At 73.3% G+C, this 41924-nt stretch carries 40 protein-coding genes and 1 pseudogene; 28 read left to right on the forward strand and 13 right to left on the reverse strand.

The window, feature by feature from the left end; all coding sequences use genetic code 11:
• Positions 1-97: 97 nt before the first annotated feature.
• Positions 98-1048, reverse strand: a complete 951-nt coding sequence (locus AA23TX_RS36105) for a hypothetical protein (RefSeq protein ID WP_155547163.1) — start codon at positions 1046-1048, stop codon at positions 98-100.
• 176 nt (positions 1049-1224) lie between these two features.
• On the opposite strand from AA23TX_RS36105, the gene AA23TX_RS36110 reads away from it, so the two are divergent.
• The 5 genes from AA23TX_RS36110 to AA23TX_RS36130 are packed head-to-tail and all read left to right on the forward strand — an operon-like array spanning position 1225 to position 4825.
• A complete protein-coding gene (locus AA23TX_RS36110; protein ID WP_155547164.1) occupies positions 1225-1473 on the forward strand; it encodes a PLD nuclease N-terminal domain-containing protein in 249 nt (82 codons plus the stop codon).
• The gene (locus tag AA23TX_RS36115) at positions 1470-2372 is read left to right on the forward strand and encodes an ABC transporter ATP-binding protein (RefSeq protein WP_155547165.1); all 903 of its coding nucleotides are present in this window, start codon (positions 1470-1472) and stop codon (positions 2370-2372) included. Before AA23TX_RS36110 ends, AA23TX_RS36115 begins: the two co-directional genes overlap by 4 nt.
• The gene (locus AA23TX_RS36120; RefSeq protein ID WP_155547166.1) at positions 2369-3043 is read left to right on the forward strand and encodes a hypothetical protein; all 675 of its coding nucleotides are present in this window, start codon (positions 2369-2371) and stop codon (positions 3041-3043) included. The genes AA23TX_RS36115 and AA23TX_RS36120 overlap by 4 nt, the downstream gene beginning before the upstream one ends.
• Before the next feature lie 25 nt (positions 3044-3068).
• Positions 3069-4184, forward strand: coding sequence for a sensor histidine kinase (locus AA23TX_RS36125; RefSeq protein ID WP_230862923.1), 1116 nt, complete (start codon positions 3069-3071; stop codon positions 4182-4184).
• Positions 4181-4825, forward strand: a complete 645-nt coding sequence (locus AA23TX_RS36130) for a response regulator (protein ID WP_155547167.1) — start codon at positions 4181-4183, stop codon at positions 4823-4825. Before AA23TX_RS36125 ends, AA23TX_RS36130 begins: the two co-directional genes overlap by 4 nt.
• Here AA23TX_RS36130 and AA23TX_RS36135 read toward each other — a convergent pair.
• Together AA23TX_RS36135 and AA23TX_RS36140 are read right to left on the reverse strand one after the other, a co-directional pair.
• Positions 4822-5379 carry a PadR family transcriptional regulator gene (locus tag AA23TX_RS36135; protein ID WP_196425678.1) on the reverse strand — a complete coding sequence of 186 codons (558 nt, stop codon included), beginning with the start codon at positions 5377-5379 and terminating at the stop codon, positions 4822-4824. The genes AA23TX_RS36130 and AA23TX_RS36135 overlap by 4 nt on opposite strands.
• A gap of 6 nt (positions 5380-5385) precedes the next feature.
• Entirely contained in the window at positions 5386-5775 is a 390-nt protein-coding gene (locus AA23TX_RS36140) for a nuclear transport factor 2 family protein (RefSeq protein ID WP_155547168.1), read from the reverse strand.
• A 163-nt stretch (positions 5776-5938) separates the two neighbouring features.
• Here AA23TX_RS36140 and AA23TX_RS36145 point away from each other — a divergent pair, with 163 nt between their 5' ends.
• A complete protein-coding gene (locus AA23TX_RS36145) occupies positions 5939-6781 on the forward strand; it encodes an intradiol ring-cleavage dioxygenase (RefSeq protein ID WP_155547169.1) in 843 nt (280 codons plus the stop codon).
• Here the strand turns inward: AA23TX_RS36145 and AA23TX_RS36150 are convergent.
• The 3 genes from AA23TX_RS36150 to AA23TX_RS36160 are packed head-to-tail and all read right to left on the reverse strand — an operon-like array spanning position 6778 to position 8595.
• Positions 6778-7197 carry an Ohr family peroxiredoxin gene (locus AA23TX_RS36150; protein WP_155547170.1) on the reverse strand — a complete coding sequence of 140 codons (420 nt, stop codon included), beginning with the start codon at positions 7195-7197 and terminating at the stop codon, positions 6778-6780. The two genes, AA23TX_RS36145 and AA23TX_RS36150, sit on opposite strands and share 4 nt — an antisense overlap.
• Positions 7184-7936 carry an SDR family oxidoreductase gene (locus AA23TX_RS36155; RefSeq protein WP_155547171.1) on the reverse strand — a complete coding sequence of 251 codons (753 nt, stop codon included), beginning with the start codon at positions 7934-7936 and terminating at the stop codon, positions 7184-7186. Before AA23TX_RS36155 ends, AA23TX_RS36150 begins: the two co-directional genes overlap by 14 nt.
• Positions 7937-7992: 56 nt before the next feature.
• On the reverse strand, positions 7993-8595 hold the full coding sequence (locus AA23TX_RS36160; protein ID WP_155547172.1) for a sigma-70 family RNA polymerase sigma factor family protein: 603 nt from the start codon (positions 8593-8595) through the stop codon (positions 7993-7995).
• 71 nt (positions 8596-8666) lie between these two features.
• Between AA23TX_RS36160 and AA23TX_RS36165 the strand changes: the two genes are divergently transcribed.
• Both AA23TX_RS36165 and AA23TX_RS36170 read left to right on the forward strand, forming a co-directional pair.
• Positions 8667-9074: a cupin domain-containing protein gene (locus AA23TX_RS36165; RefSeq protein ID WP_155547173.1), complete on the forward strand. Its 408-nt coding sequence runs from the start codon at positions 8667-8669 to the stop codon at positions 9072-9074.
• Positions 9075-9132: 58 nt separating this feature from the next.
• Entirely contained in the window at positions 9133-10008 is an 876-nt protein-coding gene (locus AA23TX_RS36170) for an RNA polymerase sigma-70 factor (RefSeq protein ID WP_155547174.1), read from the forward strand.
• A 4-nt stretch (positions 10009-10012) separates the two neighbouring features.
• On the opposite strand, the gene fadD8 is transcribed toward AA23TX_RS36170, so the two are convergent.
• Positions 10013-11623, reverse strand: coding sequence for a fatty-acid--CoA ligase FadD8 (gene fadD8 / locus AA23TX_RS36175; protein ID WP_230862924.1), 1611 nt, complete (start codon positions 11621-11623; stop codon positions 10013-10015).
• Positions 11624-12094: 471 nt separating this feature from the next.
• On the opposite strand from fadD8, the gene AA23TX_RS36180 reads away from it, so the two are divergent.
• Positions 12095-13363: a sigma-70 family RNA polymerase sigma factor gene (locus AA23TX_RS36180; protein ID WP_155547175.1), complete on the forward strand. Its 1269-nt coding sequence runs from the start codon at positions 12095-12097 to the stop codon at positions 13361-13363.
• Positions 13364-13396: 33 nt separating this feature from the next.
• On the opposite strand, the gene AA23TX_RS36185 is transcribed toward AA23TX_RS36180, so the two are convergent.
• Entirely contained in the window at positions 13397-15694 is a 2298-nt protein-coding gene (locus AA23TX_RS36185; RefSeq protein WP_277875446.1) for a PQQ-dependent sugar dehydrogenase, read from the reverse strand.
• A 168-nt stretch (positions 15695-15862) separates the two neighbouring features.
• Here AA23TX_RS36185 and AA23TX_RS36190 point away from each other — a divergent pair, with 168 nt between their 5' ends.
• The 4 genes from AA23TX_RS36190 to AA23TX_RS36205 all read left to right on the forward strand — a co-directional run bounded on the left by AA23TX_RS36190 (position 15863) and on the right by AA23TX_RS36205 (position 20308).
• Positions 15863-16384 (forward strand): PadR family transcriptional regulator, encoded by a 522-nt coding sequence (locus tag AA23TX_RS36190; protein ID WP_155547176.1) that lies wholly within the window; start codon positions 15863-15865, stop codon positions 16382-16384.
• Positions 16381-17070: an ABC transporter ATP-binding protein gene (locus AA23TX_RS36195; RefSeq protein ID WP_155547177.1), complete on the forward strand. Its 690-nt coding sequence runs from the start codon at positions 16381-16383 to the stop codon at positions 17068-17070. The genes AA23TX_RS36190 and AA23TX_RS36195 overlap by 4 nt, the downstream gene beginning before the upstream one ends.
• A complete protein-coding gene (locus AA23TX_RS36200; RefSeq protein ID WP_155547178.1) occupies positions 17067-19316 on the forward strand; it encodes an FtsX-like permease family protein in 2250 nt (749 codons plus the stop codon). Before AA23TX_RS36195 ends, AA23TX_RS36200 begins: the two co-directional genes overlap by 4 nt.
• A 170-nt stretch (positions 19317-19486) precedes the next feature.
• A complete protein-coding gene (locus tag AA23TX_RS36205; RefSeq protein WP_155547179.1) occupies positions 19487-20308 on the forward strand; it encodes a hypothetical protein in 822 nt (273 codons plus the stop codon).
• Positions 20309-20364: 56 nt separating this feature from the next.
• Here the strand turns inward: AA23TX_RS36205 and AA23TX_RS36210 are convergent, their stop codons facing one another.
• Positions 20365-21222, reverse strand: coding sequence for an alpha/beta hydrolase fold domain-containing protein (locus AA23TX_RS36210; protein WP_155547180.1), 858 nt, complete (start codon positions 21220-21222; stop codon positions 20365-20367).
• Between the two features lie 136 nt (positions 21223-21358).
• Between AA23TX_RS36210 and AA23TX_RS36215 the strand changes: the two genes are divergently transcribed.
• Positions 21359-22585, forward strand: coding sequence for a hypothetical protein (locus tag AA23TX_RS36215; protein ID WP_230862925.1), 1227 nt, complete (start codon positions 21359-21361; stop codon positions 22583-22585).
• Here the strand turns inward: AA23TX_RS36215 and AA23TX_RS36220 are convergent.
• A complete protein-coding gene (locus tag AA23TX_RS36220; RefSeq protein ID WP_230862926.1) occupies positions 22582-23550 on the reverse strand; it encodes an ArsR/SmtB family transcription factor in 969 nt (322 codons plus the stop codon). The two genes, AA23TX_RS36215 and AA23TX_RS36220, sit on opposite strands and share 4 nt — an antisense overlap.
• A 67-nt stretch (positions 23551-23617) precedes the next feature.
• Between AA23TX_RS36220 and AA23TX_RS36225 the strand changes: the two genes are divergently transcribed.
• A complete protein-coding gene (locus AA23TX_RS36225) occupies positions 23618-24805 on the forward strand; it encodes an MFS transporter (protein ID WP_155547181.1) in 1188 nt (395 codons plus the stop codon).
• Here the strand turns inward: AA23TX_RS36225 and AA23TX_RS36230 are convergent.
• From AA23TX_RS36230 to AA23TX_RS36240, 3 genes are all read right to left on the reverse strand, one after another.
• On the reverse strand, positions 24790-26103 hold the full coding sequence (locus tag AA23TX_RS36230) for a jacalin-like lectin (RefSeq protein WP_230862976.1): 1314 nt from the start codon (positions 26101-26103) through the stop codon (positions 24790-24792). The genes AA23TX_RS36225 and AA23TX_RS36230 overlap by 16 nt on opposite strands.
• Before the next feature lie 105 nt (positions 26104-26208).
• Positions 26209-26409: a hypothetical protein gene (locus AA23TX_RS36235; protein WP_155547183.1), complete on the reverse strand. Its 201-nt coding sequence runs from the start codon at positions 26407-26409 to the stop codon at positions 26209-26211.
• A complete protein-coding gene (locus tag AA23TX_RS36240; RefSeq protein ID WP_155547184.1) occupies positions 26406-26828 on the reverse strand; it encodes a DUF6010 family protein in 423 nt (140 codons plus the stop codon). The genes AA23TX_RS36235 and AA23TX_RS36240 overlap by 4 nt, the downstream gene beginning before the upstream one ends.
• A 126-nt stretch (positions 26829-26954) precedes the next feature.
• On the opposite strand from AA23TX_RS36240, the gene AA23TX_RS36245 reads away from it, so the two are divergent.
• The 13 genes and pseudogenes from AA23TX_RS36245 to AA23TX_RS36305 form a co-directional block, all read left to right on the forward strand.
• Positions 26955-27602, forward strand: a complete 648-nt coding sequence (locus AA23TX_RS36245; RefSeq protein WP_155547185.1) for a TetR/AcrR family transcriptional regulator — start codon at positions 26955-26957, stop codon at positions 27600-27602.
• An 85-nt stretch (positions 27603-27687) separates the two neighbouring features.
• A pseudogene (locus AA23TX_RS36250) lies at positions 27688-29163 on the forward strand (amidohydrolase family protein); the annotation flags it as partial.
• Positions 29160-30281, forward strand: a complete 1122-nt coding sequence (locus AA23TX_RS36255; RefSeq protein ID WP_155547187.1) for a M20 family metallopeptidase — start codon at positions 29160-29162, stop codon at positions 30279-30281. The pseudogene AA23TX_RS36250 and the gene AA23TX_RS36255, both read left to right, overlap by 4 nt.
• A gap of 32 nt (positions 30282-30313) precedes the next feature.
• Positions 30314-31195: a GNAT family N-acetyltransferase gene (locus AA23TX_RS36260; RefSeq protein ID WP_155547188.1), complete on the forward strand. Its 882-nt coding sequence runs from the start codon at positions 30314-30316 to the stop codon at positions 31193-31195.
• A complete protein-coding gene (gene menC / locus AA23TX_RS36265; RefSeq protein ID WP_155547189.1) occupies positions 31192-32298 on the forward strand; it encodes an o-succinylbenzoate synthase in 1107 nt (368 codons plus the stop codon). Before AA23TX_RS36260 ends, menC begins: the two co-directional genes overlap by 4 nt.
• Positions 32295-32438, forward strand: coding sequence for a hypothetical protein (locus AA23TX_RS36270; protein ID WP_155547190.1), 144 nt, complete (start codon positions 32295-32297; stop codon positions 32436-32438). The genes menC and AA23TX_RS36270 overlap by 4 nt, the downstream gene beginning before the upstream one ends.
• A gap of 119 nt (positions 32439-32557) precedes the next feature.
• Positions 32558-33940, forward strand: a complete 1383-nt coding sequence (locus AA23TX_RS36275; protein ID WP_155547191.1) for a serine hydrolase domain-containing protein — start codon at positions 32558-32560, stop codon at positions 33938-33940.
• Positions 33937-34827 carry a serine hydrolase gene (locus AA23TX_RS36280; protein WP_196425680.1) on the forward strand — a complete coding sequence of 297 codons (891 nt, stop codon included), beginning with the start codon at positions 33937-33939 and terminating at the stop codon, positions 34825-34827. The genes AA23TX_RS36275 and AA23TX_RS36280 overlap by 4 nt, the downstream gene beginning before the upstream one ends.
• Positions 34824-36413, forward strand: coding sequence for an ABC transporter substrate-binding protein (locus AA23TX_RS36285; protein WP_155547192.1), 1590 nt, complete (start codon positions 34824-34826; stop codon positions 36411-36413). The genes AA23TX_RS36280 and AA23TX_RS36285 overlap by 4 nt, the downstream gene beginning before the upstream one ends.
• Complete coding sequence (locus tag AA23TX_RS36290; RefSeq protein WP_155547193.1) at positions 36410-37390, forward strand: ABC transporter permease; 981 nt, start codon at positions 36410-36412, stop codon at positions 37388-37390. The genes AA23TX_RS36285 and AA23TX_RS36290 overlap by 4 nt, the downstream gene beginning before the upstream one ends.
• 1 nt (position 37391) lies before the next feature.
• Positions 37392-39278 carry a dipeptide/oligopeptide/nickel ABC transporter permease/ATP-binding protein gene (locus AA23TX_RS36295; RefSeq protein WP_155547194.1) on the forward strand — a complete coding sequence of 629 codons (1887 nt, stop codon included), beginning with the start codon at positions 37392-37394 and terminating at the stop codon, positions 39276-39278.
• Positions 39275-40213 (forward strand): ABC transporter ATP-binding protein, encoded by a 939-nt coding sequence (locus tag AA23TX_RS36300; RefSeq protein WP_155547195.1) that lies wholly within the window; start codon positions 39275-39277, stop codon positions 40211-40213. The genes AA23TX_RS36295 and AA23TX_RS36300 overlap by 4 nt, the downstream gene beginning before the upstream one ends.
• A gap of 26 nt (positions 40214-40239) precedes the next feature.
• On the forward strand, positions 40240-41924 hold a 1685-nt coding region (locus tag AA23TX_RS36305; protein ID WP_155547196.1), incomplete at its 3' end, for a S9 family peptidase.

A 41924-nucleotide genomic window follows, 5' to 3' on the forward strand; every position in this document is an offset into this window, starting at 1 on the left:
ATGGAGTCCGAACCCGAACTCGGCGAGCACCGGGAGTGCTTCGAGCGAACCCTGGTGCCCGCCGGGTGGCGGATCGACTTCGAGGACGCCGGCGGGACTACCAGCTCGACGGGACGTAAGCCCAGCCGAGGTAGTCGGAGCGCTGCGCGTACGTCGTCGTCTGGTACACCGACGGGCCCGTGCTGATCGCGACGCCGCCGCCGAGTGCGAGCATGATGTGCCCGTTGCTGGTGGTGCTGGTGAAGAACACGGCCGTGCCGGCCGGGGCGACCGATCCCGTGTGGATGCGGCCGTTGGCCTTCTGCCACTGGTAGTGCGTCGTGGCCGAGGCGAACCGGCCGCTGGTGCCGAAGGAGCGTTCGACGAACAGCTCGCACTGGTTGTTCCAGTCCGTGTGACCCAGGCGCGCCTTGGCGAACGCGATCGCGCTGTCGGCCCGCGAGTCCGCCGGGTACGCCGAGCCGCCCGCCTTGAGGCCGTCGGTGTCGCAGTGCGGGACACCGCTGACGAACCCGTCGGTCCCGGTCTTGATGAGGGCGTCCGGCACCCACAGGTTGTCGCTGGTGAGGTCCCAGATCTCGTCGGACGCGGTCGCCTGGCAGACCACCGGCACCGACGCGCCGGTCAGGTACTTGTTCGCGACGCTGCCGGCCGCGTCCGCCGCGTCACCCTTCTTCGCCCGGCCGTTGAGGTCGGCCTTGGCCGGGAACGCGTGCGGCGTGGTGCACTGCGGCGCGACCATCGACGTCGACCCGGTCTTGACGTAGGCGTCGGGGATCCAGAGACCGTCGGTCGTCAGGTCCCAGATGCTGCTGCCGCCGTACTCCGGGCCGGTGTCCTGGCACGCCAGGGTCACCGAGGTGCCCGAGGTGTACATGTTCGCGATGCGCTGCTTGCCCACCGCGACGTCCGGGTCCTTGACCGTGCGACCGTCCACTGTGGTCGTGACGGGGTAGGCCGACGCGGCCTGGGCCGCGGGGGCGGCCAGCCCGGTGAGCGCGACGCCGAGGCCGATCGTGGCCACCGCCGCCTTGAGTGTGGTTCTCACTTTTCCTCCAGAACGATTCCGTGGGGCGGATCGTCGGCGGCCGCCGTACAAGAGCCGTACAAGCGAGCCCGGCGGCCTAGTACTTTCCGCCTATCCCGGACTCCCCGAAGATCGGATGCGCGGGCACCGGCGATCGGCGATCGTGGATGCGACAGACCGACGTGAGGAGAAAACCCATGCATCCGGCCGCCCTGATCGAAGGCCACGAACAGACCTGGTCGTGGCTCGCGCTCGGCCTGACCGGCGCCGTCGTCCTGGCGTTCCTCGGGTTGTTCCTGGGCGCGCTGATCAGCATCCTCGGCTCGCGGCTCACCGGCGGCATGAAGCTCGTCTGGGTGGTCTTCGCCTTCTGCGCGCCGTTCCTGGGCAGCCTGCTGTGGTTCGTGTTCGGCCGTCGTGACGCCTCCGAGCCGGCCCGCCGGTGATCGTCGCGGAAGGGCTGGCGAAGACCTACCGCGGCGGGGCCGGCGTCGAGGACCTGTCCTTCACCGTGCGGCCCGGCGTGGTGACCGGCTTCCTGGGACCCGACGGCGCCGGCAAGTCGACGACGATCCGGCTGATGCTCGGCCTGACCCACGGCCGCGGGCACACCACCTTCGGCGGCCGGGCCTACGCGGACGTCCCGGGTCCATTGCGGACGGTCGGGGTGCTGACCGACGCGGCGGCGGTGCACCCCGCGCGGCCGGCCGCCGCGCACCTGCGGATGGTCGCCGCGGGCGGCGGCCTGCCGGCGCGGCGCGTCCGCGAGGTGCTGGAGACCGTCGGCCTCGAGTCCGTCGCGAACAAGCCCGCCGGCCGGTTCAGCCTCGGCATGAAGCAGCGGCTCGGCCTGGCGACGGCGCTGCTCGGCGACCCCGAGTACCTGATCCTCGACGAGCCGGCCACCGGCCTCGACCCGGAAGGCGTGCGATGGCTCCGCGACCTCCTGCGGCGGCTGGCGGGGGAGGGCCGCACGATCCTCGCGTCGTCGCACCTGCTGGCCGAGGTGTCGCTGCTCGCCGAGGACCTGATCGTCATCGGCGCCGGGCGCCTCGTCTCGGCCGGGCCCCTGGACGAGTTCGTCCGGCGGCACGCGCGCGCCGACGTCGTGGTCCGCGCCGGGAACCCCAGCGTGCTGATGGTCGCGCTGGCCCGCGCCGGGCTGAAGGTGCGGCAGGAAGCCGCCGAACTGGTCGTCGACACCGCCGACACCGAACGGGTGGCGGCGATCGCGGGCCGGGCCGGGATCGGCGTGCGGGAGCTGTTCGTGCGGCGGAGCGGTCTGGAAGACGCCCTCCTCGCCGCGACCGCGGCCGCCGTCCGGCCCCGGGCGGAGCTGCCGTGAAGCACGCGCTGGCCTACGAGTGGGTGCGGGCCCGCTCGCTGCGGTCGACGTGGCTGCTGCTGGCGGGGGCGGGGGTGCCGCAGTTCGCGTCCGGCCTGTACTGGGGTCTCAAACGTGACTTCGGCGCGTTCACCTCGGCGTTCGGACCGGCCGCCCGGATGGGGGCGCTGCTGGTCGCGGCGATCGGGATCGCCGCGTTCGGGCTCGACCGCCGGCACGGCACCCTCGCGACCACCCGGCTGGTGCTGCGCTCGCCGGCCCGGATCGTCGCCGCGCGCGCCCTGGTCACCGCCGGGCTCGCACTGCTGGGCGGGCTGCTGATGGTGGTGCTGACCGCCGCCGGGGTGCTCACCGGCGGGGGTGCCCTGCCTGCCGGCGCGGGGGCGGCAGGCAGGGCGGGGGCCGCGGTGCTGCCGCTGACCGTCCTTTCCGGACTCGCCGGCGTCGCGCTCGGCGGGCTGCTGCGGCACACCGGGCTCGCCGTCGGGCTGTTCGCGGCGTGGACCTTCGTCGCGGAGACGGCGCTGGCCGCGCTCGGCCGCGTGCCGGTGACCGCGCTGCCCTTGAGCGGCACGGCGCTGTTCGCGCTGCCGGGGACGGCGGTGTTCGCCGTCCTGGTCGTCCTCGCCCTGGGCGCGGCGACGTTCACCCTGGCTCGCCGTGACGGCTGATCCGGCGCGCCCTAACCTGGGCACGGTGAAGCGCTGGCTGAGCTGGTGGGACGGCCGCGTCGTCCTGCTGGCGCTCGACGTCGCGGTGGCGGCGGCCACGATCGCGTTCAGCCTGCTCGGCGGCGACCCGCGCGACCAGCACCCGGCGCTCTACGTGCCCGCGGTGGTCGTCTCCGGGCTCGCGCTGCTCGCGCGGCGCCGGTGGCCGCTCCTCGTGCTGGGGGTCGCCGCGCTGTGCTTGATGGCGGACGTGACGCTGCTGCCGGTGACCATCGCGACGTACTCGGTCGCGGCCCGGCACGGCGTCAGCTGGCAGACCGGGGCCGCGGTCGTCGTCGCCGGCGCGACCGGCAACGCGTTCGGCCTGCTGCGGCAGCCGGGGGACCTCATGATGGTCGTGATCGGGCTGGGGTTCTTCGTGCTCGGCCCGGTGCTGGGCGGGCTGTGGATGCACCAGCGCGCGACGTTGCTGGCCGTGCTGCGGGATCGCGCCGAGGAGGCCGAGCGGGCCCGGACGCTGCTGGCCGACCAGGCCGTCTTCGCCGAACGGCGGCGGATCGCGCGCGAGATGCACGACGTTGTCGCCCACCGGGTGACCGCGGTCGCGCTGCAGGCCGGCGCGCTGTCGCTGCGGGCGCCGGACGAGAAGACCGAGCAGGCCGCCGAGACGATCCGGGCCACCAGCGCGACGGCGCTCGACGAGCTGCGCGGCATCCTGCAGGTGCTGCGCGACGACGCCCCGGACCCGGGCCCTGGCGTGCTCGCGTCGCTGGAGGACCTGGTCGCGGAGGTCGCGGCGACCGGCGCGCGGGTCGAGCTGACCCTGCCGGACCCGCTGCCCGTGGTACCCGACCAGGTCGGCCGGGCCGTCTACCGGGTGGTGCAGGAGTCGCTGACCAACGCGGGGAAGCACGCGCCGCACGCGGCCGTCGACGTCCGGCTCGCCGTCACCGGGGAGCGGCTGGCGGTCGAGGTGACCAACCGGCTGACCCCGCACGGCAGCGCCGTCCCGGGGTCCGGCTACGGGCTGGTGGGCATGCGCGAACGCGTCGAGCTGGCCGGCGGTGACCTGCGCACCGGCCCGACGGGTGACGGGCGGTTCCGGGTGCTGGCGGCGTTTCGGGTGGGGGAGGGACCGTGACGGTCAAGGTCGTGCTGCTGGAGGACGAGGAACTGGTCCGCAGCGGTATCCGGATGATCCTCGAGTCGGCCGACGACGTCGAGGTGGTCGCCGAGGACACGAACGGCGCGCGCGTGGTCGAGCTGGCCGACCGCTACCGGCCGGACGTGGTGCTGACCGACGTCCAGATGCCCAAGGTGGACGGCATCGAGGTGGTCCGGCGGCTGGCCGCGCACCCGGCGGCGCCGGCGGTGGTGGTGCTGACGACGTTCGACGTCGACGAGTACGTGTACGCGGCCCTGCGCCACGGCGCGGCGGGCTTCCTGCTGAAGGACACACCGCCGCGCGAGCTGGTCAACGCGGTCCGGGTCGCGGCCCGCGGCGAGGCGATGCTGTCCCCGAAGATCACCAAGCGGCTGCTGACGGACTTCGCTTCCGGCGGAGGGAGTTCACGGGCCCGGAAGCGCCTGGCGGAGCTGACGCCGCGCGAGCACGACGTGGCCGTCCACATCGGACGCGGGCTGAGCAACGCCGAGATCGCGAAGGCGCTGACCGTCAGCGAGTCGACCGTGAAGGTCCACATCGGACACATCATGGCCAAGCTGGAGGCGGCGAACCGCACCCAGGTGGCGATCGTGGTCCACGACGCCGGGCTGAGCTAGCGCGCCGCCCGGCGTTCGAGGATCTTCAGGGACTGCTCGCACCAGCGGAGGTTCTCCCGCTCGAACGCCAGCCCGCGCATCAGCGTCAGGTACGGGCCCACCCGCTCGGCGTCGGCGAGGTAGTCGTCCTCGAAACGGCCGTCGAGCAACTTCGCCCGGAGGCGCTCGTACCGGTCGATCTTCGTCTCCGCCCGGGTCATCCGGTCCTTCAGTGCCTGCCGGACGGCGGCTTCGTCGCCGGTGTCGACCGCTTGGACCTGGATCAGCAGCTCGTCGCGGATCACGCCCGGGCGCGGCGGGCGCGCGGTGAAGTCGTGGAGGGCCCGCGTGCCCGCCTCCGTCAACGAAAACAGCCTCTTGTCGGGCCGCTTCTCCTGGTGGACCAGCCGGGCGTGGACCAGCCCCTCGGACTCCATCCGGTCCAGTTCGCGGTAGAGCTGCTGGGGTGTCGCCGGCCAGAAGTTGGCCACCGACGCGTCGAACCCTTTCGCCAGGTCGTAGCCCGACGCCTCGCCCTCCAGCAGCGCGGCCATCAGCGCATCACGCAGGGCCATAGTGAACTAGTTGAGCGCTTCGCGCTGGATCTGGTCGAACTGGGCCGCCATGGCTTCCGACAGCGCCTGCGCGGCCGACAGCGGGCGGACCATCACCGTGAACTCGTCGATCAGCCCGTCGTCGTCGAAGTGCAGGAAGTCGCAGCCCTCGACGCGCGCGTCGCCGATCCGGGCCTCGAAGACGAGCGCGTGGTCACGGCCTTCGCCGCCGCTCAGCTCGCGCACGTAACGGAAGTCTTCGAACACTCGCAGCACGCCCCGCAGGATCGCGGCCGTGATCGCCTTGCCCGGGTACGGCTTGAACGCCACCGGGCTGCGGAACACGACGTTCTCCGCCAGCGTCGCCGCCATCGCGTCGGGGTCACGGGCCTCGACGGCCTTCCGGAAGCTGGTCATGCCTCACCTCACCTAGTCAACTTGTTGAATAGGACTGTACCGCTCGGCGACCCACAGCGTCACCACAGCTCCGCCACAGGCCCGGCCGCCACCTTGGTTCAAGGCCGGCTCAGGCGACCGTCAACCGGCCTTTACTCCCGAACCCGACCGCGAAAGGACAGGCATGGACCACGACCATGAAGGACAGCGGGTCAGCAGGCGCCGGATGCTCGCCGGGGTGAGCTCGGTCGGCCTGGGCGCGCTCGTCACGGCGTGCGCGGGCAAGAGCCCCGTCACGACGTCCACCGGCGAGACCGTCGCCCTGCAGGCGGTGACCGACGCCGACCTCACCGCCCTGTTCGCCGGCGCGCGGACCTGCACCCTCACCGCGTCCACCACCCAGGGCCCCTACTACTTCGACGCCGACAAGATCCGCGGCGACGTCCGCGAGGACAAGCAGGGCGCGAAGCTGCGGCTCGCCCTGCAGGTGCAGGACAGCGAGACGTGCAAGCCGATCCCGCACGCGGTGGTCGAGATCTGGCACTGCGACGCGGGCGGCCTGTACTCCGGCGCGGAAGCGGCGTCCGGCGGCGGTGGCGGCACGCCGCCCACCGGTCCGCCGCCGACCGGGACCCCGCCCACCGGTGGCCCGCCGCCAGGTGGGGACGCCGACCTCGAGCCGACCGACGACAAGCGGTACCTGCGCGGCGCCCAGGTCACCAACCAGCGCGGGATCGTCGAGTTCACCACGATCTGGCCGGGCTGGTACCGCGGCCGCACGATCCACGTCCACGTGATGGTGCACGTGGGCAACGAAAAGACCCTCACCACGCAGCTGATGTTCGACGAAACCCTGAACTCCGCGGTGATGGCGACCGAGCCCTACGCGCAGCGCACCGGCCGGGACACCTTCAACGACGGCGACTCCATCTACCAGCCGAGCATGCTGCTGAAGGTCACGAAGGCGCGTGACGGGTACGTCGGCTGCATCGTGCTCAACGCCGACCCGGACCACGACGGCAGCTAGCCCAGCTTCGCGTACGGGCACAGGGTTTTCGCCCGTTCGACCAGCCGCCGGACGTCGCCGACGCCGGGCCACGCGACCGCGATTTCGGTGCGCAGCACGGAACCGGCGCCGGCCGGGTCGGGGCCGACGGCGACCGTCACCGTGACGGTCAGCGCGGCCGGGTCGGCGCCGGTCTCCCGCGCGAGCACGCTCAGCGTCGCGTGGAAGGAGGCGGCGTACCCGGCCGCGAACAGCTGCTCCGGGGTGGTGCCGCCGCCTTCCCCGCCGAGTTCGGCGGGGAGCCGGAAGTCCAGCTGGAGTGTGCCGTCGGCGGACCGCGCCCGGCCGGACGCCCGGCCGTGCGCGAGCCGCCCGCCTTCCACCGTGACGGTGGTGGTGTGGAAGGCGGTGAACCCGGACCGGTCAGGCGCGGGAATCGCGGGCCAGCCAGTCGGCGAGCTTCGTCTCGGCGAGCTTCGCGCCCGGCCCGGGCAGGAGGTCTTCCGGTCCCGGCACCGCGCCGAAGTACGGCGCCTCGGGGTCGGTGACGACGGCGCGCGGGTCCTCGCGCGCGGTCAGCACGGTGCGCACCCACTCGTCGAGGCCGAAGACCTCGGGACCGGCGATCTCGGTGCGGCCGCCGACCGGCTGCCCGGCCGCGGTCCGGGCGACGGCGGCGGACACCTCGGCCGCGGCCATCGGCTGGACGCCGGCACCCGGCAGCCGCACGACGCCGTCGGTGGTCGAGGTGTCGGCGATCCCGCCGGCGAACTCGAAGAACTGCGTCGCGCGCACGATCGAGAACGGCAGGCCCGACTCGGTGACCAGCTTCTCCTGCGCGACCTTCGCGCGGAAGTAGCCGACGTCCGGCTGCCGGTCGGTGCCCACCACCGACAGCGCGACGTAGTGCGAGACGCCCGCTTCCTTCGCCGCCGCGACGAGGTTCCCGGTCGAGGTGCGGAAGAAGTGCATCACGTCGTCGTCGGCGAACGACGGCGAGTTCGACACGTCGATCAGGACGTCCGCGCCCAGCAGCACCTCCTTCAGCCCTTCGCCGGTGAGGGTGTCCACGCCGGTGCTGGGGGCGGCGGCGACCGCCTCGTGGCCGTGCTCGGCCAGCCGCGCGACCACGTTCGTGCCGATCAGGCCGGTTCCGCCGATGACGACGACCTTCATGTCCGTTCCTTCCGCTCGGCGCCGTCCCGGAGGGCCCGGAACGGCTGCACAACCCACTAGGACAAGACGGCGTGCGCGTTCGTGACAACGGTCCAGCCTCGCAGCTTCGCGGGATTGAGGACCAGCCAGAGGTCGGTGATCACCCGGTCGCGTGCTCTCCAGACGACGATCGCCGCAACGAGGTCGTCCACTCGCACGACGAGTCCGGTGCCCCCGTTGACCGAGTGCTCGTCCACCCGCGTGCCGGGGCGCGGGGCCAGCAGGGCGAGGACGGCCCGCGTCACTTCGGCGCGGCCGCGCACCGGCCGGTCCGCCGTGCGCAGCTTGCCGCCGCCGTCGAACCAGGCGGTGACGTCGTCGGCCAGCAGGGCGCCCAGTGCGGGGGTCGATTGCCCGGCGCACGCGGCGCGGAACCGCCGCGCGAAGTCGTCGGCCGGCGCGGGGCGAGGGGGAGCGGCGAGCCGGTGCAGGCAGCAGCGGCCGACCGCCCGGGTCAGCCACTCCGTCGGCGACGCGACGGCCGCCCGCTCGGCGGCGCCGAGCGCGTACCAGGCGCGGTAGGCCTCGTCGACGACGTCGCCGGGCCCGGCGAGCCAGGCGGCGACCTCCTCGAGGTGGCGGCGTTCGGCCAGCAGTTCGGCCAGCGCGGCATCGACCATGTCCGTTCGACAAGACGGCGCGCCGGAACGTGACGTGTCACAACGGCGAGGGCTGTCTTGTCTGCACTGGCATGACCACTCGCATCCCGGGGCCGCCCCCGCAGCTGGACGTCGTCGCGACCGTGCCCGGCGCGCCGCAGATCCACGAAAACGCCGAAGCGATGACGATCCTCGTCACGCTGCCACCCGGGAGCCCGGGCGCGCCGCCGCACCGCCATTCCGGCCCGGCCTACGGCTACGTTCTCAAGGGCGAGATCGTCTTCGAGCTGGAAGGCGAGCCCGAACGGGTGGTCAAGGCGGGCGAAGCGTTCTGGGAGCCGGGCGGCGACGTCATCCACTACCAGGACGGCAACCACCTGACCGACGCGGAGTCCGCGTTCGTGGTCACGATGTTCTGCGTGCCCGGCCGGCCGATGCTGGAGCCGGTGAGCGCGGAAGAGCTGGAGCGGCGCCGGGACCGCCGGGCGCCGCGGCCGTGATCCGCCGGATCGCATGATCGACACCGGTAGGCTGACGCTGTCGGAGGGAGCCGCGCGCATGGAGGACACCGGCCTCGAGGACGCGACCGCCGTCTTCGCGGAGGTGCGGCCGCGGCTCTTCGGGATCGCGTACCGCATGCTGGGCAGCGCCGCCGACGCGGAGGACCTGCTCCAGGAGGTGTGGCTGCGCTGGCAGGCCAGTGACCGGGCCGCGGTGCGCACGCCGGCGGCCTACCTCGCGACGACGACCACGCGGCTGGCGATCAACGCGACCAAAACGGCGTACGCGCGGCACGAAACCTACATCGGCCCATGGCTGCCGGAGCCCGTGGACACCTCGGCCGATCCCCAGCTGGGGGCCGAGCGGGGTGCGGCGCTGGAGCTGGCGGTGCTGCTCCTGCTGGAGAAGCTGACGCCGACCGAGCGCGCGGCTTACGTGCTGCGCGAGGCGTTCGACTACCCGTACGTCCAGATCGCGGAGATCGTGCAGACGACGGAGGTCGCGGCCCGCCAGCTCGTCAGCCGCGCGCGCAAGCACCTCGCGGCGGAACGGCGCACACCGGCCGCACTGCCCGAGCAACGGCGGCTCCTGACCGCGTTCGTGACGGCCGCCCAGGAAGGCGACTTGTCGACACTGGAAGAGCTGTTCGCGGCCGACGTGATCAGCTACTCCGACGGCGGCGGCGCGGCCCGCGCGTCGCGCATCCCGGTGCGCGGAGCTGTGACGGTGGCGAAGTACGTCCGCGCGTTCAAGGACCGGTTCTGGGAGGGCGTGACGGTGACCCCGTCGCTCGTGAACGGCGCGCACGCGATGCTGCTGTCCCGCGACGGCGAGGTGTTCACGGTGCTGACGGTGACCGCCTCGGCCAAGGGCATCGACCAGGTGCTGTGGATGATGAACCCCGGCAAGCTCAAGGCGGTCGCCGCCGTATGACGCCCTACACGCTCGCTCCCTTGGGCTGGTACTGGGCTCGCAACGCCTTCTTGTCCGGCTTCCCCAGTCCCGTCATCGGCAGCGACGCCGCCACGATCACCTGCTTCGGCACGTGCACCGGGCCCTTCCGCTCGCGCACCGCCGCCTGGATCTCGCCCGTCAGCTTCTCGACGGCGGCTTCGTCGGCGGGCGTGTCCGGGCGCAGGACCACCACCGCCGTCACCGCTTCGCCCCACTTGTCGTCCGGGGTGCCGATCACGCCCACCTGGGCGATCGCCGGGTGCTCCGCCACCACGTCCTCCACCTCGCGGGGGAACACGTTGAACCCGCCCGTCACGATCATGTCCTTGACGCGGTCGACGATGAACCAGAAGCCGTCCTCGTCCTCGCGGGCGACGTCGCCGGTGTGGAGCCAGCCGTCGCGGAACGTCTCCGCCGTCACCTCCGGGAGGTTCCAGTAACCCGCCGCCAGCAGCGGGCCGGCCACGCAGATCTCGCCGGGTTCGCCGGGCGCGACCGGGTTGCCGTCGGCATCGAGCAGTGCCGTGCGCAGGAAGGCCGACGGCCGTCCGCACGAGGACAGCCGTGCGTCGTCGTGGTCGCCCTTCGCCAGGTAGCTGATCGCCATCGGGGCCTCGGACTGGCCGTAGTACTGCGCGAAGATCGGCCCGAACCGGTCGATCGCCTCGCGTAGCCGCACCGGGTTGATCGACGCCGCCCCGTAGTACACCGTCTGCAGCGACGACAGGTCGCGCGTGCGCGAGTCGGGGTGGTCCATCAGGGCGTAGAGCATGGTCGGCACCAGCATGGTCGCCGTGATCCGCTCCTCCTCGATGATCCGCAGGACGCCGGCCGGGTCGAACTTCGGCACGACGACCAGGGACCCGCCCTTCAGCAGTGTCGGCGCGAAGAACGCCGCGCCGGCGTGGGAAAGCGGCGTGCAGATGAGGAACTTCGGCGCCTCGGGCCACTCCCACTCGGCGAGCTGGATCTGCGTCATCGTCGCCATCGCCTGCGCGGTGCCCATGACGCCCTTGGGCTTGCCGGTCGTCCCGCCGGTGTAGGTGATCGAGACGACCTGGTCCGGCGGCAGGTCGGCGGGGGCGAGCGGACGGGGGTCGAACTTCGCGGCGGTCGCGGTCAGGTCCGTGCCGACGTGGGCGAGCTGCTCGGGCACCGGCCCGATGGTGAGCACCTGGGTCAGCCCCGGCACCTTGTCCAGCAGGCCGAGCGCGCGCTCGACGAACATCGGCACCGGGTCGATGATCAGCGTGGTGATCCCGGCGTCGCCGAGGATGTAGGCGTGGTCGTCGAGCGAGCCGAGCGGGTGCAGCGCCGTCCGCCGCGACCCCTGCATCTGGCCGGCCGCGATGATCAGCAGGACCTCGGGGCGGTTCAGCGACAGCAGCGCCACCGCCGCCCCGGTGCCGGCCCCGAGCTCCTCGAACGCCTGGGCGTACTGGCTGACCTGCTCGGCGGTCCCGCCCCCGGTCATCGTGGTCTCGCCCAGCACCATCACCGGCGCGTCCCGGTGGCGCTTCAGGGCGGAGACGACCAGATGCCCGAGGTGGTTCGGATACCGCATCGCCTGCTCGTCCATCCCGGTCCCTTCCACGGCACAATACTAGAACACGTTACTGTTTTCGGCACTATACCCGCACGGGGCAAGGGGTGTCCGGCTCCTGCTTCGGTGGAACAGGTTTCATGGGATGGGGTGGCCTACGCGCTGTGTCCTGCCGGACCGAGCCCGTCGCAGATCCGGCGATCCGGTTGAACAGCGTTCGCATAGGTGGTCGCGGGAAGTGCTTGTGCGACGGGGAGACGGCGGGACCGTCCACATCGGACACTGATACGATGGCCACCGCCCTTCGCCCTTCCGGTCCGGTAACGCCGCGGCAACGACCCGTCGTGGCACCGGGACGAAACCGGGCCGGAATGCTCACTTACCTGACAGACGCGGGTCCGGGATGCTCACCGCAGAAGAAAAAGGGCTTTCCGCGCCGAGACCTTGCGCCGGGCCTCCGGGTGGACGACTATCGCGTGACGTTATGCACGTGCAAGCGCACGAGCAAAGGGGGAGGTGCGGGTGACCGAGGTGGCACCGGCGGTGGCGGAGACGGCGGACGTCCCGAGCGACGCGGTTCTGATCCAGGCGGTCCGCGGTGGCGACATCGCCGCGTACGGCCGGCTTTACGACCGGCACCTGGTCGCGGCCCGCCGCGTGGCGGCCACGATCGCGTCGGGCGAGGCGGAACGCGACGACCTCATCGCCGAAGGATTCACCCGCGTACTGCGGATTCTGCGTGCGGGCGAGGGTCCGGACGAAGAATTCCGCCCGTACCTCCTGACGACGATCCGGAACACGCTGATCAGCTGGCGCCGGCGCGACTCGGCCGTCTCGCTGGTGGCCGAGGTGCCGGACGTCCTGCCGAGCGAGGGCAGTGACGAGCCGGTGGACAGCCGGCTGCACGGCACCGTCGCCGCGGGCGCGTTCGCGAGCCTGCCCGAGCGGTGGCGGGCGGTGCTGTGGCGGACCGAGATCGAGGGCGACTCGCCCGCCAAGATCGCCGAGGACTTCGGGATGACGCCGAACGGCGTCGCCGCGCTGGCCTACCGCGCCCGGGAAGGGCTGCGGCAGGCGTACCTGGACCAGCACATCCCGGAAGCCCGGCGGCGCAACTGCCGGATCGTCTCGGGCCAGCTCTCCCGCTGGGTCCGCGACGGCGTCGGGGACCACAAGGCGCACCGGATCACGACCCACCTGGACCGCTGCCCGGACTGCCGGAAGCTGGCCACCGGCCTCCGTGAGCTCAACGAAGAACTGCCCGCCACCGTCGCCCCGCTGATCCTGGGCATCCCGCTCGTGACGCACTGGCTGACCACCACCGGCTCCCTTGCCTCGTCCGGGGCCGCCGCGAGCACCGGGGCCTCGGTGCTTTCGTGGGCCACGGCGGCGAAGGTGGCCGTCGCGAGCGCGGCACTGGTCACGACGGTGACCATCGGCGCGAGCAGCTCCGACGTGGCACCGCCGCCCCCGGCGACCGGCGCGGACGGAGCGACCACGCAGCCGGTGGGAACGCCGCGCGCGGCGGGTGTCCCGGGCGGCGGCGACCAGCGGCCGACCTCCGAAGCGCAGCTCACGTCGGCACCGCCCGCACCGGAGTCGTCCGCGGCAGAGCCGGCGGCCGAGGAGCAGGTCGTGACGACCGGAGCCGACGGGAAGACCACCACGGACAAGCAAGCGGCCAAGGAATCCAAGCAGGCCGCGAAGGAGTCGAAGCAAGCCGCCAAGGAGTCGAAGCAGGCGGCGAAAGAGTCGAAGCAGGCGGAGAAGACGAAGGTGCCCACGAGCTGACCCGGCCCCGCGGTCGGGGGCCGGGCCACCCGGTCAGCAGGGCTGCAGCAGCCAGCAGAGCCGGTACTTCGCCTGGTAGGTCGCGGCCGTCGCCGGGGCGACGATGTTCTGCGTCCGCGCCCCGCCGTGCGCCCAGCTCGAGAAGGCGTACTTCAGGTTGAGCGGCGGCAGGTTCTGCGGGCTGTCCGCGCTGATCGAGTTGGTCGAGCCGGCGATCACCGTCCGCGAGAACGGCGTGCGCTGCTGCGTCCCGCCGACCGTGAGCAGCGCCTGGTCCGGGCTCGACGTGAAGGTCAGCGCCACCGTCTTCGGCTGCAGGTCGACGGTCTTGGCGCCGGTTCGGCCGGTCGAGTCCGTCGCCGTCAAGGTGAGCTGCAGGTACGACGGGTACTCGTGGTCCGGTGCGACGAACGTGCCCGCGGCGACGCCCGGGAAGTCCTGGACGGTGTGCGTGTGGCAGGTGCCGTTGGCCGCGCAGTGCCGGATCGCGAGCCGCCAGGACAGCGCCGAGGGCGGCAGTTCGCCGTCCTGGGCGTCGATCGCCCGGCCGGAGAACGACACGGTCTGGCCCACCGACCACGTCAGCGACGCGGCGGGCGCGTCGACCACCGGCACCGGGTCGAGCCCGGCGGGCGTCCCGGCCGTCACCCGGACCGTCGTGGTGGCCGTCGCGCCGTGGGAGTCGGTCACCCGCAGTCCGGCGTCGACCGCCGCGGCCGTGGTGTAGGTCCAGGTCGGGTCCGGCGCCGCCGAGTCGTCGTACGCGCCGTCGGCGTCGAGGTCCCAGGCGTAGGTCAGGGTGTCACCGGCGTCCGGGTCGGTGGACCCGGTGCCGTCGAACCGGACGGTCAGCGGGGCGGGGCCGCTCGACGGCGTCGCAGTGGCCGACGCGACCGGCGGGCGGTTGGTACCGCCGGGGTAGCTCACGCGCCGGAGCTCGCCGCTGCCGAGCGCGACGTAGAAGACGTCGCCGCCGGGGCCGGTCAGCACCTGTACCGGCGTGTTCGCGCCGGTCACGAACGGGACCAGGCGGCTCGGGCTGGGCTGGCCGTTCGCCGTCTGCATCGCCCAGATGCAGCCGCGTGACGAGTCGGCGAAGAACAGCGCGCCGGCGTACGCGGCGGGGTAGTTGCTGCCCGACTCGAAGGCGATCCCGCTGATCGACGAGCCGCCGGTGGGACAGGGATCGCCCGCCACGACCTTGGCGTTGTGGTTGTAGGCGTAGAACGGCGCCGCCTGCCCGCCCGCGGTGTACAGGGATTCGCAGCGGTCGAGGTTCGCGCCGTCGTAGCCCGCTTGCCGCGCGGTGCCTTCGAAGCAGGGCCAGCCGAAGTTCTCCGCCACCGCGTCCCCGGCGTTCGCGACGCGGTTGATCTCCTCCCAGGTGTTCCAGCCGACGTCCCCGGCCCACAGCTCCCTCGTGCCGGGCCGGAACCCGAACCGGAACTGGTTGCGCGCGCCGTAGGCGATCACGCGCCGGGCGTTGGCGTCGGAGCTGCCGGCGAACGGGTTGCCGGGCAGCCCGTCCCCGGTGTCGGGGTCGAGGCGCAGGAGCGTGCCGTTGAGCAGCACCGGCTGCCCGGCCGCGCGGCGCGGCGACTGGGACCGCAGCGCGCCGCCTTCGGCGTTCGGCGGGGCGAGGTTCGTGCCGGCGGGGGACGGTGGGTCGGCGCAGGGGTTGCCGACCTGGCCGTAGTCGGCGAAGTTGAAGCTGGCGCCGTCCCCGCCGCCCGCGTACAGGGCGCCGTCCGGGCCGAAGGCCAGCGCGCCCACCGAGTGACTGGGGAACTGCTGGCACCAGCCGGTCACGAGGGGCTTCTCGCTGACGGCGGTGCCGTCCGGGCCCATGGTGAGCCGGGAGATCCGGCCGGTGACGACGCAGCCCTGGTCGGTCGCGCCCGGCGGGGTCGGGCAGGCGTCGCCCCACTGCGGCGCGGTCCCGCCCGGCAGGGCGTCGAGGGTGTAGGAGACGTAGACGTACGGCCGGGCGGGGAACGCGGGGTCGACGGCCAGGCCGAGCAGGCCGCGGTCCCAGAAGTCCTGGGTCGGGGTCCGCAGGTCGGCGAACACGGTCGCGGTCGGGTCGGCGAGGGAGTCGAAGACCTTGACCAGGCCGCTCTTCTCGGCGACGAAGACCCGCCCGTCGGGGGCGAACGCCGCGGCGGTCGGCGAGGTCAGGCCCCCGATCGCGACGGTGTCGGTGAACCCGGTGGGCACGGCCCCGGCGGGGGTGGCGACGGCGACGGCCAGCGCACCGGCGAGCGGCACGACCACCGCGGTGGCCAGGGCGCGTCGTGATCTTCGGGGGAACAGGGGACGACGGAAGAGCATCACTCGAACTCCAGGTGCGCGGGGGACCGGGACCGTCCCCTATGGCGCCGGAAGTCCGATCGTTGTTACACCTCGGACCGGAAATGCACACGGCTGGCCCATCCTCGGGTGATCACTATGCACGGGGTGTATAAACCGTAGCTATACACTGCGTGTACAGTCGCCCGCATGTCATTCGGACACACCCTGCTCGGGCTGCTCGAGAACGGCCCCCGGCACGGCTACGACCTGAAACGCGCTTACGACGACCGGTTCGGGCACGACCGCCGCGTCCACTACGGCCAGGTCTATTCGACCCTGGCCCGGCTGCTCAAGCAGGGACTCGTCGAGGCCGACGGCATCGAGGCCGGCGGCGGTCCCGAGCGCAAGCGCTACGCGATCACCGACGCGGGGGTCGCCGACGTCGGCAGCTGGCTGGCGACCCCGGAGAAGCCGGAGGCCTACCTGCAGAACACGCTCTACACCAAGGTCGTGCTCGCCCTGCTCTCCGGCCGTCCCGCCGCCGACGTCCTCGACGTCCAGCGCTCGGCCCACCTCGACGCCATGCGCGAGCTGACCCGCCGCAAGACCCGGGGCGACCTCGTCGACCAGCTGGTCTGCGACCACGCGCTGTTCCACCTGGAGGCCGACCTCCGCTGGCTGGAGCTGACCGCGGCCCGGCTCGACCAGCTGGCGAAGGAGATCGCGTGACCACCCCGGGGGACGTCCTGCTGGAGGCCGCCGAGGTGCGGAAGGCCTACGGCGCCACGGACGCGCTGACGTCGGCGAGCCTGCGGGTGCGCGCGGGGGAGGTCGTGGCGCTGATGGGCCCGTCGGGGGCGGGCAAGTCGACGCTGCTGCACTGCCTGGCCGGGATCGTCCGGCCGGATGCCGGCGCGGTCCGCTACCAGGGCGCCGACCTCGCGTTGCTGTCCGACCGCGCGCGCTCGGCGTTGCGCCGCACCGACTTCGGGTTCGTCTTCCAGTTCGGCAGGCTCGTTCCGGAGCTGACCTGCCTGGAGAACGTGGCCCTGCCGCTGCGGCTCAACGGCGAGCGCGGCCGGGTCGCGGCCCGGCGGGCGCGGGACATGCTGGGCGAGCTCGGCCTGGCCGACGTGGCCGGCAAGCGGCCGGGCGAGGTGTCGGGTGGCCAGGGTCAGCGCGTGGCGATGGCCCGCGCGCTCGTGACCGGGCCGCGCGTCGTCTTCGCCGACGAGCCGACGGGCGCCCTCGACTCGCTCAACGGCGAGCAGGTCATGCAGCTGCTGACCACAGCGGCGCGCGACCGGGACGCGGCGGTGGTCCTGGTGACGCACGAACCCCGCGTCGCGGCCTACTCCGACCGCGAGGTCGTCGTCCGCGACGGCCGGACGCGGGAGCTCGAGGTGATCGGGTGATCCGCCGCTGGGTGGCCGACCTCGCCCTCGGGATGCGCCTCGCGCTGGGCGGCGGCGGGGCGCGGACCGCGCTGGTGCGGCTCACGTTGACGGCGGTCGGCGTCGGGCTCGGCGTCGCCGTCCTGCTCACCGCGACGTCGGTGCCGCACCTGCTCGGTGCCCGCGACGACCGGGCGAGCTCGCGCGTCCTCGCCCCGGGGACGGCCGCCGAAGGCGTCGACCCGATCCACGCCGTCACCCGGAACGACGAGTTCCGGGGCCGCGGCCTGCAGGGCGCCCTGGTGCAGCTCACCGGCCCGCACCCGCCCGCCGCGCCGGGCGTGGCCCGGTTGCCGGGGCCGGGGGAGGCCGTGCTGTCCCCGGCACTGGCGGAGCTGCTGCGGTCGCCGGACGGCGAGCTGTTGCGCTCGCGGCTTTCGCAGCGGGTGATCGGCACCATCGGCGACGCCGGGCTCACCGGCCCGAACGAACTGTTCTTCTACATCGGCTCCGACACCGTCGCGCAGCAGCCGGACACCGTCCTGGTCGGCCGGTTCGGGTACGAGACCTCCCGACGTCCGCTGTCCTCGCTCGAGCTGCTGCTGGTCGTGGTGGGTGCGACGACCTGCCTGGTGCCGGTGTTCGTCTTCGTCGTCACCAGCACCCGGCTCGCGGCGGCGGCCCGGGACCGGCGGCTCGCCGCGCTGCGCCTGGTCGGCGCGGACCGCGGCCAGGTGCACCGGATCGCGGCCGGCGAGGCGCTGCTCGGTTCGTTCGCCGGCCTGCTCGCCGGCCTGGTGATGTTCCAGCTCATCCGCGTCCTCGTCCCGGCGATCACCGTGGACGCCTTCCGCGGCGGTCTCTTCGGCACCGACGTCGTCCCCGACTGGCGGCTCGGCGTCCCGGCCCTGCTGGCGCTGCCGCTGCTGGCGTGCGCGGCCGCCGTGGTCGCGCTGCGGCCCGTCGTCATCGAGCCGCTGGGCGTCGAGCGGCGGGGGACGCGGAGCCGGCGGAAGCTGGCGTGGCGCCTGTTCCCCGCCGTCACGGGCGGCGTGTTGCTGCTGACCGGCCTGGGCGGCGACGGCGACGGCGCCGGCAACCCCGCCGTGATCGTCGGCGTCGTGCTCGTCCTCACGGCCGTGCCCCTCGTGCTGCCGTGGGTGGTCGAGCGGGTCGCGGGCCTGCTCGGCGGCGGTTCGCCGGCCTGGCTGCTGGCCGTCCGCCGCCTGCAGCTGGACAGCGCGACGGCGGCGCGCCTGGTCAGCGGCGTCGCCGTGGTGCTGGCCGGATCCATTGCGCTGCAAGGGGTCTACGACCGCGCCGAGAGCGAACGTCCCGTGCCGCGGCAAATCCGGGTGCTCGCGACCTACTACGCCACGAGCGTCGCCGACGGCGACGCGTTCGCCGCCGCCTTCCACGCGCTGCCCGGGCTGGGCGGCGTCCCGGTGCGGACCGGCGCCCTGCTCGAGACCGCGGCGGGGGACCGCGTCTCCGCCGTCGTCGAGAGCTGCCCGGCGCTGCGGGCCCGCGCGCGGATCGCGGACTGCCGCGACGGCGACGTCTACGCCGCGGCGACCCTCGCCGACCGGGTGCCCGGGCAGGGGGATCACGTGTGGTTCTCCGAGGTCCGCCGCGCCCGCGCGATCGACCGTCCCCAGTGGACGCTGCCGGAGGTGCACCGCGTGCCGGTGTACGGGGACGGCGGGCTGGAGCTGCTCGTCACCCCGGGCGCGCTGGCGACGGCGTCCGGGGTCGGGCTGACGGTGAACGCGACCCTGCCGACCGCCGACCCGGACCTGGTGGAGCGCGTCCGGAACGTGGTGGGGTGGAACGGATCGGTGGACTCGCTCGGCACCGGGCGGGACGGCACCTCCGCGCTGATCACCCGGGTCCTGTCGGTCGGTTCGGTGCTGGTGCTGCTGTTCGTCGCGGGCAGCCTGCTCGTCGCCGCGTGGGAGCAGCTGCGGGAACGGCGGCGCAGCCTCGCCGCGCTGGCGGCGAACGGCGCCGGGCGCGGCGTGCTCGCCCGGTCGCTGGTGTGGCAGCTGGCGATCCCGGTGGCGGTCGCGGTGGTCGTCGCCGTGCCGGCCGGGCTGGCCCTCGACTGGCTGGTGCTCACGTTCGTGGTGCACCGGCCGATGGCGGCGGACGTGCCGGCGATCGCGCTCCTCGCGGCGACCGCGATCGCGGCGGTACTGTTCGTCACCGCGCTGACACTGCCCGCGTTGTGGCGGACGACGAACCTGGAGAATCTGCGCGAAGAATGACCCGGCCGGCGGGCGGGTCCGGTTCTTTCCGGGCCCGCCGCCGGCCGTGGAGCCTTTTCGGTGGGCCGATTCCGCCCGAAAAGGCGCCCTTTCCGCCGTTGTGGCGTTATCCTCTTTCCGCGATCGTGAATACGTCGATATCCGCCGCCCCACGATTTCGAGGCAAGCAGATGCGCACCATGTATGACGCCGTCACCGCGCGGAACATCCTCAAGAAGGACCGTCGGCCCGCGCTGGTGGCCGGGTACGTCGACCGGATCAGGCTGGCGCCGTGGACCGCCGCCGACTGGGCGCTCTTCCCGGACGCCCTCAAGGTGCGGATCGTCAAGAAGGCGTCGACCGATGACGGGCACGTGCTGGACGTCGAGCCGGGCGACGCCGCGCCGGAGGAAGCGCCGGGCTGGGCCCGGCGGCGGCGCGCGTCGGGGTTCGCCTACCCCGTCATCTACTGCAACCGGTCGACCTGGCCGAAGGTGAAGGCCGCGTTCAAGGCCCAGCGCGTCGAGCCACCGCTGTACTGGATCGCCACGGCCACCGGCAAACCCGAAATCCCCGACGGCGCGATCGCCGCGCAGTACCTGCTGGACGTCGCGCCCGGCATCGACATCTCCGTCGTGGCCGACTTCTGGCCCGGCGTGGATTCGCCGGGCGGATCCCTGACCGCTGAACCGGAAGTGGAGCTCATGGAACGCATCACCGTCACCCCGCCCAACGCCGGGCAGAACACGGTCCGGCTCAACCTGTCCGGCAGCGCCGGCGCCGCGCTCGTCGTCCGCCCGCGGATCAACGGCCAAGGCGTGTCGAAGCCGATGTGGGTCGGCAACATCTTCGCGTGGGGCTCGGACAAGACGGGCGTCGGGCACAACCCCAAGACCGACCCGAACTACGACGACCGCCTGACGTCCCACCGCCGGTTCTCCCTGCCGGGCGCGGTGTGGGCCGACCTCGAGTACAGCGCCTCGGAGCCGTTCGAGATCGACATCGTCGGCTGAGCTGAGCCGGGCTGAGGCGTGGCCGTCCGGCACGCCGCCCCTGGCCGCGGTGCCGCTCAAGCTTCCGCCGTGAGGTGGTTGCGGAGGAAGGCGATCCCGGCGTCGGTGACGTGCTGGAGCCGGCGTTCGCCGTAGAAGTGGCCCGCGCCGTCGAGGCGGATCAGGTCGGCGTCGGCGCCGGCCCGCCAGTAGGCCGAGACCAGTGCTTCGCTGTGGGCGATGGGGATCCCGGCGTCGTCGGTGCCGTGGGCCAGCAGGAGCGGGGCCGCGGTCGCCGACGCGTGGAGCAGCGGGCTCGCGGTCGGCCCGGGGAGCCAGTCGTGCGGGTCGTGACCGCTGCTGTGCAACGGGGAATCCGCCGGCGGCGGCGGGATGCGCGTGAAGTCCGTCGGCGGGCTCCAGGCGATCGCGGCGCCGACGTGACTCGGCGGGCCCGTGATCCCGAGATCGCCTTCGAAGCCGGCGTCGTCCGCCGTGACGGCGAGCATCGCGGCCAGGTAGCCGCCGGCCGAGTGACCCCACGCCGCGACGCGGCCGGCGTCGAGGTCCAGCTCGCCGGCGTGGTGACGCACCCAGCGCACGGCGGCCTTCACGTCGTGGACCTGCGCGGGGAAAGGGGCTTCACGCCCGTGCCGGTACTGGGCCCGCGCGACGGCGAACCCGGCCGCCACCAGCCGATCCGTCACGCGGTCGCCGAGCAGGCTGTGCTTGTGCGACCCGCCGGCCGGCGCGCCGCCGTAGAGGTAGACCACCACCGGATGGCCGCCGCGCGGCGCCGGACCGGCCGGCACGACGAGGTCCAGCAGCAGCGGCCGGTAGCCGGCGAGCGTCGCGACGAGTGCGTCCCGATAGGACACTCGCGCCCCGGCCCGTTCGGCCCGGGGCGGGGTGAGCGGAGCACGGGAAGTGAGCACGTGACCACTATCGGGGCATCCCGGGCACGGCGGCCAGCCGTACCAGGATGCGGGAGGGCTCCGAGCCGACCCACCGGCGGCCGGCTAGTACGAGCGTTGTACGAAATTTGGATCCGCCTCTGGCGCAATGCCACCCATGCGAACTCCGAAAGTGCTCCTCCTCGCGCTGGCCGTCGTGGCCGGCGCACTGGCATGGCCCGGGACGGCCGGTGCCGCCTACAGCGATCCGCTGACGACCACGACCAAGCAGAACCTGGTCTGGCACGCGACGCCGGCCGCCGCGCTGACCGCGCTCGACAACGCCCTGCCGAACGTCAGCCTCAACACCGTCGTCAACGACACCAGCTACGCCATGACCGGCTGCACGAGCGCCGAAAAGGCCGCGCTGCCCAAAGCGCCGGCCGCCACGAAGTCGTTGTGCTGGGACTCCGAACGCGCGGGCAGCACGACCTGGGTCCCGCAGGGCATCACGACCTCCGGGGACGCCGACGACGACGGCATGTGGGGCGCGGACAAGGTCATTCTGTCCGGCTGGCACGGCACCGACGCGCTCGGCCGGTACAACGACGCCCGGATCCAGGCGGTCAACTACAACGACCCCGCCGCGGCCGCCCACCGGATGATGTACCTCGCCGTGCCGAACAGCACCGGCAGCAGCTTCTCCGCGGCGAAGGCCCACATGGGCGGGATGGCCTGGCTCGGCGACAAGATCTACGTCACCGCCGTCGGGAACACCTCGACCGCGATCCGGGTGTTCAGCACCAAGCACATCCTGCAGCTGACCGACACGACGTCGGACGCGATCGGCAAGACCTCGGCCGGATATGCCGCGTACACCTACAAGTACGCGATGATGCAGGTCGGCTACTACACCTACGCGGGCGGGACCTGCAGCATGGCCTCCGACACGGGCGTGCCGTGCTTCTCGTCGATCTCCCTGGACCGCAGCACGAGCCCGGCCAGCATCGTGACGACCGAGTACTTCTCCGACCAGAGCCTCCACGGCCGCCTCTACCGCTTCCCGATGGGCACGGACTACCTGCTCACCGGGACCGCGGCGGAGGCGTTCCGCAGCTCGGTCGGCAACATGCAGGGCGTCCTGTCCCACGACGGCAAGTGGTACGTCGCCCACAGCTCGGCGACGATCAACGGCCAGCTCTGGGCCCAGACGACCGCGGCGAGCACGGCGGCGACCTGCGGTTCGACGTCCGCCTGCTGGGCGGTCCACCCGGAGGCGCTGACCTACGACTGGTCGACCGGCCTGGTCTGGTCGCAGTCGGAGTGGTCGACGGCCGACTGCCAGGCGCAGAGCCAGACGTGCGGCCGGTCGGTGTTCGCGGTCCCGCTGTCCTCGCTGGGTTAGCGGGCGAGCAGGGACGCTCCGAGCGCGGTGATCAGGTAGAGCACCTGGCGCCCGGAGCGTTCCCGCTCGACCAGCCCGTTCTCCCGCAGGACCGCCAGGTGCTGCGACACCGCGCTGGGTGTCACGCCGAGGGCGCGGGCCAGGTCGGTCGTGGTGGCGGGGGAGCGCAGCGCTTCGAGGAGCCCGGCCCGCGCGCGGCCGAGCAGCCGGACCGTGCCGCCCGATGGCGCGCGGGTGCCGGCCGTCCACAGGGCGCCGCGGCCGCGGGCCGGGTAGCGGACCGTCGTCTGCGTGGACGTGCTCCGCTTGACCAGGACGTGCGGGCAGCCGAGCACGACCGGGATCAGGACGAGGCCGCCGGGACCCCGGTTCACCCGGCGGTCGCCGTCGAGCAGCAGCTTCCCGTTGTCCCAGCGCAAATCCGGGTGCAGGCCGGCGAACAGCCGTTCGGCGCCGCCCGCGGCCAGCATCCGCGCGCGGTGGGCGACGTCGGCGTCGAGGACGGCCCGGATCCTCGGCCAGTGCGGGGCGAGCAGCCGGTCGTGCGCCTCCCGCAGCTCCGCGGCGATCGCCGTCAGCCCGGCCGCCGGGCGCTCGGCCAGCTCGGCGACGGTGCCGCGGAGGTCCGACCCGAACACGCGCCCGAGGCTGCGCCGGACCTGACGCGCGGTCGTCCGCCGCAGCGCGGCCAGATCGTCCTCGATGGACGGACCGGAGCCGCGCGGGGCGGGCACCAGGAACTCCGGCCAGTTGGGCCGGCCGCTGACGATCAGCGGCCAGGTCCACGGGAGGTCCAGCGGCTCGCGGGTGAGCTCGTCCTCGGCCCAGCGCAGCCACGGCAGCGCGCTCGCCTGCCGCTCGCGGCCGCCCAGCTGCTGCAGGCACGCGACCGTCTCCGACAGCGGCGAGATCGCGAAGCGGGTCGCCGCGAGCTGCGCGACGTCGAGTTCGATCGTCAGGGCCACCGTGCCGAGTATGTAGCACCGGGCTAAATCGTGTCCGGGCCCGGCTCGGGCCCCGAGGATTCGGCGCATGACCCTGCCGACGGCGTACCGGCGGCTGTGGTGGGCCACCGGCATCGACAACCTCGGCACCGGCGCGTTCACCGCGGCGGTGCCCCTCCTGACCGTCACGGTCACGCACGACCCGCGGCTCGTCTCGCTCGTGTCGGCCGCGGCGTACCTGCCGTGGTTGCTGCTGTCCCTGCCCGCCGGTGCGCTGGCCGACCGCCACGACCGGGCCGGCCTCATGTGGCGCGCGCAGGCGGTGCAGGCGGTGCTGGTCGGCGCGACCGCCGTCCTGACCGCTTGCGGCGCGATCGGCATCCCGGTCCTCGTCGTCACGGCGTTCGGGCTGGGCGCCGGTGACGTCGTCTTCGGCACCGCGGCCCAGGCGATCCTGCCGGACTTGGTCGCGAAGCCGCTGCTGCCGCGCGCCAACGGCCGTCAGCAGGCGGTCACGACGGTCACCGGGCAGTTCGCCGGCCCGCCACTGGGCAGCCTGCTGTTCGGCGTCTCGGCGGCACTCCCGTTCGGTGTCGACGCCGTCTCGTTGGCGGTGTCCGCCGTCCTGGTGGCGACGCTGCCCCGGCGGGACCGGGGCGCCCGGACCCGGTCCGCCGTCCGGGAAGGACTGGCGTGGTTGCTGCGGCACCGGCTGCTGCGCACGCTCGCGATCCTGGTGGGTGTCAACGCCTTCTGCGGCCAGCTCGCCTTCGCGACGCTCGTCCTGCTCGCCACCCGGGTCGTGCACCTCGACGCGCGCGGCTACGGCCTGCTGCTCGCCGGGGCCGCGCTGGGCAGCGTGCTCGGCGGCCTGGTCAACGCGCGCGTCGTGGCCCGGATCGGCTCCCGGCCGGCGGTGCTGACCGCGCTGGTCGCGAACATCGGCGCGTTCGCGGGCATCGGCCTGAGCCGCGACGCCGTGGTGCTCGGCGCGTTCCTCGCGGTGAACGGGTTCGCGACGACGCTGTGGAACATCGTCACCGTCGGTCTCCGGCAGCGGCTGGTGCCGCCGGCCCTGCTCGGCCGGGTCACCAGCGCGTACCGGCTGCTCGGCTGGGGCCTGCTCCCGGTCGGCACCCTGGCCGGCGGGCTGGTGGCCCACGCGCTGGGGCTGCGGGCGCCGTACCTCGTCGCGGCCGCCGCGCGCGGGCTCGCACTGGTGGCCGCGCTGCCCGCGCTGGCCGGTCCTTCGTGGACGGATCAGCGCCGCGTGTAGATCAGCCCCAGCTGATCCACTTCGTCACCCGCGCGGCCGTGGAAGCCGGCGATCTGCCAGCCGTCCGGTGCGGTGGCGGTCGTGCAGTCCGACGTCTTCGTGCCGCCGGCGAGCGTGCCGCCGCGGTTGGTGGTGAGGCGGGCGGAGAAGATCCGGGTGTGGCCGTTGTAGCTGCCTCGGCACAGTTCCGCCGAGACCGCGTACTCGCCGTCGGCCAGCGGGTAGGTCCGCGAGGTGCCGCCGGTGCCGCCGTGACCGGACGTCGTGCCGTCGGCCAGGGTCAGGCCGATCCGGTCGACCCGGGTGCCCGCGCTCAGCGTCAAGGTCGTCGCGCGGCCGCCCGCCGGCACCCGGTCCAGGTCGGTGAACGGCGTGCCGTGCGGGCCGCCGAAGCGGTCGCTCAGGCGGAACGCCGGGTTTTCCGTCCAGCCGAACCGCACGGTCACCGGGTCGTGGTCCGACAGCATCGCCCCGGACGCGTCGAGGAACGCGGTGTGCTCGTTGTTGTAGTAGGTCGCGTCGAGGGAGATCTGCTTGTTCCCGCGGTAGAGCACCTTGTCGACGATCTCGCACGCGTTGGTGACCGCGTTTTCGTTGCACAGCAGGGGATCGCTGCCCGCCGCGGGCGGGACGCCGCCGCGTTCGAGCCGGACCCACGCGTCGGTGAGCCCGTTGGCGGCGGCGAACGCCCGGATCGTGTCGGCGGCCCGGGTGTAGCGCGTGTTGGTGTCGCCCATGACCACGACGGCGTTGCCCGCCGAGTGCGTGGTGATGTAGGCGGTGAGCTGGTCGAGGTTCGCGGCGCGCGAAGCCTGGTCGCCGTCGTTCGTGCCCGCGTTCGTGTGGATGTTGTACGCGTCGACGTAGACGCCTTCGGCGAGCCGGAGGCGGGTGAAGGTGAAGCCCTTCGGCGTCAGGCAGTCGCCCGAGTCGAACTGGCACGAGTTCCAGCGGACTCGCTCCAGCTCGTCGACGGGCAGGGCGGACAGGCTGTTCAGGCCGCTCCCGATCCCGGCGCCGCCGCTGGTCGGCGTCCGGTACGGATGGGCGTCGGCCGCGTACAGGTTCGCGTGGTAGTTGAAGTCCTCTTGGACGTGCACCAGGTCGTACGGGCCGAGGCGCTGCCCGATGGCCGTCGTGCCGGGTGCGCGCGGGGTGGGGGCGCTGGAGATGCCCTCGGGCAGCCCGGCGATGTTGTAGGACAGCACGCTGAAGGTGCCGCCGGCGGCGTGGGCGGTGGGAGCGGTGACGGCGAGCCCGGACGCGGCGAGGACGGCGGCCGCGAAGGCGGTGAACACTCTGCGCAAGGCGGTGTTCCTTCCGTGGCGGGGGAGCGGGAACAGCCGGCAGTGACGTGAACGAAATTCACGTTAGCCGGTTGTTCGCGCTCACACAACCGCCTCTCAGCCGCCGGGGTGGCCGCAGGCGTAGACGTTCGCCGAGGCCAGCCGGACACAGGCGGGGCACGTGTTCACCGGCCGGTCGCGGCGGCCGTAGTAGGGGTGCCGGGCGCCGCACAGCGCGATGAGCACTTCACCGGGCTGCGGGTCCGGGTGGCACCGCGGGCAGAAGGCGTGCGCGGCGCGTTCGACGTCGGTGCTCATGTCCGGCCGGGTACCCGCGGCTCCGGCGCGCCAACCCGCCGGAACCACCCGGTGACCGGCCGGCCGCCGGTGAAGCACCAGATCGCGATCACCGGGTCGCAGAACGCGCAGCCGAACGACGAGTCGTGCGCGAACGGCAGGATCGGCTGGCCCTTCAGGTGGTGGACTACGTCCCAGGCGGTGTGCAGCAGCCAGCCGACACCGATGAACGTCCACGAGTCGAGCCCGCGGAACGCGACGTAGGTCATCACCGCGCAGAACACCAGCTCCCACGGCCCGAGCGCGCCGCCGGAGAGGTAGGCCGCGCCCGCGCCGCCGACCAGGACGGCGTTGACCTTCCGGCGGTGGGGCTCGGGGATCAGGGAGCTGAGCACGACGTAGAGGAGGCCGATCAGGATCGGCGCGAGCACGGCCATCATGATCGACCACGCTAGGAACGCACGGCCCGGGCGGCCAGTGGCTGTTCTGCCACGCTCCGCCGGTTTCTCGCCAGCGGGGACGGCTCCGTAAGGTGGGGGGCCGGTGGATGATCAGGTGGTTGCGAAATGAACGTGAAGGCGGCCCGCGCGAGTGCGACGCGGGAAAGCATCCTGGTGACGGCGGAGCGGCTCTTCGCCGAGCACGGGGTGCAGGTGGTGTCCAACCGGCACATCAGCGAGGCCGCCGGGCAGGGCAACAACGCCGCCGTCAACTACCACTTCGGCACGAAGGTGGACCTGGTCCGCGCGATCGTCCGCAAGCACGCCGAGCCGATGGAGCGGCTGCGCGCCGAGCTGGTCGAGGCCACCGTTGCCGGCGATGCCGGCGCCGGCCTGCGCGAATGGGTGGCTTGCCTGGTCCGCCCGAGCACGACGTACCTGCGCGAGCTGGGTGCGCCGACGTGGTTCGCCCGGTTCAGCGCCCAGGTGATGACCGACCCGGCCCTGCGGGCGATCATCGCGGAGGAGTCCCTGTCGTCCCCGGCTCTCGCCCGCGCGGTCGAGGGGCTCAACCGCTGCTTGGCGGGGCTGCCCGCGGACGTGCGCGCCGAGCGGAGCGACATGGCCCGGCAGCTGATGATCCACATGACGGCGGAGCGCGAGCGGGCGCTGGCCGAGGGCACGCCGACCCCGCGCGCGACCTGGGACGACGCGGGGACGGGCCTGATCGACGCGGTCACCGGGCTGTTCTTGGCTCCGGTCACGCCGGCCTGACGGGTTCGTCCGCGCGGATCAACCGTGCCGCTCCGGTTCGTCGTCGCGGACGAACGGCTTCGCCGGAAATCCTCCTAACGTCGGCCCGATGCGGACACTCTTGCGGGGCGGCCGGGTCGTGGATCCCGGCAGCGGCTTCGACGGCATCGCCGACGTCCTCCTCGACGACGGCCGGGTCGAAGCCGTCGGCCCGGGCCTCCACGCGCCCGAAGCCACCGAAGTCGACGTCGAAGGGCTCGTCGTCGGGCCCGGGTTCGTCGACCTGCACAGCCACGTGCACTCCATCGCCGGGCAGCGGCTGCAGGCCATGGACGGTGTCACCACCGCCCTCGACCTCGAAGCCGGGCTCATGCCGATCGACCGCGCCTACGCCGAGGCCGCGAACGCCGGGCGGCCGCTGCACTACGGCTTCTCCGCCTCCTGGGGCGCCGCCCGGGCGCAGGTCCTCGCGGACATCGCGCCCGACGCGAGCATCGACAGCGGGCTCGCGATCCTGGGAAACCCGCGGTGGCAACGCAGTTCTTCGAAGGCCGAACTGACCGCCTGGCTTTCCCTGCTGGAAGCCGAGCTCGCGAAGGGCGCGCTCGGCATCGGCGTCCTCATGGGCTACGCGCCCGCGACCGAGCCCGGCGAGTTCCTGGCCGTCGCGCACCTCGCCGCGAAGGCGGGCGTGCCCACCTACACCCACGTCCGCGAGCTGGTCGAGGTCGACCCCGCGATCCCGGTCGACGGCTCCGTCGAGATCGTCGCGGCCGCGGGCGAGACCGGCGCCGCGATGCACCACTGCCACGTCAACAGCACCTCCGGCCACCACATCGACCGCGTCCTCGCCACCCTCGAAACCGCACGGAGCGAGGGCTCGCGCGTCACCGTCGAGGCCTACCCGTACGGCGCGGGCAGCACGGCCGTCGGCGCCGCCTTCCTCGAGCCGGACCGCCTGCGCCTGAAGGGCTTGCGGCCGTCGAGCGTGGTCATCCTCGAAACGGGGGAGCGGGTCCGCGACGAAGCCCGCCTGCGCCAGGTGCGGCAGCAGGACCCGGGCGCCCCCTGCCTCCTCGAGTTCCTGGACGAGCGGGACCCCCGCGACCGCGGCCTGCTGCACCAGGCGCTCGCCTTCCCCGACGCCGTCGTCGCCAGCGACGCCATGCCCGTCTACTGGAAGGACGGCCGCACCGAGAGCACCGAGTGGCCGCTGCCCGCCGGCGGCACGACGCACCCGCGGACCGCCGGCACCTTCGCCAAGACCTTGCGCCTGATGGTCCGGGAAGCCGGCGAGTGGACCTGGCTCGAAGCGTTCCGCCGCTGCTCGTACCTGCCGTCGCGGCTCCTCGACGACGTCGCGCCGCAAGCCCGTCACAAGGGCCACCTGGGCGCGGGCGCCGACGCCGACCTCGTCGTCCTCGACCCGGCCGCGATCACCGATGCCGCCACCTACACCGATCCGACGCGCCCGTCGATCGGCGTCCGGCACCTGTACGTCGCCGGTGTTCCCGTGGTCAGTGAAGGAAACCTGAACATCGACGCGCTGCCCGGCCGGCCGCTGCGAGGTGAGCCGCGGTGATCGACGACATCGAGACGCTCGTCCGCTGCGAGTCGCCGTCGGACGACCACGACGCCGTCGCGCGCAGTGCCGAAACCGTCGCCGAGCTCGGCCGCCGCCTGCTCGGGATCGACCCCGAACGTCTCGTCACCGACGGCTGCACCCACCTGCGCTGGCGGTTCGGCGACGGCCCGCCGCGCGTCCTGCTGCTCGGCCACCACGATACCGTGTGGCCGCTGGGTTCCCTGCGCACGCACCCTTTCGAAGTCCGCGACGGCGTCCTGCGCGGACCCGGCTGCTTCGACATGAAGGCCGGCGTCGTGATGGCCCTGCACGCCGCCGCGGCACTGCCGGACCGCGACGGCCTCTCGATCCTCATCACCGGCGACGAGGAGATCGGCTCGCCGCTGTCGCGGCCCCTGATCGAGGACGAGGCCGAGACCTGCGACGCGGTCTTCGTCCTCGAAGCCTCGGCCGACGGCGGCGCGCTGAAGACCCGCCGCAAAGGTGTTTCCCGGTACTGGATCGAGGTCGAGGGCCGCGCCGCGCACGCCGGGCTCGAACCCGAAAAGGGCGTGAACGCGGGGATCGAGGTCGCCCACCAGATCCTCGCGGTGGCCGCGCTCGCCGACCCGGACCGGGGGACCACGGTCGTCCCGACCGCGCTGACCGCGGGCACGACGACCAACACCGTGCCCGCGAAGGCCAGGGTCGCCGTCGACGTCCGCGTGTGGGACGTCGCCGAACAGGACCGCGTCGACCGGGCCGTCCGAAGCCTGACACCGGTCGACGAAAACGCGCGGATCCACATCGCCGGCGGCATCAACCGGCCGCCGCTCGACGCGAAAGCTTCGTCGGAACTGTTCGCGCTGGCCCAAAAGCTTGCGGCGGGACCCCTTGCCGAGGCGGCGGTCGGCGGTGCGTCCGACGGCAACTTCACGGCGGGACTGGGCATCCCGACGCTCGACGGCCTCGGCGCCGTCGGTGGCGGCGCCCACGCCGACGACGAACACGTCCTCGTCGCCGAACTGCCCGGGCGCACCGAACTGCTCCGGAAACTCACCGAAACCGTGCTGGCGCAACGGAGTTCGTCCGCCCCGACGAACGCGCGGGGCGAATCCGGTGCGGGACAACGGTGACCGGCCGGCAGTCTCCGGAGAGGATCGGAGGCGTGACAGAAGTCGTGACGAACACAGCCCCGCCGCTGCGGGACGAGGCGGCCGCCGCGGCGACCGCCGCCGCCACGGCCTCGGGGGTCCAGGTCCGGACCCTGGCCGAGGTCGCCGACCTGACCGCCGTGACCCGCCTCTTCGAGTCGATCTGGCGCCCGGCCCCCGGCAACCAGCCCGTGACGTCCGAACTGTTGCGCGCCATGGTTTCGGCGGGCAACTACGTCGGGGGCGCGTTCGACGGGCCCGACCTCCTCGGCGCCTGCTTCGGGTTCTTCGGCGGTCCCGCGAAGGGGGGACTGCACAGCCACATCGCCGGGGTCGCCACCGCGGGACACGGCCGCGGCATCGGCTTCGCGCTCAAGCTGCACCAGCGCGCGTGGGCGCTCAGCCAGGACGTCCCGGTGATCTCGTGGACGTTCGACCCGCTGGTGCGGCGCAACGCCCACTTCAACCTGACCAAGCTCGCCGCCCTTCCGGAGCAGTACCTGCCCGACTTCTACGGGCCGATGAACGACGGCATCAACGGCGCCGGCGACACCGACCGGCTGATGGCCGTCTGGGACCTCTCGAGCCCGGCCGTGCGTGCGGCCGCCGAGGGCAAGCCGGCCCGGTTCGACGCGGCCACGCTGCGAGCCCGGGGTGCCGCGGTCGCGCTGGCGGCCGGTTCCGACGGCGGCCCGGTCACCGGCCCCGCCGACGCGCCGGTCGTGCTCGTCGGCGTGCCGCCGGACATCGAGGCGCTCCGGCGCGCCGACCCCGGCCGGGGCCGGGCGTGGCGGGTCGCGTTGCGGGAGGTGCTCGGCGGCCTGCTGGCCGGCGGCGCCTCGGTCATCGGATTCGATCGTGCCGGCTGGTACGTGGTCTCGAAGGAGCAGACGTGAAACTCACCGGGGTCGAACTCCTGCGCGTCCGGATGCCCCTGGTCGCGCCGTTCCGGACGTCGTTCGGCACGCAGGCCGAACGCGAGCTGCTGCTCCTGCGCGCGGTGACGTCCGATGGTGAGGGCTGGGGCGAGTGCGGGGCGATGGTCGACCCGCTCTACTCCTCCGAGTACGTCGACGGCGTCGAACACGTCCTGCGGACCTTCCTCGTGCCCACGCTGCTGGCGGCCGGCGACCTCACCGCGAACAAGGTCGCGCCGCTGCTGGTGAGGTTCAAGGGCCACCGGATGGCCAAGGCCGCACTGGAGATGGCGGTGCTCGACGCGGAGCTGCGCGCTCACGGCGTTTCGTTCGGCACGGCGCTGGGCTCCACCCGGGACTCGGTGCCGTGCGGGGTGTCGGTCGGCATCATGGACACCGTCCCGAAGCTCCTGGACGTCGTCGGCGGCTACCTCGACGCCGGCTACCTGCGGATCAAGCTCAAGATCGAGCCCGGCTGGGACGTCGAGCCGGTGCGCGCGGTCCGCGAGCGCTTCGGCGGCGACATCCTGCTGCAGGTCGACGCGAACACCGCGTACACGCTTTCGGACGTGCCGCAGCTGCAGCGGCTCGACCCCTTCGAGCTGCTGCTGATCGAGCAGCCCCTCGAAGAGGAGGACGTGCTCGGCCACGCCGAGCTGGCCAAGCACATCCGGACGCCGATCTGCCTGGACGAGTCCGTCGTCTCCGCCCGTTCGGCGGCCGACGCGATCAAGCTCGGCGCGTGCCGGATCGTCAACATCAAGCCGAGCCGCGTCGGCGGTTACCTGGAGGCGCGGCGGGTGCACGACGTCTGCGCCGCGCACGGCGTCCCGGTGTGGTGCGGCGGGATGATCGAGACCGGGCTGGGCCGGGCGGCCAACGTCGCCCTCGCGTCGTTGCCCGGGTTCACGCTGCCGGGCGACACGTCGGCGTCGGACCGGTTCTACACCGAGGACATCACCGAGCCGTTCGTGCTCGAAGACGGCCGGCTGCCGGTGCCGTCGGGTCCCGGTCTCGGCGTCACGCCGATCCCGGAGCGGCTGGCCGAAGTGACCACCGCCCAGGCTTGGCTGACGTCATGACCACAGTGGACACGGTGGTCGCGCGGGTCCGGCAGTACGCGGTCCGGGCGGTGGTCACCACGTCGAAGGTCAGGATCCGGGTGGCGGTGGGAGTCGCGGCGGCCAAGTCGGCCTTGCCCCGCCGGCTGCGGCCCCCGTGATTCGTCCGCCGGGATGAAAGTTTCCCCGGGTCTCGTCGATTTCGACGAACCGCACCGTCCCGGTCCCGTCCTAGCATCCCGGCATCGCCGGTTCCCCCATCGTCGGACGAGAGGCAACCATGTCGAAACTCACCGAACTCGCCGCCTGGCTCGAAACGCGGCTGCCCGCCGTCCTGGCCGAGCACCACGTGCCCGGCGCGTCCGTGGCCGTGTACGCCGGCGGCGAGATCATCGACCACGCGGCCGGCGTGCTCAACACGGGCACCGGTGTCGAGGCGGACGTGGACTCGCTGTTCCAGATCGGGTCCATCACCAAGATCTGGACGACGACGCTGGCGATGCAGCTCGTCGACGAAGGCGTCCTCGAGCTCGACGAGCCCGTGCGCAAGTACCTGCCGGAGTTCGTGCTGGGCGACGACGACGCGGCCGCGCGGATCACCGTCCGGCAGCTCCTGTGCCACACCGCCGGCTTCGAGGGCGACATCTTCACCGACACCGGCCGCGGCGACGACTGCGTCGAGAAGTACGTCGCCACCCTCGGCGACGTGCCGCAGCTGTTCGCCCCCGGCGAGATGTTCTCCTACAACAACGCCGCGTTCTGCGTGCTCGGCCGCGTCGTGGAAGTGCTGCGGGACAAGGCCTACAACGACTGCCTGGCCGAGCACCTGTTCGCCCCCTTGGGACTGACGCACGCCGCGGCGAGCCCGTACGAGGCGATCCGCTTCCGGGCCGCGCTGGGGCACCTCACGTCCGAGCCCGGCGCCGACCCGGAACCCGCCGGCGTGTGGGCGCTGGCGGCGTCCAACGCCCCGGCCGGCTCGATGCTCGCCATGCGGCCGCGCGACCTCGTGACGTTCGCCGGCATGCACCTGCGCGACGGCGAAGGCCCGGACGGCACCCGCGTGCTCAGTGCTGCCAGTGCCCGCGCCATGCGGGAGCGCCAGGTGGAGCTGCCCGACCTCGGCCTGATGGGCCGGGCGTGGGGCCTCGGCTGGTCGCTGTTCGACGACGACGGCGGGATCGTCGGCCACGACGGCGGCACGATCGGCCAGGCCTCCTTCCTGCGCCTCGCGCCCGGGCACGACGTCGCCGTCGCGCTGCTGACCAACGGCGGCGACCCGGTCGCCGTCTACACCGAGGTCGTCGGCCACCTCATGAAGGAGCTGACCGGCATCGAGCTGGCCGCGCCGCCGGTGCCGGATTCGGACTCGCCGCGCATCGACGCCACGCGGTACGTCGGCGAGTACTCGTCGTCCGTCGCGGACATCGTGGTCAGCCAGGACGACGACGGCCGCGTCTGGGTCGAGCGCGTCCCGAAGGGCATTTTCGCGGAGCTGGCCAAGCCCGAGAAGACCGAGCTGGTCGCGATGAACGGCGACACGCTGATCCTGGCCGAGCCGATGCAGGGGATGTACCTGCCGCACGCCTTCGTCGGCGACGACGGCACCGGCCGGGCGCTGTACCTGCACACCGGACGCGCCGATCGGCGGGTGGACGCGTGAGTCCGGTCGAGGCGGCGATCGCCGACGTCTTCGCCGCGGCCGGCGCGCGGGGTTTCCTGCACGCGCGGGAGATCGGCGGCGGACCGGAGGTCGCGGTCGGCGCGGACGACCCGGTGGTGCTCGCGTCGGTGTTCAAGATCCCGGTCGCCGTCGCCTACGCCCGCGAGGTCGTCGCCGGACGCCTCGACGAAACCGGGCGGACCCGCGTCGGGAAGCGCTACCGCATCGGCGGGATCGGCACCGCGGGCTGCGCGGACGACGTCGAGATGAGCTGGCGCGACCTCGCGCTGGTCATGCTGACCATGAGCGACAACGCGGCCACGGACGTCCTCTACCACCGCGTCGGCCGGGAAGCGGTCGACCGCGTGCTCGGCGATCTCGACCTGAGCCGGACCCGGCTGATCGGCTGCTGCGAAGACCTCTTCGCCTCGGTGCTCGCCGATCTCGGTGCCGCCGAGGACGCCGACCTCGACGCCGTGTTCGCCGCCGCGACCCCCGAGCAGCTGGGGAAGCTCGCCGTACTCGACCCCGAACGCACGTCGGCGTCCACGCCCCGGGAGATCACCACCCTGCTCGACGCGATCTGGACCGGCCGCGCCGCCGAACCGGCGGCGTGCGAACGGGTGCGCTCGATGATGGCGCGCCAGATCTGGCCGCACCGGCTCTCGTCCGGCTTCCCCTCGGACGTCGCCGTCGCGGCCAAGACCGGCACCCTGCCCGCGGTGCGCAACGAAGCGGGCGTCGTGTCCTACCCGGACGGACGCCGGTTCGCCGTCGCCGTCTTCACCCGCGCGGACTCCCTCGCCGAGCGGCAACCCGCCGTCGACGCCGCGATCGGCAAAGCCGCCCGGCTCGCCGTGGATCACCTCCGGAAGGAAACCCCATGACCAAGACACGGACCGCGGCGGTCCTGCTCGGGGTCGTCGCCCTCGCCGCGACCGCCTGCGGGGGCTCGGGCGGCAGCACCGGCAGCGGCGACGGAACTCCGGTCGACGGCAAGACGTTCAGCTTCGGCGTCGGCTCCGACCCGGGCAGCCTCGACCCGCACATGACCGTGCTGTCGGTGGCCATCCAGGTCGACCGGTTCCTCTACGACACGCTGCTGAACCTCGACGGCGACGGCAAGGCGGTCGCCGGGCTGGCCGCCAAGTGGGAGGCGTCGACGACGACCGCGTCCTTCACCCTCCGGCCGGGCCTCACCTGCGCCGACGGCAGCCCGCTCACCGCCGCGGACGTCGCGGCCAACATCAACTTCATCGGCGACCCGGCGAACAAGTCGCCCATCGCCGGGCTCTACATCGCGCCGGGCACCAAGGCGACCGCGGACGCGGCCGGCACGATCTCGGTCACCAGCGGAAAACCGGACGCGTTCCTGGCCCGCAACGTCGGCGGGGTGCCGATCGTCTGCGCCAAGGGGCTCGCGGACCGCAAGCTGCTCGCCAAGGGCGAGGCCGGCACCGGGATGTTCAGCGTCACCGAGGCCGTGCCCAACGACCACTACACGTTCACCCGCCGCAAGGACTACACGTGGGGCCCCGGTGACTGGAAGGCCGGCACGGGCCTGCCGGAGAAGGTCACCATCCGCGTGATCCCGAACACCACGACCGCGACGAACCTCCTGCTGTCGGGCGAGCTCAACGCGGCCGCGATCAACGGGCCGGACCGGCAGCGCCTGGAGGGGCGCAAGCTCTTCCACGCCGACTACACCGCGCCGATGGGCGAGGTCTTCTACAACCAGGCGACCGGGCGGCCAGGGCAGGACGAGGCCGTCCGCAAGGCGCTCACCCAGGCGCTCGACCTGCCCCAGCTCGGCAAGGTGCTGACCGCGGGCGCCGGCAAGCCGTCGCAGGGCATGATCACCAACGAGCCGAGGGTCTGTCCGGGCAACACCGTCGAAGGCAACCTTCCCGCGCACGACCCGGCCGCGGCGGCGGCCGCGCTGGACGCGGCGGGCTGGAAGGCGGGCCCGGACGGCGTGCGCGCGAAGGACGGCAAGAAGCTCGCCCTCACCGTCCTCTACGGCACCCAGCTCGGCCCGACGATGGCGCCGACCGCGGAGCTCGCGCAGCAGACGTGGAAGTCCCTCGGCGCCGACGTGACGCTCAAGGGGGTCGACAGCCCCGGCCTCAGCCAGGTCCTGTTCGGCACCGGCGAGTGGGAGGTCTCCCTCGCCCCGGTCGGGTTCTCGCTGCCGAGCCAGCTCGTGCCGTTCGTCTCCGGTCCGGCCGCGCCCGACGGCACGAACTTCGCCCACATCAGCAACCCCGGCTACGACCAGGGCGCGCAGCAGGCGGCGTCGAAGTCCGGCGACGCCAGCTGCGCGGACTGGACCGCGGCGGAGTCCGCGCTGGTCAAGCGGGTGGACGCGGTGCCCTACTTCGACTCCGTCGTGCCGATCTACGGCAGCGGCGCGAAGTTCGAGCTCAGCCAGGGCAGCGTGACCCCGTCCTCGATCCGGATGTACGCGAAATGACGACCGCGGCGGCGCCCGCCGGCTTGCGGGGCAGCCCGTGGCCGGCGTTCGCCGCGCGGCGGCTGGCCCGGTTCGCCGTGTCGCTGTGGGCGCTGCTCACCGCGGCGTTCCTGATGATCCACCTGGTCCCCGGCGACCCGGTGCGGGCCGCGCTCGGCATGACCGCGCCCGCCGAGCTGGTGGCCGCCAAGCGGGCGGCGCTCGGCCTGGACGACCCGCTGTGGGTGCAGTACGGGCACTACGTGCGCGGCCTGCTTTCCGGCGACTTCGGGACGTCGATGGCGAGCGGCCAGCCGGTGGCGGAGGTGATCGGCGACCGGCTGCCCTCGACCCTGCGGCTGGCCGTGCTGGCCTTCGCCGTCGTGGTCGTGGTGGCGGTCCCGGTCGGCGTCTGCTTCGCGGTGCTGACCCGCGGAGGCCGCCGCCGGGGCGCCGAGCTGGGCTTCACGTCGGTGAGCGTGTTCCTCGCCGCCGTCCCGGAGTTCCTGGTCGCGGTCGGGCTGGTGGCGCTGCTCGCCGTCGGCCTCGGCTGGTTCCCGGTGGCGGGCAGCGACGACGTGAGCGCGTACGTCCTGCCGGTGGCGGCACTGGCGGTCGGGCCGGCGGCGGTGCTCTCGCGGATGGTCCGGGTGGAGCTGCTTTCGGTGCTGGGCGCCGACTTCGTCCGCACCGCGCGGGCGAAGCGGCTGCCCGCGCGCCTGGTGTACGTCCGGCACGCGCTGCCGAACGCGCTGACCGCGACGCTCACGCTGGGCGGGCTGATGCTGACCGGGATGGTGGCGGGCACCGTGCTCGTGGAGAACGTGTTCGCCTGGCCCGGCCTCGGCTCGACGATCGTCGCGTCGATCCTGCAGAAGGACTACCCGCTGGTGCAGGGGATCGTGCTGGTCTACGGCGTCGGCGTGCTGCTGGTGAACCTGCTGGTCGACGTCGTGCTCGGGCTGCTCGACCCGCGCTCGGCCATTCGGGAGGCGTGAAATGGCGCGACGCGGTTCAGTCTGGGTGGCGGCCGTGCGCACGCCGGTCGGCGCGTGCTCGGCGGTCCTGCTGGCGGGGGTCGTCCTGCTCGCGGTGCTGGCCCCGCTGCTGTGGGGCGACGCCGCCGCCGCGATCGACACGGACGCGATCGGCCAGAGCCCGTCCGGGGCGCACTGGTTCGGCACCGACTCCCTCGGCCGCGACCTGTTCTTCCGCACACTGGTCGCGACCCGGCTCTCGGTCGGGCTCGCGGTGCTGGCCACCGCGATCGGCGTCGGCGTCGGGGTCGTCCTCGGGACGCTGCCGTCGGTGCTGCCGCGCTGGGCGGGCCGGCTGCTCACCGCGGCGGTCAACGTCGCGGTCGCGTTCCCGGGCCTGCTGCTGGCGCTGTTCTTCGCGGTGATCTTCGGCGTCGGCACGCAGGGCGCGGTGCTGGCGATCGCCTTCGCGGTGGCGCCGGCGTTCGCCCGGCTGGTGCAGACGCTGTCCGCGTCGGTGAGCGGGCGGGACTACATCGCCGCGGCCCGCGTCTCCGGCGTCGGCCGGATCCGGCTGCTGGCCCGGCACGTGCTGCCGAACATCGGGGAGCCGCTCGTCGTGAACGCGACCATCGGGGCCGGCTCGGCGTTGCTGGCCTTCGCCGGGCTGTCGTTCCTCGGGATCGGCGTGCAGGCACCGGACTACGACTGGGGCCGGCTGCTGCGCGAAGGCCTCGACGGCATCTACGTCAACCCGGTGGCGGCGCTGGCGCCCTGCGCGGCCGTGGTGCTGGCCGGGCTGGCCTTCAACCTGGTCGGGGAGACGGTGGCCGCGGTGGTCGGCGTCCGCACCCGGGCGACACGGCGCTCGCCGGCTCCGCTGCCCGCCGCGCCGCTGGGCTCGGCTGCGGCCGAGCCCGCGGCCGACGCCGTGCTCGTCGTCGAGAACCTCCAGGTCGCGTTCCCCGGCCCGAACGGGTGGACCGTGCCGGTGCGCGGGGTGAGCTTCAGCGTCCGCCCGGGCGAGGCGATCGGTGTCGTCGGCGAGTCGGGTTCCGGCAAGAGCCTGACCGCGCTGGCGGTGTCCCGCCTGATCGAAGCACCCGGCGTGGTCACCGCGGATCGGCTGGAGTTCGCCGGGACACCGCTGGCGAAAGCGCCGGACCGCGAGCTCGGCACGTCGCTCGCCATGGTGTTCCAGGACCCGATGACGTCGTTCAACCCGGCCCGCCGGGTCGGCAGGCAGCTCGCCGAGGTGTCCGAACAGCACCACGGCCTGTCGCGGCGGGCCGCGTTCGCCCGTGCGGTCGACCGGTTGACCGCGGTGCGCGTCCCGGCTCCGGCCCGGCGCGCCCGGCAGTACCCGCACGAGTTCTCCGGCGGCATGCGGCAGCGGGCGATGATCGGCATGGGCCTGATGGGCCGGCCGAAGCTCGTCATCGCCGACGAGCCGACGACCGCGCTCGACGTCACCGTGCAGCGGCAGGTGCTGCGCCTGCTCGCCCGCACGCGCGAAGCCGAAGGCGCGGCGATCCTGCTCATCAGCCACGACATCGCCGTCGTTTCCCAGACGTGCGAACGGATGCTGGTGATGTACGCCGGCCGCGTCGTCGAGGACCTGCCGACCGGGGCCCCGGCCCAGCACCCGTACACGCGGGCGCTGCTGGCCACGACGGTCGACCTCGAAACCGACCGCGACGAGCCACTGGCCGTGATCCCCGGCCGCCCGCCGGAGCCGGACCAGGTGCCGGAGGGTTGTGCCTTCGCCGCCCGCTGCCCGCTGGCGACCGACCGCTGCCGGGACGAGGATCCGGTGCTGGAACCGACCGCGGACGCGCACCGGGTCGCGTGCTGGCACCCGCAGGTGAGCGTCCTTTCCGGACAGTCGCACGAGGAGGGTGCAGCGTGAGCGCGCTGGAGTTCGACGCGGTGAGTGTCCGGTACGGCAAGCTGACCGCGGTCGACGGCGTCAGCCTCACTGTCCCTTCCGGACAGGTCGTCGGCCTGGTCGGCGAGTCCGGCTCGGGCAAGTCGACGCTCGCCCGGGCGGCCGTCGGGCTTTCGCCGGTCAGCGCGGGCCAGGTGCGGCTGGACGGCGTCGACGTGCGGAGGCTGCCGCGGCGGCGTCCGCTGCAGATGGTGTTCCAGGACCCGTACTCCTCGCTCGACCCGCGGATGGGGATCGGCGAGTCGATCACCGAGGCGATGCCGCGGAGCACGTCCCGCGGCGCCCGGCGGGCCGAGGTGGCCCGGCTGCTCGAGCTGGTCCAGCTCGACCCCGAACGCGCTTCGATGCTGCCTGGGCAGCTTTCCGGCGGGCAGCGCCAGCGCGTCGCCCTCGCCCGGGCGCTCGCCGGGCAGCCGAAGGTGCTCATCGCCGACGAGATCACCTCGGCGCTCGACGTCTCGGTGCAGGGCGCGGTGCTCAACCTGGTCCGCGACGTGCAGCGGCGGCTGTCGCTGTCGATGCTGTTCATCTCGCACAACCTCGCCGTGGTGCGGTACGTCAGCGACATCGTCGCCGTGATGTACCTCGGCCGGATCGTCGAAGCCGGGCCCGCCGAGCAGGTCCTCACCGATCCCCAGCACCCCTACACACGGGACCTGCTGGCCGCCGCGCCCTCGGCGCACCGGAACCTGCTCGCCGACACCGATGACGTCACGGCCCCGCTCGCCGACACCGAGCCCGCCGACCCGCACCACCCGCCGCCCGGGTGCCGCTACCACCCGCGGTGCCCGATCGGCCCGCTCGTGCACACCGACCGCACGTTGTGCGTCAGCGCCGACCCGGCCGACGACGCCGCCCACCGGCCGCACCACGCGGCCTGCCACTTCGCCGCGTGAGAACGTCATCCCACAAGGAGATCCGCATGACCCGCCGTATCGGCATCGACGACCTGTACGCCCTGGAGTTCCCCGAGCAGCCGGCCCTTTCGCCCGACGGGGCCCGGATCGTCTACGTGCTGCGCACCGCCGATCGCGAGAAGGACGAGGACACCTCGTCGCTCTGGCAGGTCGCCACGAGCGGCGGCGAGGCGCGCCGGCTGACCCGCGGCCGCGGCGACGTGGCCCCGGCGTGGTCGCCGGACGGGACGCGGATCGCGTTCCTGCGCGCCCAGGACGGCCCGGCCCAGCTGTGGCTGCTACCCGCCGACGGCGGTGAGCCCGAGCAGGTCACCACGCTCCCGCTGGGTGCGGGAACGCCGGTGTGGCGCCCGGACGGCGCCGAGATCGCCTTCAGCGCCCCGATCGACCTCAACGCCGAAGAAGGCGAAGACGACGGCGCGCAGGGCCGCCGCGGGAGCGCCCCGGTGGTCGCCGACCGGCTGGACTTCAAGGCCGACGGCGCCGGGCTCCTGCGGACCCTGCGCAAGCACGTCCACGTCCTCGACGTGGCCACCGGCGAGGTCCGGCGGGTGACGGCGGGGGACTGGCACGCGGGCGACCCCGCCTGGTCGCCGGACGGCGGCCGGCTGGCGTTCGCCGCGGCTCTCGACGCCGACCCCGACCTGACGTTCCGTTCGGGCGCCTACGTCCTCGACGCCGCCGATCGCACCGCCGAGCCCCGCTTGGCCGGCTCCGGCGAGGGCATGGCCGGCACGGTCACCTGGACCGCGGACGGCGAGTCCCTGCTCGTCGTCGGCCGCCGCGACACCGCGTCCGGTCACCTCGGGCTGCTGCGGATCCCCGTGGACGGCGGGGAAACCGTCGATCTGGCCGCGGCGCTCGACCGCAACGTGATGCCGGGCGGCCCGGGCTACCCGGGCGCGCTCCCGCAGCTCGCCGGCGACGGCTCCACGGTGGTGTTCTGCGTCCGCGACCGCGGCTACACGCACCTGTACGCCGTCGACGTCACCGGCGGCGAGCCGCGGCGGGTCCTCGGCGAGAACGGGACCACGGTGGCCGCGCTGAGCGTCGCCGGGACCACCGCGGCGGTGCTGCTGACCACGCCGACGTCCTACGGCGAGATCGCGACGGTCGACGTCACCGGGGGAGCGGCGACGGTGCTCACCTCCCACGGCCCCGAGGACGTCGAGCTGTTCACCCACGAGGAGCGGGAGTTCACCGTCTCCGACGGCACGGTCGTGCACGGCTGGCTGCTGCGCGACCCCGCCCGCACCGGCCCGCTCCCGCTGCTGCTGGACATCCACGGCGGCCCGCACAACGCGTGGAGCGGCACCGCCGACGCCGTGCACCTCTACCACCAGCGGCTCGCCGCCCGCGGCTGGGCGGTGCTGCTGCTCAACCCGCGCGGCAGCGACGGCTACGGCGAAGCGTTCTTCACAGCCGCGGTCGGCGCCTGGGGCGTGGCCGACGCCAAGGACTTCCTCGAGCCCCTCGACGACCTCGTCGCCGAGGGAGTGGCGGACCCGCGCCGGCTGGCCGTGTCCGGCTACAGCTACGGCGGCTTCATGACCTGCTACCTGACCAGCCGCGACGACCGGTTCGCCGCCGCGGTGGCGGGCGGGGTCGTCAGCGACGTGGTCAGCATGGCCGGCACGTCCGACGCCGGCCACTACCTCGGTGTCGCCGAGCTCGGGGCGGTCCCGGCGGA

It is taken from the genome of Amycolatopsis camponoti, from assembly GCF_902497555.1.
In the GTDB taxonomy this organism is placed as follows: Bacteria; Actinomycetota; Actinomycetes; order Mycobacteriales; family Pseudonocardiaceae; genus Amycolatopsis; species Amycolatopsis camponoti.

Coding starts and splice junctions, on each gene's coding strand:
- AA23TX_RS36110 (WP_155547164.1), top strand. CDS start 1,225: ATGCATCCGGCCGCCCTGATCGAAGGCCACGAACAGACCTGGTCGTGG.
- AA23TX_RS36135 (WP_196425678.1), bottom strand. CDS start 5,379: ATGGCCCTGCGTGATGCGCTGATGGCCGCGCTGCTGGAGGGCGAGGCG.
- AA23TX_RS36140 (WP_155547168.1), bottom strand. CDS start 5,775: ATGACCAGCTTCCGGAAGGCCGTCGAGGCCCGTGACCCCGACGCGATG.
- AA23TX_RS36145 (WP_155547169.1), top strand. CDS start 5,939: ATGGACCACGACCATGAAGGACAGCGGGTCAGCAGGCGCCGGATGCTC.
- AA23TX_RS36155 (WP_155547171.1), bottom strand. CDS start 7,936: ATGAAGGTCGTCGTCATCGGCGGAACCGGCCTGATCGGCACGAACGTG.
- AA23TX_RS36160 (WP_155547172.1), bottom strand. CDS start 8,595: ATGGTCGATGCCGCGCTGGCCGAACTGCTGGCCGAACGCCGCCACCTC.
- AA23TX_RS36165 (WP_155547173.1), top strand. CDS start 8,667: ATGACCACTCGCATCCCGGGGCCGCCCCCGCAGCTGGACGTCGTCGCG.
- AA23TX_RS36170 (WP_155547174.1), top strand. CDS start 9,133: ATGGAGGACACCGGCCTCGAGGACGCGACCGCCGTCTTCGCGGAGGTG.
- AA23TX_RS36185 (WP_277875446.1), bottom strand. CDS start 15,694: ATGCTCTTCCGTCGTCCCCTGTTCCCCCGAAGATCACGACGCGCCCTG.
- AA23TX_RS36190 (WP_155547176.1), top strand. CDS start 15,863: ATGTCATTCGGACACACCCTGCTCGGGCTGCTCGAGAACGGCCCCCGG.
- AA23TX_RS36205 (WP_155547179.1), top strand. CDS start 19,487: ATGCGCACCATGTATGACGCCGTCACCGCGCGGAACATCCTCAAGAAG.
- AA23TX_RS36215 (WP_230862925.1), top strand. CDS start 21,359: ATGCGAACTCCGAAAGTGCTCCTCCTCGCGCTGGCCGTCGTGGCCGGC.
- AA23TX_RS36225 (WP_155547181.1), top strand. CDS start 23,618: ATGACCCTGCCGACGGCGTACCGGCGGCTGTGGTGGGCCACCGGCATC.
- AA23TX_RS36235 (WP_155547183.1), bottom strand. CDS start 26,409: ATGAGCACCGACGTCGAACGCGCCGCGCACGCCTTCTGCCCGCGGTGC.
- AA23TX_RS36240 (WP_155547184.1), bottom strand. CDS start 26,828: ATGATGGCCGTGCTCGCGCCGATCCTGATCGGCCTCCTCTACGTCGTG.
- AA23TX_RS36245 (WP_155547185.1), top strand. CDS start 26,955: ATGAACGTGAAGGCGGCCCGCGCGAGTGCGACGCGGGAAAGCATCCTG.
- AA23TX_RS36270 (WP_155547190.1), top strand. CDS start 32,295: ATGACCACAGTGGACACGGTGGTCGCGCGGGTCCGGCAGTACGCGGTC.
- AA23TX_RS36275 (WP_155547191.1), top strand. CDS start 32,558: ATGTCGAAACTCACCGAACTCGCCGCCTGGCTCGAAACGCGGCTGCCC.
- AA23TX_RS36285 (WP_155547192.1), top strand. CDS start 34,824: ATGACCAAGACACGGACCGCGGCGGTCCTGCTCGGGGTCGTCGCCCTC.
- AA23TX_RS36290 (WP_155547193.1), top strand. CDS start 36,410: ATGACGACCGCGGCGGCGCCCGCCGGCTTGCGGGGCAGCCCGTGGCCG.
- AA23TX_RS36295 (WP_155547194.1), top strand. CDS start 37,392: ATGGCGCGACGCGGTTCAGTCTGGGTGGCGGCCGTGCGCACGCCGGTC.